At 59.8% G+C, this 57,671-nt stretch carries 49 protein-coding genes and 1 pseudogene (1 of these 50 only partly in view); 23 read left to right on the top strand and 27 right to left on the bottom strand.

The window, feature by feature from the left end:
* Positions 1-214: 214 nt before the first annotated feature.
* Positions 215-2,125 carry a putative bifunctional diguanylate cyclase/phosphodiesterase gene (locus NKI15_RS22740; RefSeq protein WP_023808103.1) on the top strand — a complete coding sequence of 637 codons (1,911 nt, stop codon included), beginning with the start codon at positions 215-217 and terminating at the stop codon, positions 2,123-2,125.
* A 94-nt stretch (positions 2,126-2,219) separates the two neighbouring features.
* Here the strand turns inward: NKI15_RS22740 and NKI15_RS22735 are convergent, their stop codons facing one another.
* Positions 2,220-2,501, bottom strand: a complete 282-nt coding sequence (locus tag NKI15_RS22735; RefSeq protein WP_081725593.1) for a DNA -binding domain-containing protein — start codon at positions 2,499-2,501, stop codon at positions 2,220-2,222.
* A gap of 104 nt (positions 2,502-2,605) precedes the next feature.
* Here NKI15_RS22735 and NKI15_RS22730 point away from each other — a divergent pair, with 104 nt between their 5' ends.
* From NKI15_RS22730 to rlxS, 9 genes are all read left to right on the top strand, one after another.
* On the top strand, positions 2,606-2,839 hold the full coding sequence (locus NKI15_RS22730) for a helix-turn-helix domain-containing protein (RefSeq protein WP_023694857.1): 234 nt from the start codon (positions 2,606-2,608) through the stop codon (positions 2,837-2,839).
* Between the two features lie 373 nt (positions 2,840-3,212).
* Positions 3,213-4,175, top strand: a complete 963-nt coding sequence (locus tag NKI15_RS22725; RefSeq protein WP_352659091.1) for an ArdC family protein — start codon at positions 3,213-3,215, stop codon at positions 4,173-4,175.
* Between the two features lie 248 nt (positions 4,176-4,423).
* Positions 4,424-4,843 (top strand): DUF2958 domain-containing protein, encoded by a 420-nt coding sequence (locus NKI15_RS22720; protein ID WP_352659089.1) that lies wholly within the window; start codon positions 4,424-4,426, stop codon positions 4,841-4,843.
* A gap of 78 nt (positions 4,844-4,921) precedes the next feature.
* Positions 4,922-6,643: a ParB/RepB/Spo0J family partition protein gene (locus NKI15_RS22715; RefSeq protein WP_352562163.1), complete on the top strand. Its 1,722-nt coding sequence runs from the start codon at positions 4,922-4,924 to the stop codon at positions 6,641-6,643.
* 547 nt (positions 6,644-7,190) lie between these two features.
* Positions 7,191-7,514 carry a DUF736 domain-containing protein gene (locus NKI15_RS22710; protein ID WP_023672372.1) on the top strand — a complete coding sequence of 108 codons (324 nt, stop codon included), beginning with the start codon at positions 7,191-7,193 and terminating at the stop codon, positions 7,512-7,514.
* A gap of 169 nt (positions 7,515-7,683) precedes the next feature.
* Positions 7,684-7,953 (top strand): helix-turn-helix transcriptional regulator, encoded by a 270-nt coding sequence (locus NKI15_RS22705; protein ID WP_352441132.1) that lies wholly within the window; start codon positions 7,684-7,686, stop codon positions 7,951-7,953.
* On the top strand, positions 7,950-8,498 hold the full coding sequence (locus NKI15_RS22700) for a S26 family signal peptidase (protein WP_352887113.1): 549 nt from the start codon (positions 7,950-7,952) through the stop codon (positions 8,496-8,498). The genes NKI15_RS22705 and NKI15_RS22700 overlap by 4 nt, the downstream gene beginning before the upstream one ends.
* Positions 8,486-9,172: a lytic transglycosylase domain-containing protein gene (locus NKI15_RS22695; protein ID WP_352887110.1), complete on the top strand. Its 687-nt coding sequence runs from the start codon at positions 8,486-8,488 to the stop codon at positions 9,170-9,172. The genes NKI15_RS22700 and NKI15_RS22695 overlap by 13 nt, the downstream gene beginning before the upstream one ends.
* A gap of 186 nt (positions 9,173-9,358) precedes the next feature.
* Entirely contained in the window at positions 9,359-11,329 is a 1,971-nt protein-coding gene (gene rlxS, locus NKI15_RS22690; RefSeq protein ID WP_352887107.1) for a relaxase/mobilization nuclease RlxS, read from the top strand.
* Between the two features lie 915 nt (positions 11,330-12,244).
* Here rlxS and NKI15_RS22685 read toward each other — a convergent pair.
* A complete protein-coding gene (locus NKI15_RS22685) occupies positions 12,245-13,891 on the bottom strand; it encodes an MFS transporter (protein ID WP_352887104.1) in 1,647 nt (548 codons plus the stop codon).
* A 547-nt stretch (positions 13,892-14,438) separates the two neighbouring features.
* The gene (locus NKI15_RS22680) at positions 14,439-15,629 is read right to left on the bottom strand and encodes a trans-sulfuration enzyme family protein (RefSeq protein ID WP_352887102.1); all 1,191 of its coding nucleotides are present in this window, start codon (positions 15,627-15,629) and stop codon (positions 14,439-14,441) included.
* Between the two features lie 43 nt (positions 15,630-15,672).
* On the opposite strand from NKI15_RS22680, the gene NKI15_RS22675 reads away from it, so the two are divergent.
* From NKI15_RS22675 to NKI15_RS22665, 3 genes and pseudogenes are all read left to right on the top strand, one after another.
* A complete protein-coding gene (locus NKI15_RS22675) occupies positions 15,673-16,317 on the top strand; it encodes a helix-turn-helix domain-containing protein (RefSeq protein ID WP_352887099.1) in 645 nt (214 codons plus the stop codon).
* A gap of 49 nt (positions 16,318-16,366) precedes the next feature.
* Positions 16,367-17,005: an FMN-binding negative transcriptional regulator gene (locus tag NKI15_RS22670; protein ID WP_352887096.1), complete on the top strand. Its 639-nt coding sequence runs from the start codon at positions 16,367-16,369 to the stop codon at positions 17,003-17,005.
* An 822-nt stretch (positions 17,006-17,827) separates the two neighbouring features.
* A pseudogene (locus NKI15_RS22665) lies at positions 17,828-18,499 on the top strand (transposase); the annotation flags it as partial.
* 202 nt (positions 18,500-18,701) lie between these two features.
* Here the strand turns inward: NKI15_RS22665 and NKI15_RS22660 are convergent.
* The 4 genes from NKI15_RS22660 to NKI15_RS22645 form a co-directional block, all read right to left on the bottom strand.
* Positions 18,702-20,750 carry a carbamoyltransferase family protein gene (locus NKI15_RS22660; protein ID WP_352887144.1) on the bottom strand — a complete coding sequence of 683 codons (2,049 nt, stop codon included), beginning with the start codon at positions 20,748-20,750 and terminating at the stop codon, positions 18,702-18,704.
* Between the two features lie 414 nt (positions 20,751-21,164).
* A complete protein-coding gene (locus NKI15_RS22655; RefSeq protein ID WP_352887093.1) occupies positions 21,165-21,527 on the bottom strand; it encodes a hypothetical protein in 363 nt (120 codons plus the stop codon).
* A 357-nt stretch (positions 21,528-21,884) separates the two neighbouring features.
* Positions 21,885-24,095 (bottom strand): xanthine dehydrogenase family protein molybdopterin-binding subunit, encoded by a 2,211-nt coding sequence (locus tag NKI15_RS22650; protein WP_352887090.1) that lies wholly within the window; start codon positions 24,093-24,095, stop codon positions 21,885-21,887.
* A gap of 3 nt (positions 24,096-24,098) precedes the next feature.
* On the bottom strand, positions 24,099-24,557 hold the full coding sequence (locus tag NKI15_RS22645; RefSeq protein WP_023708041.1) for a (2Fe-2S)-binding protein: 459 nt from the start codon (positions 24,555-24,557) through the stop codon (positions 24,099-24,101).
* 775 nt (positions 24,558-25,332) lie between these two features.
* Here NKI15_RS22645 and NKI15_RS22640 point away from each other — a divergent pair.
* Positions 25,333-25,695 (top strand): hypothetical protein, encoded by a 363-nt coding sequence (locus tag NKI15_RS22640; protein WP_352887088.1) that lies wholly within the window; start codon positions 25,333-25,335, stop codon positions 25,693-25,695.
* A gap of 34 nt (positions 25,696-25,729) precedes the next feature.
* Here NKI15_RS22640 and NKI15_RS22635 read toward each other — a convergent pair whose 3' ends face one another.
* Together NKI15_RS22635 and NKI15_RS22630 are read right to left on the bottom strand one after the other, a co-directional pair.
* On the bottom strand, positions 25,730-26,632 hold the full coding sequence (locus NKI15_RS22635; RefSeq protein ID WP_352887086.1) for a dihydrodipicolinate synthase family protein: 903 nt from the start codon (positions 26,630-26,632) through the stop codon (positions 25,730-25,732).
* A gap of 52 nt (positions 26,633-26,684) precedes the next feature.
* The gene (locus tag NKI15_RS22630; protein WP_352887083.1) at positions 26,685-27,917 is read right to left on the bottom strand and encodes a trans-sulfuration enzyme family protein; all 1,233 of its coding nucleotides are present in this window, start codon (positions 27,915-27,917) and stop codon (positions 26,685-26,687) included.
* Positions 27,918-28,000: 83 nt separating this feature from the next.
* Between NKI15_RS22630 and pdxR the strand changes: the two genes are divergently transcribed.
* The 4 genes from pdxR to NKI15_RS22610 all read left to right on the top strand — a co-directional run bounded on the left by pdxR (position 28,001) and on the right by NKI15_RS22610 (position 33,555).
* Positions 28,001-29,497: a MocR-like pyridoxine biosynthesis transcription factor PdxR gene (gene pdxR / locus NKI15_RS22625; protein ID WP_502898708.1), complete on the top strand. Its 1,497-nt coding sequence runs from the start codon at positions 28,001-28,003 to the stop codon at positions 29,495-29,497.
* A gap of 161 nt (positions 29,498-29,658) precedes the next feature.
* Positions 29,659-30,150 (top strand): MOSC domain-containing protein, encoded by a 492-nt coding sequence (locus NKI15_RS22620; RefSeq protein WP_023808360.1) that lies wholly within the window; start codon positions 29,659-29,661, stop codon positions 30,148-30,150.
* 6 nt (positions 30,151-30,156) lie between these two features.
* Complete coding sequence (locus tag NKI15_RS22615; protein WP_352887080.1) at positions 30,157-31,107, top strand: PDR/VanB family oxidoreductase; 951 nt, start codon at positions 30,157-30,159, stop codon at positions 31,105-31,107.
* Positions 31,108-31,158: 51 nt separating this feature from the next.
* A complete protein-coding gene (locus NKI15_RS22610) occupies positions 31,159-33,555 on the top strand; it encodes a transketolase (RefSeq protein ID WP_352487295.1) in 2,397 nt (798 codons plus the stop codon).
* A gap of 170 nt (positions 33,556-33,725) precedes the next feature.
* Here the strand turns inward: NKI15_RS22610 and NKI15_RS22605 are convergent, their stop codons facing one another.
* The 3 genes from NKI15_RS22605 to gmd all read right to left on the bottom strand — a co-directional run bounded on the left by NKI15_RS22605 (position 33,726) and on the right by gmd (position 37,514).
* Positions 33,726-35,147 (bottom strand): phosphomannomutase, encoded by a 1,422-nt coding sequence (locus tag NKI15_RS22605; protein ID WP_352887077.1) that lies wholly within the window; start codon positions 35,145-35,147, stop codon positions 33,726-33,728.
* A gap of 352 nt (positions 35,148-35,499) precedes the next feature.
* On the bottom strand, positions 35,500-36,444 hold the full coding sequence (fcl, locus tag NKI15_RS22600; protein ID WP_023689384.1) for a GDP-L-fucose synthase: 945 nt from the start codon (positions 36,442-36,444) through the stop codon (positions 35,500-35,502).
* Positions 36,444-37,514 (bottom strand): GDP-mannose 4,6-dehydratase, encoded by a 1,071-nt coding sequence (gene gmd, locus NKI15_RS22595; RefSeq protein ID WP_352887075.1) that lies wholly within the window; start codon positions 37,512-37,514, stop codon positions 36,444-36,446. The genes fcl and gmd overlap by 1 nt, the downstream gene beginning before the upstream one ends.
* 968 nt (positions 37,515-38,482) lie before the next feature.
* Between gmd and NKI15_RS22590 the strand changes: the two genes are divergently transcribed.
* Together NKI15_RS22590 and NKI15_RS22585 are read left to right on the top strand one after the other, a co-directional pair.
* On the top strand, positions 38,483-39,469 hold the full coding sequence (locus NKI15_RS22590; protein ID WP_352887073.1) for a nodulation protein NodZ: 987 nt from the start codon (positions 38,483-38,485) through the stop codon (positions 39,467-39,469).
* A gap of 240 nt (positions 39,470-39,709) precedes the next feature.
* The gene (locus NKI15_RS22585; protein WP_352887141.1) at positions 39,710-41,125 is read left to right on the top strand and encodes a mannose-1-phosphate guanylyltransferase/mannose-6-phosphate isomerase; all 1,416 of its coding nucleotides are present in this window, start codon (positions 39,710-39,712) and stop codon (positions 41,123-41,125) included.
* 198 nt (positions 41,126-41,323) lie between these two features.
* Here the strand turns inward: NKI15_RS22585 and NKI15_RS22580 are convergent, their stop codons facing one another.
* The 11 genes from NKI15_RS22580 to NKI15_RS22530 all read right to left on the bottom strand — a co-directional run bounded on the left by NKI15_RS22580 (position 41,324) and on the right by NKI15_RS22530 (position 49,585).
* Positions 41,324-42,880 carry an E2 ligase fold family C protein gene (locus NKI15_RS22580; protein ID WP_352887070.1) on the bottom strand — a complete coding sequence of 519 codons (1,557 nt, stop codon included), beginning with the start codon at positions 42,878-42,880 and terminating at the stop codon, positions 41,324-41,326.
* Positions 42,881-42,883: 3 nt separating this feature from the next.
* Entirely contained in the window at positions 42,884-43,270 is a 387-nt protein-coding gene (locus NKI15_RS22575) for a hypothetical protein (RefSeq protein WP_245261414.1), read from the bottom strand.
* A gap of 98 nt (positions 43,271-43,368) precedes the next feature.
* On the bottom strand, positions 43,369-43,956 hold the full coding sequence (locus NKI15_RS22570; protein ID WP_245274146.1) for a putative metal-binding protein: 588 nt from the start codon (positions 43,954-43,956) through the stop codon (positions 43,369-43,371).
* 22 nt (positions 43,957-43,978) lie between these two features.
* Positions 43,979-44,275 carry a DUF2604 domain-containing protein gene (locus tag NKI15_RS22565; RefSeq protein ID WP_023727902.1) on the bottom strand — a complete coding sequence of 99 codons (297 nt, stop codon included), beginning with the start codon at positions 44,273-44,275 and terminating at the stop codon, positions 43,979-43,981.
* A gap of 730 nt (positions 44,276-45,005) precedes the next feature.
* On the bottom strand, positions 45,006-45,194 hold the full coding sequence (locus NKI15_RS22560) for a hypothetical protein (RefSeq protein WP_352887067.1): 189 nt from the start codon (positions 45,192-45,194) through the stop codon (positions 45,006-45,008).
* Between the two features lie 96 nt (positions 45,195-45,290).
* The gene (locus NKI15_RS22555; RefSeq protein WP_352887065.1) at positions 45,291-45,755 is read right to left on the bottom strand and encodes a hypothetical protein; all 465 of its coding nucleotides are present in this window, start codon (positions 45,753-45,755) and stop codon (positions 45,291-45,293) included.
* A 20-nt stretch (positions 45,756-45,775) separates the two neighbouring features.
* Positions 45,776-45,964 (bottom strand): hypothetical protein, encoded by a 189-nt coding sequence (locus NKI15_RS22550; RefSeq protein WP_352887063.1) that lies wholly within the window; start codon positions 45,962-45,964, stop codon positions 45,776-45,778.
* A 50-nt stretch (positions 45,965-46,014) separates the two neighbouring features.
* Positions 46,015-46,161 (bottom strand): hypothetical protein, encoded by a 147-nt coding sequence (locus NKI15_RS22545; RefSeq protein WP_352887060.1) that lies wholly within the window; start codon positions 46,159-46,161, stop codon positions 46,015-46,017.
* A gap of 174 nt (positions 46,162-46,335) precedes the next feature.
* Positions 46,336-46,944, bottom strand: coding sequence for a GTP pyrophosphokinase (locus NKI15_RS22540; RefSeq protein ID WP_352887058.1), 609 nt, complete (start codon positions 46,942-46,944; stop codon positions 46,336-46,338).
* On the bottom strand, positions 46,941-48,032 hold the full coding sequence (locus NKI15_RS22535) for a hypothetical protein (protein ID WP_352887055.1): 1,092 nt from the start codon (positions 48,030-48,032) through the stop codon (positions 46,941-46,943). Before NKI15_RS22535 ends, NKI15_RS22540 begins: the two co-directional genes overlap by 4 nt.
* A gap of 458 nt (positions 48,033-48,490) precedes the next feature.
* The gene (locus NKI15_RS22530) at positions 48,491-49,585 is read right to left on the bottom strand and encodes a glycosyltransferase family 2 protein (protein ID WP_352887053.1); all 1,095 of its coding nucleotides are present in this window, start codon (positions 49,583-49,585) and stop codon (positions 48,491-48,493) included.
* A gap of 175 nt (positions 49,586-49,760) precedes the next feature.
* Here NKI15_RS22530 and NKI15_RS22525 point away from each other — a divergent pair, with 175 nt between their 5' ends.
* Positions 49,761-49,934, top strand: a complete 174-nt coding sequence (locus NKI15_RS22525; protein ID WP_156933880.1) for a hypothetical protein — start codon at positions 49,761-49,763, stop codon at positions 49,932-49,934.
* A 179-nt stretch (positions 49,935-50,113) separates the two neighbouring features.
* Here the strand turns inward: NKI15_RS22525 and NKI15_RS22520 are convergent, their stop codons facing one another.
* The 4 genes from NKI15_RS22520 to yhhA are packed head-to-tail and all read right to left on the bottom strand — an operon-like array spanning position 50,114 to position 53,907.
* The gene (locus NKI15_RS22520) at positions 50,114-50,584 is read right to left on the bottom strand and encodes a GNAT family N-acetyltransferase (protein WP_352887050.1); all 471 of its coding nucleotides are present in this window, start codon (positions 50,582-50,584) and stop codon (positions 50,114-50,116) included.
* Entirely contained in the window at positions 50,574-51,566 is a 993-nt protein-coding gene (locus NKI15_RS22515; RefSeq protein WP_352887048.1) for a hypothetical protein, read from the bottom strand. The genes NKI15_RS22520 and NKI15_RS22515 overlap by 11 nt, the downstream gene beginning before the upstream one ends.
* An 8-nt stretch (positions 51,567-51,574) precedes the next feature.
* On the bottom strand, positions 51,575-53,716 hold the full coding sequence (yhhB, locus tag NKI15_RS22510; protein ID WP_352887046.1) for a cyclophane-forming radical SAM/SPASM peptide maturase YhhB: 2,142 nt from the start codon (positions 53,714-53,716) through the stop codon (positions 51,575-51,577).
* A complete protein-coding gene (gene yhhA / locus NKI15_RS22505) occupies positions 53,713-53,907 on the bottom strand; it encodes a YhhA family cyclophane-containing RiPP (RefSeq protein ID WP_352538346.1) in 195 nt (64 codons plus the stop codon). Before yhhA ends, yhhB begins: the two co-directional genes overlap by 4 nt.
* A 594-nt stretch (positions 53,908-54,501) precedes the next feature.
* On the opposite strand from yhhA, the gene NKI15_RS22500 reads away from it, so the two are divergent.
* On the top strand, positions 54,502-56,397 hold the full coding sequence (locus NKI15_RS22500) for an SIR2 family protein (protein ID WP_352887044.1): 1,896 nt from the start codon (positions 54,502-54,504) through the stop codon (positions 56,395-56,397).
* A 969-nt stretch (positions 56,398-57,366) separates the two neighbouring features.
* Positions 57,367-57,671 carry the beginning of a hypothetical protein gene (locus NKI15_RS22495; RefSeq protein ID WP_352887042.1) on the top strand. Its footprint extends 349 nt past the window's final position, so the window shows 305 of its 654 coding nt (coding positions 1-305); the start codon lies at positions 57,367-57,369; its stop codon lies off the right edge, out of view.

The following is a 57,671-nucleotide window of genomic DNA, read 5'->3' as shown; positions in this document are numbered from 1 at the left end:
GGCTGCTTCCTGGTGACGTTGCCGATCATGGCATAATTCGGATCAAGGCACGCGCGCGGGCGAAACCTTGATGATTCGGCAATGCTAAGCCAAAGGTGTGACCCGAAGCATGGTGAGCGCACTGGTTACCCTCGCTGGGTAGTTAACCCGTCCTTCAGTGGGCTTGCATAGGTTTGGTCCTCGCGAACAATGACGGAAGCAAACTGGTCCATTCATGGCACCCCTAAAGAAAGAAGAATCGCTGGAGGCCAAAATCCGTCAGGATCAGCTTGCTGACCTGAGGGCCGGGCTCTTCGTGTCGATGCCGATAAGCGCGATCCTGTCAGGCCTGATTTGCGGGGTGCAGGCCCTTTCTGGCGGCGGCTTTGCCGCTGCAAGCTGGTTCCTGGTCGTCAATGCGCTAAATGCCGCCCGGCTTGCACTCGCGCGTTTTCAGCTAAAGGAAACGGGGAGCCATCAGGATTTGCTTGGCGTTTTGCCGCGCCTTCGCATGTTTGGCGTCCTTGCCCTTCTGGCAGGGTTTGCCTGGTCCTTCCCGGCCGTGCTGACTGTTGGATACACAACACCACAAGCACCGATGCATCTGGTCATACTGGCGGGCATTTCAGCTGGTGCGGTTACATATGGCAGTTCGTATGCCACGGCGGCGACCAGCTTCATCACACCTCCACTCCTCATCACGGTGGCGTGCCTTTTGGCGAAAGGCAATTTTGAACGCTACATTCTGGCTTTCACCGTTCTGCTCTTCATGGGCGGCTTGGTCCGAGCTTCGTTTGTTGGGCAGGCGCGCTTCCGCGAAGCAAGCCGCCTGAGACATGAGGCAGAGCGACTTGCGTCGGAAATGGAGCGCAACTCCAGGGAGGACCATTTGACCGCCCTTCTCAACAGGCGGGGCCTTGAACACGCCATCGGTCGGTTCAAGACCGCGGATGGCCCCTTCGTGGCAATGCTGATTGATCTGGACGGCTTTAAATCGGTCAACGACACCTACGGTCACAGGACCGGTGATGAACTGCTTGTCATGATCGCCCGCCGCATAGAGCAGGAAGCACCGGAAGGCTCAACGCTCGCTCGTATCGGCGGCGATGAATTCGTGCTGGTTTTTCCCTCAACGAGAGCTTCGCTTTCTGCCAGTGATCTCGCCTCCAATATCATAGCCAAAATTGCTCGCCCCTATATCGGGGTCGCGTCCGTGCGCGTCGGGGCATCGATAGGGATATACTTGGCGCAGACGTCGAGCCTGACTGAAATGCTGTTGCGGGCCGATATCGCCCTTTATACGGCCAAGCGCCATGGCAGGAACGAATTTTGCCTGTTCGATGCCGAACTCGACCGGGAACTCCAACGCCGCCAGTCCATCGAACGGGACCTTCATTCGGCGATAAAGACGGGAAGATTGCAACCTTGGTTCCAGCCGATCGTGAAACTCGACACCGAGGCCGTGGTCGGTTTTGAAGCCTTGCTGAGATGGTCCCATCCGACACATGGTGCCATCTCTCCACCCGAAATCATCACAGCCGCACGCGAAACCGGAATGCTTCAGCTGCTGACGCAAACCGTATTCGCCGACTGTTGTGCTTTTATCGACGGCTTGGTGAAAGCTGACCGTCGTAACATTCGTGTGGCGATGAATGTTTCCCCGCGCGAACTGGAAGCCGGCGATATCGACGACATGGTTCTGGATGGTCTGGCGGCAAGAGGCCTGCCTGCAACGATGTTCGAAATCGAGATTACCGAAGAATCGCCGGTGGACCCGGACAGAGTGGATGAAAAGCTCGGACGGCTTTCGCATGCCGGTATTTCCATCGCGCTCGATGACTTCGGCACCGGCTTTTCTACCTTGGCATCTCTCAAGGATCGCCGGATACGCAAGGTGAAAATAGACCAGGGCTTCATTCGCGGCTTGGCTAAGTCCAGAGAGGACCGACTGCTTGTCAAATCGGTCATCGAACTCGGTGACATGCTCGGGATCGAGGTCATGGCCGAGGGCGTCGAAACAGAGGCGGATCGGCAAACCCTGCACAAGCTTGGCTGCCGAACCGCTCAAGGCTTCCTCTTCTCCAAGGCTGTGCCTTTGATGCAAGCACTGGAAATGGCAGTCAAACAGCACGCGAACCAGTTGTGACCGCTCCCGCAGCGCCGGCTGTCGCGGCCGTGCGCTGCCGAATTTGGCTACAGAGACTTGCCTGCTCGAAACACGTGGCAGTGGGCGCTGTGCATCAGCCGGCGAACAGTTCCTTGTAGCCGGTCGTCATCATCCAGTTCGCACGGTCGATATGGCTCCGAAGAGCTTTGCGGGCGCGGACCGGGTCAATGGACGGGTCTATGCCGAGAATGCGCTCGGCCATCTCCTTTTCGCTGGCATTGTCGGCGCAGGCATCCAGGATCCGCAGGTAGATCTTGAAATGCTCCCTGTCGTAGCTCGTGAGGTTCTCCGACCAGGGGACTTCATCGCTCAAAGTTGAGCTTCGCGTCTCATCTGTTCCCATTGGTCCATTCATGCCTGCGGATCTCGCCTGTGAGTGCACGCAGTATATCCCAAAATGGGATAATCCGAAACCGGGATTAGTCGCTGATCCGGTCTTTACCCGACCGGTTCGCCTCCATGCCCAAATCCCTTCGATCGCCCCGCCACCAGCGGTTCCTGGCCCGGCTGGTTTTGCTGCGCAAGACCAAAGGCCTGACCCAGAAGCAGCTGGCTGACAAGCTTGGTCGTCCCCAATCCTTCGTGGCCAAGTACGAGGGCGCAGAGCGGCGTCTCGACGTCATCGAGTTTCTCGACATAACTGCGGCCCTTGACGCTGATCCGTGCGAGATTCTGTCCAGCCTCCGGTCCTAGCGGGCGCCCGCGCGCCTGACGACGCGCATCAGGTGCTCGTGAACCGAGCCCGCTTTTCTTCGGCAAGCTCAGGCGGTCTCGGCCATTCGGCTTCGCCCCTTGGCGTGGGCAGCCCTTCGGGCTGAGACGGTCGCCGCCCTTGCGGGCGGCGCGGTTTGTCGGTTGGCCTTTCCCGGTGGGCGCGGGGTGGGCGGCACTCCCTTCTAGGCCCGCCGCGGCAGCCCGCAACCCTTCGCGTGCCGCGCAGGGTCCTCCTCTTCGTTCCGGTCCTTCGGATGCGGTCCGCCTACCACGGCGGGCCTTTCCGGTCGCGACTCGCCGCCCACCCCGCTTCCGGGGAAAGGCGCGGCGATTGGTGAGCGGAGGATAACACATGCGTGCAAACAGCAAGCGTACCACCAGCACAGAGGCTGGCGCAGGCAAGGGCAGGCGCCCGGGCGCCAGCCTCTATCAGGAGATCACCGACCGCATCATTGCCGAACTGGAGCGCGGTACCGTGCCATGGGTCAAGCCATGGGGCAGCGCAAAAGCAGGCCTTGGCCTGCCGAGGAATGCGTCCACGGGGCGCACCTATTCCGGCATCAATATCCTCATCCTGTGGGGCGCCGTCATCGAGCGCAGCTATCCCAGCCAGAACTGGCTGACCTTCCGGCAGGCGCTTGCCCATGGCGGCAACGTCAGGAAGGGCGAGCGCGGCACGACCATCGTGCATGCCGACCGCTTTGTCCCCAAGGACGAGAAGGAGCGCGCTCGCCACGAGGGCGATGAACCACTGGCGGTGCCTTTTTTGAAGCGCTTCACGGTCTTCAATGTCGCGCAGTGCGATAATCTTCCGGAAGAGCTCCATGCCGCCGCCGAGCCTCTGCCTCAGTGCGAGATCGTGCCGCAGGCCGAGACGCTCATTCGCGCCAGCGGTGCGGATTTCAGGGTCGGCGGCGATCGCGCTTTCTACATGCCGGGCAGCGACCACATTCAGGTACCGCCGCAGCCGGCGTTCCATCAGCAGATCGACTATTACCGAACCTGCTTTCACGAGCTTGGCCACTGGACCGGCCACCCGACGCGGCTTGCTCGCGAACTCTCCGGCTCGTTCGGCTCCAAGGCCTACGCGCGTGAAGAATTGGTCGCCGAAATCGCTGCCGCCTTCGTCTGCGGCAATCTCGGTATCGAGCCGACCGTGCGTCACGCCGATTACATCGGCTCATGGCTGAAGGTGCTGCGCGAGGACAACCGCGCCATCTTCCGTGCCGCCAGCCTCGCCTCGAAGGCCGCCGATTTCCTGCTTGGCCTTCAGGCCGATGCCGAAGGCGAGGCGCAAGAAGGGATTGCGGCATGACGATGCGCGATCCTCAACTGGCCGCGACCGAGCCGACGCCGCAAAGGAGCAGATGCTCATTCCTGGCGTCCAGCCCATCACCACGCGGGCAAACCCTCCTGATGGACGCGCCGATGTGTCCGCGCGCGGCGCAAAGCTGCTCGAAGTCGGCCTCTTAATGGTGAGGCGGATCAGAGGAAGGTCCAGGGAGCCTTTCTCCCGCCGGACGCAAGAAATCAACGCGACCCGTTCTGACAAGGAGTCTTTCCATGATCCTGATCACCAATCCACTGCGCGCACGACTGCTCGCCCATGGCGCCGCCGGCGCCGACATCGACCATTTTCCCGTTGTGAAACTGTTTAATCCGACAGGTGCCGCGACCTGGCTTCTGAGCGAACTCGACGCCGATGGCGACACTCTGTTCGGTCTTTGCGATCTCGGCTTCGGCTTCCCCGAACTTGGCAGCGTCAGTCTGGCCGAGCTTGCATCCGTAAAAGGTCCGCTTGGCCTCGGCATAGAGCGCGGCCTGCATTTCCAAGCGCGCTTTCCGCTCTCCGTCTATGCCGAAGCCGCCCGCATTTGCGGCCACGTCACCGAGGCCGAGCGACTGCTGCGGCAGGCAGCAGACGCCCTATCAAAGCCCCATTCCGAGCTTCCGCCCGACACGGCGGAACAGCAGCGCCGATAGGCGCAAAAACGTCCCGCCGCGCCGGCCTTCGGCCTCTGCGGCGGGGACAACCTTATCCAAAGCAAAAGGAGAGTAACCATGCAGCTTGCCCACATTCCCTTGGATCAGCTCAACATTTCCGCGCTCAACATGCGCCATGGAAAACGCGCGCCCGACATATCCGACATCCTGCCCTCCGTGCGTGCGCGCGGCGTGCTGGTGCCACTCCTTGTGCGGCCGAACGGCCAGCCGGAAACCTTCGAGATCGTCGCCGGCAGGCGGCGCTATTTCGCCGCGAAATCGCTTGCCGACGAGCGCGGCGAAGGCGATCCCTTGCCCTGCGCCATCATGGAGGACGGTGACGACGCCGATGCGCTGGAAGCTTCGCTGATCGAAAACCTCGCCCGCCTCGATCCTGACGAAGTATCGCAATGGGAGACGTTTTCGCGGCTTGTCAGGCAAGGCCGCACCGTTCCCGACATCGCTGTGACCTTCGGCATCACTGATCTCAAGGTCAAACGCATTCTGGCGCTTGGCGACCTCTTGCCCAAAATCCGCGAAGCCTATCGGCGCGAGGAGATCGATACCGAGACGGTGCGCCATCTCACCATGGCTTCCAAGGCGCAGCAGAAGGACTGGCTGGCACTCTGTGCCGATCCCGATCAATACGCGCCGCGTGGCTATCAATTGAAGCAATGGCTGTTCGGCGGCCAGTCGATTTCCACCAAGGTGGCGCTGTTTGCCATCGAGGAGTATCCCGGCCTGATCACCTCGGACTTGTTCGGCGAGGACAGCTATTTCGCCGATGCCGACCTGTTCTGGCAAAAGCAGAACGAAGCGATTGCCACCAAACGCGACACCTATCTCAACGAGGGCTGGAGCGAGGTTGTGCTGCTGGAACCGGGCCAGTATTTCCACGCATGGGACCACGAGAAGACCCCGAAGAAGAAGGGCGGCAAGATCGTCATCACTGTCTCGCATCGCGGCGAGGTCGAGTGTCACGAGGGCTGGCTGTCACGCAAGGAAGCCCGCCGCGCCCGCGAGGGCGGCGAGCAAGAAGAAACAGCCGCCAAGCTGCCGCGCCCCGAAGTCACCGGCCCGATGCAGAACTATATCGATCTGCATCGCCATGCCGCCGTGCGCGCGGCCATGCTCGACCATCCCGCCGTGGCGCTGCGCCTCGTGGTGGCGCACGCCATCACCGGTTCGGGCCTGTGGCAGGTGCGGCCCGAGCCGCAGCGCGCAGCCAACGAGACGGTGACTGCCAGCCTTGCCGGCTGCAAGGCTGAAGCCGCATTCGGCAAAAAGCGGCGCGAGGTATTGGCCCTGCTCGGATCACCGGATGAGGATAGCTTGGTCGCCGGCGGCAATGGCGACGCCGTTGCTATCGCCGGCGTGTTCGCGCGCCTCTTGGCGCTCTGCGACGACGATGTCATGCGCGTTCTCACCCTTGTCATGGCCGAGACGCTTGCAGCCGGCAGCGCCGTCATCGAGGCGCTCGGCAACCACCTGAACGTCGACATGGGCATATGGTGGCAACCGGACGATGCCTTCTTCGACCTCTTGCGCGACAAGGAAATCGCCAATTCGATGCTGGCCGACGTCGGCGGCAAGCTGGTCGCGGACGGCAATGTCGCCGAGAAGGTCAAGACGCAAAAGAACATCATCCGCGACTTCCTGGCGGGCGAGAATGGCCGCCCCAGGGTCGAGACCTGGCTGCCGCGCTGGATGAAATTCCCGGCCGAAAGCTACACCAGCCGCGGCGGCTTCCGCACCGCCGATCAGTGGACACAGGTGCAGCCGCTGTTCGTGCGCGAATAGTCGATCAGGGCCCGAGCGGCGGTTCTCTCGATTACCGCCGCTCAGGTCGCGCGCGCCGCTACGGGCCACGCCGGCTGCCGATTGGGCGTCTTGTCGAGCCAGGCCGCGCGCGAGAAATTCCGGACGCCAGTTCGCCCCATTTCGGCAGCCCCGCACCGCGCCGGGTTGCTTGCTGAGGCGCCAAAGGCGCATGGGGCCAATTGTCCGATCCGGTTGCCGACAGAGCCCGCGCAGCCGGCGCTCTGCATTGCCGCCGGCTTCTTGTGTCACCGATCGCGCCACCTGTCTCCATTGTGTCTCAGGGACCATTCCCCTGCGGCTGGCTTGTCGACCTATGGGCGGATCAGGCCCGCCCGAAACCCTCGCCGGCAGCTTTTTTCCCCGCCGCCTGCGGCGGCTTCCTCGCGCCGCTTCGCTTCAAAAAAGCTGCCCGCGCGGGTCCTCCGCTATCGCTGCGGCCATCCCGGTTCCGGCGGTCCGGACGCGCCCATCACGGTCCGCCATCGCAGGGGAATGGTCCCCTGCGAGCACCAAGAGGAGACTGGAAATGACCGCGATCGGATACGTCACCAAACAGGAAAACGGCGGCTACAAGGGCCAGCTCAAGACGCTCAGCGTCCGCGCCGACATCGATATCGTGCCCAATCAGGCAAAGAGCGCCGACACCCATCCCGACTTCCGGGTGCTGACGCAAGGGGTCGAAGTGGGTGCGGGCTGGATCCGCACCGGCGAGACCTCCGGCAAGGACTATGTGAGCCTGTCGATTGCCGCCCCCGAGTTTGGCCCCCGCAAGCTCTACGCCAATCTCGGCCGCGCCGCCGGCCAGGATGACGACGACACTTACGCCATCATCTGGAACCCGGTCGACTGACCGGCCGATCCGGAAAGCCCCGCGCCGCCACCGGCGCGGGGCCTCTCTCAGGACCCGTGAGGCCGCCGAAGGGGGCGGCGAAAACTCGCCCCCCACTCTTCGCCCGTCCCCAAAACGATCTCGCTCGCCGATCCTCGCCTCGCTTGCCAGTAACGAACCGAGGATCATCATGGACGACGAAAACGAACGCGCAGCCCGCGCCAAGAAGGGCAGTCCGTTTCTCAACACCGCGCAGGCGGCCTTCTATATCGGGCTGTCCCAGCGCACGCTGGAGAAGATGCGCCTCAAAGGCGGTGGCCCGCAATTCCGCAAGCACGGCCGCTATGTCCGCTATCACATCGACGAACTCGACGACTGGTCGAAGGGGCACGCGCAGGAGACCGCGCCCGAGGATGGCGGGCACGAATCCGGCTCGGCCGGTGAGGGAGGCCGCTCATGAGCCGGCGTCCCACCATCCGTCTGATCGGCAGCCATCTGCGTCGCATTCGAGCCCGCAAGACGATCGTCGTTGCCACAATCGGCCTTGCCCTGATCGGCTTCGCCGCCTTCGGCAAACCATCGCCCTGGCTGGTCTGGAACGCCTCGGCGAGTGCGCCGGTCGGCCTCTATCGCGTCGCGTCCGGATCGCCGGCTCTTGGTGATCTCGTACTCGTCCGCCCGCCAAAACCGGTCGTCGATCTGGCCGCCGAACGCTTCTATCTGCCCAGCAACGTGCCGCTGGTCAAGCACCTTGCCGCGCTGCCCGGCGAGCATGTCTGCACCTTCGGCGACGCCATCATCATCGGCGGCGAACTCGCCGCGCGCCGGCTTGCAACCGACACGCAGCACCGTCCGCTGCCTTGGTGGAATGCCTGCCGAAAGCTCGCCGATGCCGAGGTTTTCCTACTCGGCAGCGATAAAAATCGCTCGTTCGACAGCCGCTATTTCGGGCCGGTGCCGACCGAAAATATCATCGGGAGGCTCGTGCCGCTATGGACCGAGTGACCCTCCTGATGCTGGGCATGCTGTCTCTCGCACCATGCGCCTGTTCCGCCGCGACCAACACGAAGCCGGTCGTCATCTCCCATAGTCCGCAGCTTGCAAGATGGCAGCCCTTCGTAGCCGAAGCAAGCCGGCGTTTCAGCATTCCACAGACTTGGATTTATGCCGTCATGGATGCCGAAAGCCGGGGGCAGACAAGGCTCGATGGACGGCCGGTCACGTCGAGCGCCGGTGCCATTGGCCTGATGCAGGTGATGCCAGGCACCTACGAGGAGTTGCGCGCAGAGCTTGGCCTGGGAGCCGCCCCGCACGACCCTCGCGACAACATTCTGGCAGGCACTGCCTATCTGCGCGCCATGTATGACCGCTTCGGATTTCCAGGCCTGTTTGCAGCCTATAACGCCGGGCCGGAGCGCTACGAACAGCATTTGCAGCGTGGGCGGCCACTGCCCAGCGAGACGGTTTCGTATCTGGAAGAGGTCAAGGCGGCGGGCATTTCGGCCGCCGATATGGACGCGCTCACCGACAAATCCCCTTCCAAAACCGCGCCGGGAATCCCGTCCGGGCAGTCGCTGTTTTTCCTCCGAAACGGTGTTTCCGTGACCGGCCCGAATGGCCAACTCCTGGTGCCGCTCGGATCGGAGCGAGCAAGGTCAGGCCGGCCGGATCGCAGGTGAGGCAGCGGCTACCGTGGTTCGGGCGGGGGGCAGGGAGGCAGGTCCGCGGAAGGCAAGATAAAGGCATCGCCTCCTGGAGGCGGCGAAGTGTTTGTCTGCACATCGTTTTCCCAGGAGGTTGCCTGCGGGTCCAGGAGGGTCTGACGCGCAAGCCTCTGATTTTGCTGCTGGTTCATCGGAGGCCGCATGCAGGACGACGAATTCACGCCGAGGCTCGGCAAAATTGGGTCGCGCGGCTCGAAGGCGGGCAAACGCTACGCTGGCCAGGTCCAGGCCGCGGTCAACCGAGCAGGCGGCAGAAGCGGACGCGGCAGCCGCTTCATCGGAAGCCGGGTGGGGCGCGGCGGGGCTGCTGCCGCCGTTCTTAGAGCACGCGACCGCCACGCGGCGTTTCGGCAGCGGCGCGCAGTCGTCAAGGCACGCATCGTCAAGCTGGCCGGCAAGGGAGTCGACGGAGCTCGTGCGCACCTCCGCTACCTCCAGCGCGACGGCGTCACCCGGGAAGGCGAGCGTGGCGAGCTCTACGCTGCCGACAATGACCGCGCCGACGGCAGGGCCTTTCTCGATCGCGCGAACGGTGACCGTCATCAGTTCCGCTTCATCGTCGCCCCCGAAGACGGTATCGAGTATGATGACCTGAAGCCGCTCACCCGGCGCCTCATGGCGCAAATGGAAGAAGACCTCGGCACCAGGCTAGACTGGGTGGCCGTCGACCATTTCAACACCGGCCATCCTCACACCCACATCATCGTGCGCGGCAGGGACGATTACGGCGAAAACCTCGTCATCGCGCGGGACTACATCTCCTCTGGCCTGCGCGAGCGCGCAGCCGAACTGGTTAGCCTCGACCTTGGCCCGCGCACCGACCGCGAGATCGAGCAGCGCTTGCGCCAGGAGATGGAGCAGGAACGCTTCACCAGCATCGACCGGCAGCTGATGCGCATGCGCGACGATGAGGGGCGTGTCTCACCGGCCAGCCGAGACACCTTTCGCCAGACGCTGCACCAGGGCCGCCTGCGCAAGCTCGAGCGGATGGGCCTCGCCGAGGAGATGCCTGCGGGTCGCTGGCGCCTGGAGGATGAGCTCGAAGCCACGCTACGTCGCATCGGCGAGCGCGGCGACATTATCAAGACCATCCATCGCGAGCTGACCGGCAAGGGGCTCGTCCGCAGTGCCGCCGACTATCTTATCCACGATCGATCCGACGGGTCGGCCCAAACCGTGGTCGGACGTGTCGTCGGGCGCGGGCTGGCCGACGAAATCACTGACCGCCATTACCTCGTCGTCGACGGCGTGGACGGCAAAAGCCACTATTTTGATATCGGCAAAGGCGAGGCCACCCAACCGACACCAGAGGGCTGCATAGTGCGGGTCAGGCCGAGGGACACCGGGCCAAGAAAAGTCGACCGCACAATTGCCGCCATCGCCACGGTCAACGACGGGCGCTACAGCATCGATATCCATCTCAAGCATGACCCCTCGGCCACCGAACGCTTTGCCGAAACGCACGTGCGGCGACTGGAGGCGATCCGCCGTGCGACCGGTGGCGTCGAGCGCGAGCCGGACGGCACATGGACAGTCGCGCCCGACCATCTCAACCGCGTCGCGGATTACGAGCGTCAGCGAGCGAGGGCCCAGCCTGTTGTCGTCGACAAGCTCTCATCAATGCCTCTGGAGAGCCAAGTAGGCTTCGACGGCGCCACCTGGATCGACCAAGAGCTGGTATCAGCCCACCCTGAGTCCTTGCGCGACTCTGGCTTCGGTCGCGAAGTACGTCAGGTCCAGGCCCGCCGACAGCAGTGGCTGATCGCGCAAGGTTTTGCCCATGATGCGCAGGATCGGGTCATCTATCGCGCCAACATGCTTTCAATGCTGCGCCAACGAGAGCTGAACCGTGTTGCCAGTCAGCTCTCGGACGAACTCGGGCTCTCGTATTCTGAAGCGCAGCATGGCAATCGAATAAACGGCACGCTCCGAAGCTGCGTCGAGCTCGCCGGCGGAAAATACGCTGTCATCGAGAAATCGCGCGAGTTCACGCTGGTGCCCTGGCGGCCGGCGCTTGAGCATCATATCGGCAAGGAGGTGTCTGGCGTGGTGCGAGCCGAGGGGATTTCCTGGACGATCGGACGGCAAAGGAGCGGGCCTGGCGTTTCGTGATCTGGCTAAGAACCTTCTTGTTCGCGCTGAAACTGGTACTCAGTCCAGACGGAGTTCCTCCGCCTGCTAGTTGCCCGGACCATTCATTTGGCGGAGAATTCAGTGTCTGCCAAAAAAGTGAGTCCCAAAAGCGTGCCGCCCTGGTTGGGCATCGGCGCCGCTCCCAAATCGGCCACCAGCTAGAAAGGTGGCTGGCGCCTCGTGTCAGGGCCAGGGGCTTTTGGCAGCCGCGGTACGGCGAAGCCGGCTATTGTTATTCTGCTCCCGAGATCAGCAGAAGCGGCGGTCGCCCCTGCGGGCAAGCATGCTGTTGGCTCGCGTGAACTGGCAGCCCGTCCCGGTGAGGATCTTGTAACGGGAAAAAGCTCGCTGCGATGCCGAAGATTTCGGTCGTCGGGCGACGACGCGTTCAGCGGCCATGCCAGACGAGCTCGGCAGCCTTCTGCCGCGCCATGGTGCCGGCGCGATCAAGCCCCCGAAGGACATCGGGTCGCGCGCTGGCACCAAGGCAGCTTTGGGCATGAGACCCGATCAATCGCGCCGTGCCGCACGGTCATTGCAGCATGTGGGGTCGAGGTCGGATCAGACCGGGGGAAAACCTGCTTGTCGCGCAGGAGCCCCGCGCCCCAGCAAGCCGCCTTGCGGATTCCTCCTCTGCCCGCTGCGCAGACGGGGAGCCCCCTCCGCCCCCTTGCACTTCGTTGCTCGCCGCTATGCAGAGGACAGGCGACCTGAATCCGTGCTCAAGCCGATCTGGCGGCAGAGGCGGTCGGGCTGAACATGGAACCCGTGATCGGCACAATTGCCACGCGAAGCCTCATGCTCGCCTAACCGGCCGGAACGATTTGCAATCCGGGCAGACTCGACAAAAGGAGGAGTAGCTCGTCTGCGTCCAAGCCAGACAAGTCTTGGTTCCTAAGGGCGCGATACAAAAGGCACAGGCTGGACTTGGCTGCCGGGGGCGGGGGTTGTCGGCCGCTCGATTGAAAGTGAGATACGAGGCGGAGAATCACCGATCTGCAGAGCGGAAAGGCGCTCGTCTAACTCCCTGTCAGTCACCGTTAGCCGATGGTTTAGACGAAGATAGTCCGTCCATGTCGGCGTGCGGAATGTCTCGGTCCAAAGAGTCGACTTCTGAAGGTCGCGCTGGAGGGTCCAGTTCCGCGCACCGGCGCGGCTCTGAACGCGCCGCCTTTCGCGCATGCAGCTCAGAAATTCCTCGATACTCTCCTCGGGTATCGAGTACTCCACCTTGATCACGATCGGGCCGCTCCTGGGCTTCAAAGGGAGGGCCAGTTCTGGTGGCCTGAAATCGAAGGCCGCTTGATCCGATTCCTCCCATAGCCGCACCGGCAATAGCTTTCCCACAGCTGCAACCAGCAACAGTGCCGCTGCAGCATCTTCCAAAGCCCACGTTAGGGAATAGTACTGTGCGACAGCACCCCAGATATAGCTGCCCGCTGCCATGCCGCCGTAGGTCAGGGCGTAATAGATGGACAGGGTGCGACCAACGACCCACCTTGGGCTTGCCAACTGCACACACACGTCAGTTCCGGTCCAGGTGACAACCCAGCCTGCGCCACCGATTGCAAGCGCGATCGCCGCCACTGCCACCGACGATGTGAGAGCCATCAAAAGGCAGCACGCTGCGCAAGCAACCGATGCGAGCGTGATCAAACGGTTCTGGGACGTGATGCGTCTCAAGTGGCTGTTGCCAATGCCGGCGATGAAGGCCCCTGTGCCGAAGCCGGCCAACAGGACGCCGTAAACAATGGGCCCTCCCGCCAGCTGGTCGCGCACCAGGAGGGGGAGCAGAGCAAGGATCGAGATGCTTGACAGCCCGAACAGGGTTGCACGCACAATCGCCACTCTGATCTCCGAGGATATTGCCGTGAATCGCATGCCATCATGAATGGCCGTCGTCATCCGCTCGCGCGGAAGAGGCGAAGAGCGAACTTGCCACTTCGAGCGCAGGACAGCGCTCAACGGGACCAGGTCGCTCAGCGCAGCGAAAGCGAAAGCCGTAAGGGGGCCCAGCAAAGCCAAGATTACACCGCCCAGCGCCGGTCCTATGCTCCGAACCACGTTGTACCCCACCGACATCAGCGTCACTGCAGCGGGTATGTCGCGCCTTTCCAGGATATCGCCGACCGACGCGTGCCAGGCTGGATCGTTCAAGGCAAAGCCGCATCCGGCCAAGAAACTCAGTCCCAAGATCAGCCATGGACTGACAAAGCCCAGTCCAACAGAGAGTGCCAGCGCCGTGGATGCCAGTGCAATCAGGCAATGTCCGGCAAGCATCACGCCGCGGCGGCTGAAGCTGTCTGCAATGGCTCCAGCAAGGATCGACAAGAAGAAGGCGGGCAGGGTCGACGCAGCCTGTACGAGCGCAACCATCAGATCGGAGGCTGAAATCGTGGCCATGAGCCAGCTTATAGCCACGCTCTGCACCAGCCAGCCAAGGCTGGAGATCTGCGTGGCTGTCCAGATAGAACGAAAGACCGGGTTTTGAAGAGGGATCAGTGTGTTTGCCGCAAAGCGCGGAGGATCTTGACGCCGCATCACTTCTCACCTCCACTGGGTGTCGTTCTTCCGCTCATTTGCTTACAGCGGTGCGCTCTGTGCACAGACTGCGTCACAACGAAGTTCCGAGATCGCGCTCGCAACAAGGACAATGTGACATCCATGGTGCTGATGCGCGTTGAGGTACCAACCTGGCCGTTAGCTGATGGGTCCCGCAGCCCGCTGGGTGCGGTCAGTTCTGCCCTGCGACTCTTGGCTTTGGACGGTGCTAGCGCCCCGGTGGCCGGCTTGTCAAACTGCCGTAGTGCCAGCACATCCATCCCATCTGTTGACCGCGATCTCCGACGAGGTCGAGCAGCAGTAGGTCAACGGCAAATCTGGGTATTTCCGCTATCCGGTCGAGCGCGTGGCCATCGTCCGGAAACCCGAAGACGTTCATCACCCAGGCGACCACACGCCCGAGACGATGCGACACGGCGGTAGCGGTTCACCAGAGGACGTGCGTTCTACTCAGCAGGAACATTGTTCTGCCGATCGTCGGCTGCGCCAGCCGTCACGTAAAGCGGCGCCAGAGTTCTTGCATCCGTCATTGGACTCCCGCTTTGCAGGTTTCGCCTAGGGCCTGCATCAGGTCATCGACAATGTCCTGAGGATGTTCAAGCCCTACAGAAATTCGCAGCAATCCGCCTGGCGCTTTGGACTTCGCACCTTCAACGGATGCGCGATGCTCTATCAGAGAATGCGTCCCGCCAAGGCTTGTCGCTCGGACAACAATCTTCAGGCGGCCGGCCACAGCCATTGCAGCATCGGCTCCGCCCTCGACGATAAAGGATAGCATCGCTCCGAAATGGCTCATTTGCCGCGTAGCAAGATCGTGTCCCGGATCAGTTTGCAAACCAGGAAAGAGCACTTTTTCGACGCGCGGATGAGACGCCAGGGCCTCGGCAACTTTCTGGGCGCCTTCGCAATGGGCGCGCATGCGGACCGGCAATGTCTGCAGGCCCCGCAACGCCAGCCAACAGTCGAAGGGCGCTGCGACGCTGCCCTTGTGTTTCTGGACCATCCGCAATGGGCGACCGAGGGGTGACGCGTTTGGGACAATGACGACACCGGCCATCAAATCCGAGTGGCCGCCAATGTACTTTGTCGCCGAGTGCATCACCGCGTCTGCCCCGATTTCGAGTGGCAGTTGAAGCACTGGGGTGGCCCACGTATTGTCCACCACCGCCAAGGCGTCTGCCTCGTGCGCGATTGCGCAGATGGCCGCAATGTCGACAACGCGGATCATCGGGTTTGACGGCGTCTCGACCCAGACGAGGCCAGTCCGCTTCGATGTCACCGCGGCGCGCAAAGCGTCCAAATCGCGCATGTCGACGGGGGCAAAGTCGAAGCGAGACCCAATGTCGGTCTCTTCGATCAGCGAACGAATGCCGAAATACATGTCATCCGGCAGAACGATCCGACCCGCCGACGGATGGCTCTCGAAAACTGCAGCGATTGCGGCCATGCCCGAAGCGAAGGCGATGCCGTCTTCCCCTCCCTCAAGCGTCGCCATGGCCGCCTCGAACGCATTGCGTGTCGGATTTCCATCCCTTGTGTATTCGAAGCCGGACGGAAATGACCCGTTGGCGCCTCGTTCGAACGTCGTGCTGGTGTGCAGCGGCATGGATACGGCCCCCGTGGACGCGTCGACACCTCGGCCGCAGTGGATCGCCTTCGTCTCAAAACGCATGGTTATTTCCTTCCTAACGGGCAGTTGCAATTTCGCGCCGGTCATTATACTGACCGCAATACGTGAGCCGAGGACCCAAGTCAATATAATGACCGATGTTACGACAGCGTTTGATGCCGAGCAGGCGCTTGGGCAAGCGATAGCGGCCCGGATCCGAGACTTGAGGCGTGACCAAAACCTGACCCTGGATCGCCTGGCTAAACTAAGTGGCCTATCGAAGGGAACCGTGGTCGCGCTGGAGCAGGGTAGGGCGAACCCCAGTATCGGCATACTGTGTCGGCTGGCGGCGGCGTTTTCGCTTTCCGTGGCCGATTTGCTGAATGACGAGGCTTCCACAGTTCGCCTTCCTATTGAGCGGACAGAGACGAGGACGCTTTGGACAAGCGCCAAAGGAAGCTTTGCACAACTTCATTCATCGACCTCGGGGCGCACGATGTTCGAACTGTGGAGCTGGGTCATGATGCCGGGTGACGTGTTTTCCGCGGACGCTCATAGTCCGGATACGCGCGAGCTGATCTCGGTCAGTCAGGGTGCCCTGAGCGTTGTGGTGGGTACCCATGCGGTAATTATAAGCGAAGGCGAGAGTGCGCGGCTTGTCACTGACCAACCGCATTCATACGCGGCGGCATCTGATGTGCCCGCCCACTTCTCGATGGCCGTCCTTGAGCGTGGCGGACAGCGAGATGCGCGGCGCTCGTCGACGGCAACGAAGATGCCTGGGCCCGCTCCGTAAGATTTTGCCGATCACTAAACAGCCGCCATTCATGACAGGAGAAATACCGTTGTACGTTCCGCCCCATTTTGCCGTCCCCGATCAGAACGCTCTGTTCGACCTTATCGAGAGACACCCGCTCGGTATCCTGGTCACCCACAGCAAAGGCATCCTCGACGCGAACCACGTCCCCTTTGAGCTTGACCGCTCGAAGGGAGACAAGGGCGTCCTCAATTGCCATGTTGCCCGCAAGAATCCAGTCTGGCAGGAAGTCGCCAATGGCGATGAAGTCCTCGTTATCTTCCGTGCGGCCGACGCTTACATCTCGCCGAACTGGTATCCAAGCAAGCATGAATTCCACAAGCAGGTGCCGACGTGGAACTATCTCGTCGTCCATGCCCACGGACGCATCACTGTCCGGGATGATGAGCGGTATGTGCGCCGCAACGTGGCGAAGCTCACTCACATGCAAGAAACCTCGCAGCCGGTCCCATGGAAGATGGGCGACGCGCCGAAGGACTTCATCGACACGATGGTCAACGCAATCGTCGCCCTGGAGATCGAGATCACCGGCCTGGTTGGAAAATCAAAACTCAGCCAGAACAAAGAGGTGCGCGATATTCAGAACCCTAGTGAAATGCTGCGTGCCCAAGGGGCCATTGCGATGGGAGAAGCGATGCTCGCGGCTGCGGCGGCCAAATCCCAATAGCATGTGTCTTGTCCCGACAAAGCCGCTGGTGCCGGCTTCCGACGGGTCACCTAGCCCGCCTTGACGCACGGCAATAGCTTTTGACGGCCTGAAGCGACGCTGTGGTCACCGTTGTGATACTTTTCCACGCGCCTGGTCAGGCGGCAGGATTGCTCCGTCGTGACCGACGGGTTCGTTTCAGGCGCCTGCGCCCCGTCGTATGTCGGCGACCACCCGCGCAGCGGTTTCGAATGAGGCGCAATCACACGCGTTTCGAAGCCACGTACCTTTGGGCGGCAAGCTCGACCATGCGCTCGACGCAGCTCCCAAGTGGCGGCGCCGTCAACGATCTCCTTGAACCTGCGGAACTTGCCTGAAAGCACTTCTCTTACGGGAGATGATTGGCTATGTCGCCGAACCGACTGATGGAGATGGTGGCGGGCGCCGCCGTAGCGATCAGACCCGCCTTGGAGCGCAATGGCTACCCGGGCCCGACCGGGAGATGCGGGCGGGACTGTGGAACTGCGGAGACGGAGCGGATCGGCATGGAGCCGTGACCGCTTGCGATCTGGCTCTGGAACGAGTTAACGAAGCGCTGACTTCCGATCGTGTCAAGCGCCGCCCTCTCGATGATGCCGAACAAATCGGGCCGCCACGAGCGGCGGGCCTTGCTCAGATCGGACGGACCGGATGGTTTAAGCAGGTTCGCACCAAGAGCCACGGCACCTGTGTCGTGCGGGTGCTGCTGTCGGCACGCGACCTTCTCGTCAGCCTAGTAGGCAAAATCGAGAACAGATGCCTGGGCTTCTTAAGGCCTTCGGCGTCATATTCGGCAAGAAGATCGATGCCCAGGTGATCCTACACATGCTCAGGATCCAGGCGACGCAGGTCTACCATGATCCGCTGCGAGCCGGCATCAACGACGTGCAGGAACTGTCGAAGACACATGAAGCGATCGCCAGAGCCAAGACCGAGATCCAGCACCGCATCCTGACACACTACCTGCCGCTGTATTTTCCCGAGATCGATCGCTTCCGGGGGAACAGCCGCAGCGATTGGTTCTTTGCCTTCCTCTATGCCTTTCCGACCCCAGCAAGCATCACGGCGCTGACGAAGGAGGAGTTTGTGGCAGCAGCTTGGGATGTCGTCGGCCGCAAGGTCAGCAAGACACAGATTCTGATGGATATTTTCGAGACGGCGCGCCCATCGATCGGATTGCCGCTGCCACTTGATGCGTCTGCCATTCGCATGTTCCGGATGGTCATTGACGAAGCACGCAGCCTGATCCGGCAACGCAATGAGATCGAAGCACAGGCCGACGATCTGCTGCGGCACAGCCAGGATTATCAGCTCCTGCGACAAATCCCGAGCATCGGACCGATCAAGGCATTGACCGTCATTGCCGAAGCCGGCGATCTTCGCCGCTTAGGTCATCATCGCCAGTTTCTAAAGTTCTGCGGGCTGGACCTCTCGACACAGAAGTCCGGTCAATATCGAGGCCAGACCCGCCTTTCCAACCCAGTCTCCCCGGTTCGGTCCGAATGGACAACCTCCCGAAAACTCACAGCAAGCACACGACCCATTCAATAGCATTCCTATGCATACTGACCAGGGCGACCTCGACCCCCCTAATCACAGCGGTGAGCTCGCAGGCGGGGTCGATGAACACTATTGATTGGCCGAGCTTGAGCGGCATCTCTATCACATTGATAGCCTATTAGGCTGGTCCGGCGTTTTGATCGGACCCATGATCCATCCGAGCAGCTTGTGAGGGATGCAGCCGAACCAGGCGCTGCTCCCACAGTCTTCGCAGGTCCTCCATCAGAGCTTCATGCTCAGCCTGATCCGGCGCAATTATATTGAGGTGATCGCTTAACACGGCTTCGCCCTCAATCCGCATCAGCAGATTAAACAGGTCGTTTGAAATTCGCACACTGTCAATGCTGGAGTGGTTCGGAATAATCTCGCAGACAGTCTCCTGATGATCTCGCGCTGTGTAAGCACGGGTTTGATGGAGGGAGACTGAGGGAGGCAATGAAATCGCAAGCGCAGTCCAATCCTGCAGCGTTGCAGCCCGTTTTTTTACCAGGAAGGGCCCGACCACAAGTCCATCCAGCTCTGTCGTCAAAAATGTGGCAATCGCGTCTGCAACCGTATCCACGATCGGTTCAGCATTGTTGTTAAAGGACGTATTGAGCAGAATTGGAGTGCCTGTCCGCTTCTTGAACGCATTGATGACCTCCCAGTAAGCGGGGTTGGCATCGCGCGATACTGTTTGCAGCCGAGCCGTACCGTCGACGTGCGTAATGGCACCCAACAAGGCGCGCTTTGAGTCACGCACGCGAACGACGAAATTCATGAATGGAAATTCGTGCTTACCGTCCGGGAGGTCGAAAAATTCGGTTGCATCCTCTTCCAGCACAGATGGTGCGAAAGGCCTATAGCCTTCGCGCTTCTTGACCATGGCATTGATCCGGTCCTTGTTTGCAGCGGGCCGAGGGTCGGCAAGAATGCTGCGGTTGCCCAGCGCACGTGGCCCAAACTCCGAACGACCCTGCACCCAGCCGATCACGGCGCCGTTGGCGATCCAGTGGGCTGCACTGCTCGCTACGTCATAAGAGCGTTCAACCTCGAGATGTCCGGCCCATGCATTCAGTTCCTGTTCCACGGCGCGGTCGCTCCCGAGATCAGGACCCCAATAGACCTCCTGCAGTCGCTCACGCGGCGCGGGGCGGCCCATCTCGTTAGAGACTATCAGCGCAGCTCCCAATGCGCAGCCAGCGTCGTGAGACGCGGGTTGCACGAAGATGTCTTCGAAAAGCCCTGAATACAGCAGCTTGCCGTTCATCGTGCAGTTGTGGGCTACCCCTCCCGCCAGACACAACCGCTTCATGCCGGTGGCCTCACGGTGGTGCCGGAGAATGTGGAACACGATCCGCTCAAGCGCTTCCTGCAGTGACGCACTCACATCTCGATGCTGCTGGGTGAAAGGCATTCCCTTTCGCCTGATCTCGATGTTGCGGAGCAACGCCGGACCGATGCGGTCGAGGTGAACACGGTAGCCACCGTTGGCGGAGAGCTCGTAGAACTGCTCGAAGAGCTCGCGATAGGGAGCGGGGTCGCCATAGGGCGCGAGTCCCATTACCTTATACTCGTCGAACATGCCGTAGCCGAGACAGCGGATCGTCTCGAGATAAAACAGCCCAAGAGAATTGTCCTCCGGGAAAGCCTCGATTTGCGTAATTTCTGTGCCAGACCCTACCGCCACAAGGCCCGACAGGAAATCACCACAGCCATCAATCGCTAGAATGAGACTTTGTTCGAAGCCCGACATTGCAAAGGCGCTCACGGCGTGCGCCTGATGATGACCTACGAATGAAATACGTGAACTGTCCAACTTAGTGTCGAACTCACGCGCTAACAGGTTCTGCACCAACATTTTAGCATCCAACGGAATGGAGAGAATGTCCGGTTGGGAAGCGGACATACCTTCAAGCATGGCGTTGGCGTAAGGCTCGCTGGCGTAGACCGCGACACGATCAATGTCGCTGAGCTGAACCCCGGCCGTCGAAAGACAGTATTGAATCGAACCACTTGGCAGCTTGTTCGAGTGCTTGATTCGATTGAGGCGTTCCTCTTCTACGGCGGCTATCACCTTTCCGTCTCGGACGAGCACCGCGGCGCCATCGTGCATAAAGGCGTTCGGACGCTCGAATCGGTTTTCATGGACTTGGTCAAGTCCGCCGCTGATTCCTAGACACAGCATTTCTTTCTCCAAATAGTAACGGGAAGCCAAATTGGCTTACCTCGACTGTTTCCAACTAAATAGGCCGTGTTGTCGCCTGCAGCTGCGACCGCCCGTCAGGCATCAGCGGCATCGAAGAAAGCCTCATAAACGATCAATGAGATGCTTCGACTGTGACACCTACGGTGCCATCACGCCGAGAGCTTGGCTGGATCATCCAATCCTGAGCGGCTGCTGACATGTATCCGGCGATGTCGTTTTTATCGGCAGAACCAACTTGCGATGCCGCCTGTTCTTGGGAAGGGCGGCCGTCGACGAATAACAGTACCGCCCCGTGAACTGGCCCGATTTCATTCTCCGAAGCGACCATGGTCGCACCGCCCGACATTGTCGGCCAGTTGCAACTCACTTTCTCGGCACCACCTCCACTGCACGTCAGGGCGCATCGAAGATTTTCTCCATTATTCCTAAGGCAGCTTTCGTCACGCGATAGAGCAGCGTGTGATTGGTGCGTGAGGCTCTTTTTTGTCCATGCACGAATCCGGAAGAGTGATGAAATCGATTGTTTTGATCAAAGTCATCCACGCTATGAATAACAGCCGCAGCACATGCTTTTTCAAAGCGCTTCAGGCTTCCCGGATGGCTACTCCGATGTGAAGCGCATGGCATTCCAAGCGCTCTGTCAACCAAACGATGAGTATCGGCGTCGACCCTCATTGCCTTCGTCTTCGCGACTCCGTGACAGCGGCTGGCATTGTGTTTGTAGGGCATCGGGCGAAGATCATGTCGATCGGCCATCTCGCCTGCCTATCGGCAAACCCTTGAACAATGATCCACGCACCAGCGCGATTGTGATCACGAGCGCCTCTGAGCTCGGGAGGTTCGGTTTTCTGAGGGTTCCTGGGTCTCCGAAGCGATGGAGGTAGCTAGCCTTCCTGGTGCTATACGGTTGTGCTCTTCATGGAGTGGACGCATTTGCGTCTCGAAAGCGGTTCTTCAGTGGAACCGGCGCCAAGGCCCGTCTGTGGTCGTTCAGAACACGGGGTGCCGTCTCCAAACCGGATATTGGAGCGGGCAGCCGCCGGAATTTGACCCATGGAGATGAGCGCCTGTCAGGAGGCGTTCGAAAACGGCGCGATCTTCATCGCGGCTGTTTCATGGTGTCATTCCTGACATGTTCTTTATAATCGGCAGCTTGCGGATAGTCTTGCCCGTCGCCGCCCGTAGCGCGTTGGCGACGGCCGGGCCGATCGGCGGCACACCTGGCTCACCAACTCCCGTGGGCGGCTCCTCGGACGGCACAATGTGCACCTCGACTCGCGGCATCTGCTCGATCCTGAGCGGTGTATAGGTATCGTAGTTCTCTTGGTCTACGACACCGCCCTTCAGGGTCAGCTCCTCCTGGAGGATCGCGCCTAGCCCGAAGCCGATACCGCCCTCCATCTGAGCGCGAATCTGGTCAGGATTTATCGCGGTGCCGCAATCTACCGCGCAGACGACGCGGTCGACCTTGAAACCATTTTCATCGTTGAGGGTGATCTCCACCACATCGGCGACATAGGTCGAGAGGCTTTCATGCAGGGCCACGCCGCGGAAACGGCCTTCCGGCAGAGGCTTGTCCCAGCCTGCCTTCTCAGCAGCCACTTTAAGCACGGCGGCATGCCGTGGATGGTGACCGAGCATTGACAAGCGGAAGTCGACCGGATCACGGTTCGCAGCGGCGGCGAGCTCATCGATCAGGGTTTCCACCGCGTAAGCGGTGTGGGTGGAGCCTACCGAACGCCACCACAGCACCGGGATGTTCACGTCCGTGGTGGTCAGTTCGACCTTCAGGTTCGGGATCGCATAGGGCAGGTTGGTGGCGCCCTCTACGGAGGTTGGATCGATGCCGTTCTTGATCATCGCCGCAGAGGCCGAACCGCCCAAGACCGATTGGCCCACGATGTGGTCATGGAGAGCGACGACATTGCCTTTCTTGTCGAGCCCCGCCTTGACTGCGTGCACATAGGCCGGCCGGTACCGCCCACCCCGCATGTCATTCTCGCGGGTCCACTGCACCTTCACTGGCTTTCCGCGTCCCAGTGCACGCGCTGTGGAAACAGCTTCGATAATGACATCTGCATCCAAGACCGCGCGGCGGCCGAAACTGCCGCCGGTCTTCATCACGTGCAGCCTCACCTTGTCCGGCGTGGTGCCGCCTACCTGAGCGGCAGCCGCCTGATAAAGGTCGGGCATCTGGTGTCCGCCCCAGACGTCGATGGTGCCGTCTTCGTTGATTCGGGCGGCCGCGTTGAGTGGCTCGATCGAAGCATGGACAAGATAGGGGAATTCGTAGTGCCCCTCGATGATTTTCTCAGCACTGGCGAACGCTGCGGGAGTGTTACCGTCGTCGCGCGCGGTGGCCGCGCCCAGATCGTCTGCTGCCTTGTTGTATTCGGCCATGATCTCGGCCGTGCCGCGCCCTTCGGCCTTCTCCTCGTTCCAGGTCACCTCCACGAGGTCGCGGCCCTTGAGCGCCGTCCAGGTGTCCCTGCCAACCACGGCAATGCCTCGCGGCGTCTGGACGACATCGACAATGCCGTCGAGTGCCTTGGCCTTGGTTGCGTCGAAGCTCTCGATCTCGGCGCCGAACTTCGGCGGATGGATCATAACGGCCGTCTGGAGTCCCTCCATCATGAGGTCGATCGTGTAGGTCTGCGCGCCGTTGGTCTTGCCGGCGGAATCGTAGCGCTTGAGGCTGTCCGATCCGATCTGGGCCCACTTGTCGCGCGGCTTTAGCGGCACGTCGTCGGGAACCGGCATTCCCGCTGCGGCTTCAGCCAGGTCACCGTAGCGCGCCTGCATCCCTGAGGCGTGCGACACGACCCCGGAAGCGACTTTGATCTCGCCGGCTGGCACATCCCACCGCTGCGCCGCGGCCGCCACCAGCAAGGCCCGTGCGGCAGCACCCGCCTTGCGGTAGCGTTCCCACGACGAACTCATCGACGTGGAGCCACCAGTTGCCTGTGCGGCCCCGCCCCAGGCGAGATTGCCGTAGAGCGCGGTATTGCCATATCCGCCGACCACGTCCACTTGCGCCCAGTCGCCGTCGAGCTCTTCCATAACCAGGGTGGCGATGCCGAAATAGGAGCCTTGTCCCATCTCGAACTGCGAGGAGTAGATGATGATTCGGTTCTCCTTTGTGATCTCGACATAGGTCTGGAAGGGGTTCGCCTGAACCTTTGCAGTAGTCGTTTGTGCGATGTCGGACGCCGCCAGCACTAGCCGGTAGCCCACGGCGAGGCCAGCGGTGGTGACGCCCGCGCCGACGAGGAACCGGCGGCGCGTGGGCCGCACGGAGTTATGCTTCGAGAGAAACTGCGACATGCCTCAAGTCTCCAGCCGGTTGGCGGTCTCGTGGATGGCCGCGCGGATGCGATGATAGGTGGCGCAGCGGCAGAGATTGCCGCTCATCGCCGAATCAATATCATCGTCCGACGGCTTAGGCGTCTCTGTAAGGAGGGCCACGGCCGACATGATCTGGCCAGACTGGCAATAGCCGCATTGAGGTACGTCGAACTCGGCCCACACGGCCTGGACCGTTTCGCCTATCTTGCCCGACACACCCTCAATGGTGGTGATCGAGGCTCCTTCGATGTCGCCGACTGCGGTCTGGCACGAGCGCGTCGGCATGCCGTTAACGTGAACCGTGCAAGCGCCGCACTGGGCAAGCCCACAACCGAATTTCGTTCCCGTGAGTCCGATGACGTCACGGACCGCCCAGAGCAGCGGCATCTCTGGATCGACGTCGAGTGTTCGCGCCTCGCCATTGAGGGTAAAAGCGACCATTGCTTGCTCTCCTTGTCCTGAGCTGGCTATCTCGTTGAGCCTCCGCCCGCCTGGCAACCGAGCTCTTGTTGCTGAGGCCTAGCGACCACACCCTAGGAACGCGCAGCTCAAGCAACAAGCCGCTAGGTTGGCGAGTTACGAGATCGTGAAGTGGGTCGTGTCGAAAGGCTGGAGGCAACTGAATGTCATTTTTTGGGCGGACAGGCCGCTTTAGGCTGGGTTACACGAGACTGGACATTCGGGTCGTCGCGAACATCGACCGCTGGTCGGCCGCGTCCGGCAGGGCCCTGATTGGCTACACGAAATGAAATGGGACGACTATCGATGGGGGCCTACCTCGACCCGCAACCTCCACGACTGGACCCTCAGGTTTCCGGCTATCGTCCCGGGCGGTGGCCGAGCTCGGCGCCTCGGACGCGATAATAGACGGTGAGGCGTTCGTCGTTGACCAGAAGGCTTGTCGCGCATTCCCAGTCTTCAGCGGGCTCTTGGCCGCGGCGGGAGACGTCAGGACCATGCTTGCCGGCTTCGACCTACTCAAGATCGACGGCGAGGGTCTTCGCGATCGGCCACTCGTCGATCGGCGCAAACCGCTAGTTAACCTGCTGAGACGCCGCCAAACGGCATCGTTCTGAGCGACGAGATCAGCGGCGGCAGCGACATTCTCGCGCAAGTCTCCCAGTTCGGCCTCGACGGCATCGTCTCCAAGCTGCGTGTCAGTCCATATCGATCCGGCCGGCGCCAAGAATGGGTGAGACAAAATGCGTGCTGAGTGATGAGTTCATCGTCATCGGCTGCGAACCCGGCAACAGTTACGGCGGTCGGGAAGCGTGCTCTGGCGAATGTCGAGGACGGAAATCTGGTGTTCGCCGGCGGCATTGGCACCGGCTTCAATGCGCGCACCGGGCCGGAAGTAAAGCGCCAGCTCGATGCCATTCCAATGCATAAACCACCGATTCCTAGTTTGAAGGCGAACGGTGCGGCATGGGCGGAGTGCCCTGCGCAGTCTGTACCTCCGCAGTCGATTGTCGAGTTCGAAGGGGGTGTGATTGGCGTCGAGACCGCTCCAGCCGTGGCTATCTGCACGCCGAGTGCGTTGTTTTCGATCAGTTCTCGAAATGAGCGGGTAAATACATGACACTGCCTTTCACTTGCCGAACGGGGTTTGCTGTTCACCGGCTGGCATCCGATGGCAAGCGTTCCAACGCGGCGGCGATCTGGCGCTTCGCTGCTGGGGGCAGAGGCAGGATGGGACGCGGGGGGTCGGCGCGGCAAATGTCGAGCAATTCAGCGAGTGCATAGACGACGCGAAGGCTCGAGAACTCCTTGAAGAGGCTCCAGATCGGGACCAGCGCGGCATCGATCCGTCGCGCTTCGGCCGCATCGCCCTGTTGCGCGGCTGTGACGATCGTCATGCAGACCTCGGGCAGGATGCCCGCGAGGACGCTGTACCATGTGTCGGCGCCGGCGATCATGGCCTCGGCGGCGTTCCAGTCGCCGCTGTAGCCAATCGAGAACCCTTCCGGCAGTGTGCGCCTCTGGGCGGTCAGGTGGTTCTTGATCGCATCGCTTTTGTCTGTCGGATTCTTGATGGCGACAATCCCAGCCACCTTTGCCAGGCGGCTGACAAGGGGTGGACTGAAATGGAAATGCGTCGTTCCTGGATTGTCGTAGACGACGATCGGCAGGCCAGTTTCGCGCGCCACAGTGGAGAAATGTTCGAACACCTCGTCATCGGTGAGCGGGGTGTAGGAAACCGCCGCAAGCAGCCCCGCGGCAGCTCCAAGGGCCTTGGCGTCCTGCGCGAGCCTCACGGCTTCGTCGGTGCGCAGCGCGCCTATACCCACCACGACCGGCATTCGCCCTGCGGTTTCGTCCAAGGTCTCGGCGAGCGCCCGCCGCCGTTGCTCCCGCGACAGATACATGTATGTGCCGGTGCTGCCGAGAAGACCGATTGAATGGACCTGAGCGGCACCAAGCCGAGAAATCAGCTTGCGCAGACCAACGCTATCGACACGGCCGTCACGATCGGTCGGCGTAATGGGGAACGCGGAAAGACCGCTCAGGAATGCCATGGCAAGGCTCCAGGTTCATGCGTGAGCGCAAGGGTGGCCACACGACAGGTCATCATAAGCCGTCCAGACCCCGCCGCAGGTCTGCGATGAGGTCATCGGCGTCTTCAAGACCCACCGAGAGACGCATGAGGTCCTCGCCCACTCCATCGGCCAGATGCGCATCCTTGCGGATCGGTTGCCGAGCACGGGTGAGGCTTGCTGGATGATAGATAAGGCTGTCGGCATCGCCGAGGCTGACGGCGCGAGTGATCAGGTTGAGCCGGTCCATCATCAGGCGCGCTCCTTCGTATCCAGCGTGGAGGCCAAAGGCCAACATGCCCGATCCGTTGGACATCTGTTTTCGCGCCGTCACCTGATCAGGGTGCGAGTCGAGGAAGGGATAACTCACAAATGCCACTGCCGGGTGCGCTTCAAGCGCCCGAGCCACCGCAAGGGCCGTGGCGCTGTGCCGTTCCATGCGCAGCGTCAGCGTCTTCAGACCGCGCAGGATCAGGAAAGCTGACATGGGCGAGAGCGCTGCGCCGGTGATGTAGCGCAGGCCCGTTTCATGCAGCGTACGGAGCGTTTGCGCGTCGCCGAGAAGCGCCCCGCCAAGGGCATCGCCATGACCATTGATGTACTTGGTCAGCGAATGGAGCACGATGTCCGCCCCGTGCTCAAGCGGTCGCTGGAGCGCGGGCGAGGCGAAGGTGCTGTCCACGGCAACCTTCACACCGCGCGCGTGAGCGCGCTCGGCAATTGCCGCGATGTCGAGGATGCGGCTCAGCGGATTGACCGGCGTCTCGAAGAAAACCAGCCGCGTCCGCTCGGTGATCGCGGCATCGAGATTTTGGGGATCGGACAGATCGACCGCGACGACCTTGATGCCGAAGCGGGGGACCGCCTGTTCGACCATGGCAAGCGTGTTCGCATAAAGCGTCTTGTGGACGATGAGTTCATCGCCTTGGGACAGGAGCGACAGGATCAGCGTGCCGAAGGCCGCCATCCCCGAGGCAACAACCAGCCCCGCCTCGGCTCCTTCCAGATTGGCGAGCCGCTGCTCGAGGATCTCGGTCGTCGGATTGTATTCGCGCGCATAGAGCCGTCCACCAAGAGCGGCGGCGGCCTCGTTTGCTGCCACGCTTTCGAACCCATAGGTTGACGTCAGGAACACTGGCGGCTGGACGGCATTGGAAAAGCCGGCCGGATCGTAGCCATGATGGATCGCCCGGGTGGCAAATCCGGGGCTGGTGCGGTTGAGAGACCCCGTTGGAGCATCGGTTTCGGATTGATATTTGCGGGTCATTCGGCCTCTGAGATCTTTCTTGGGCTCCGAAAACATTGACGGCAAACTGGCCGATGTGAAATATCCAGTTGTCGATGAAAGAGATGGTCCAGTCTTCAAGTGCCGGGTCTGCAGCGCGCTCGCACGCGATGGGTGCACGCCAGATATACGAGGCCCTTCGCGAGCAAATCCTCGGCGGCGTCTACGAAACCGGCAGTCAGTTGCCATCCTCCCGGGCCCTGGCAAATGACCTCGGCGTTTCGCGAACCACGGTGACGGTCGCCTATGAGCAACTGGCTGCGGAAGGTTTCATCGAAGCCCGTCAAGGCGCGCGACCTCGCGTTGCGTCTTCGTTGATCGGCCATGAGACGGGCCGCACTCACGCGAAACGGGTCGGCCCGATCCACCTGTCCGCATATGGCGAGCGGCTGCGCGCGACGTCACCCTGGCCAGATTATCTGCCGACTGGGCTGAAGGTCGAGTTCCGCTATGGGGACCTGGCACCGTCGGATTTCCCATCATTGGTCTGGAAACGCGCGATGAACGAGGCGATGGGGCAGCGCCCGCTGCGTCTTGCCTATGACGATCCTCGCGGCTCGCGCCGGCTCCGCCAGGCGCTTCAGGGATATCTCTGGCGCGCCCGGACCCTGAGCTGCGACCTCGACCAGATCATCATCGTCAGCGGTTCGCAGCAGGGCCTTGATCTGTGCGCGCGCCTGCTTCTCGATCCCGCCGACCGCTTCGTCATCGAGGATCCGTGCTACAGGATGGCGCGTCAGGTCTTTGCCAGTACGGGTGCCTCACCCATCCCGGTCATCGTCGACGAAGACGGGATGAAGACCGAGTTGCTGGCGGGGATCGGGGCACGACTGGCTTATGTCACGCCATCGCATCAGTTTCCGCTGGGTGGCGTCATGCCTATTGCGCGCCGCCACCAACTCTTGGAATGGGCGCGGCACAACAACGCCTATGTGATCGAGGACGACTACGACAGCGAATATCGCTACGACATCAATCCGGTTCCACCGCTGCACAGTCTCGAGGACCACGGGGCTGTCATCTATCTCGGCACGATATCCAAGACGCTCTCGCCAATGCTGCGCATCGGCTACCTCGTCGTCCCACCCGAATTGCAGGAGGTCTTTGCAACCGCCAAACAATTCGCAGACCGGCATTCGCCGGTCGCTGAACAGGAAGCGCTGGCATCTTTGATCGAGAGCGGCGGCTACGAAAGCCATGTGCGCCGTGTGCGCAGGCTGAACGGCGAGCGTCGGGAAACGTTGTTGGATGCCTTGCAGCACAGCTTCGGGGATCGCATCACTGTCCAGGGAGCTGATGCGGGACTGCACGTCGCGGTTTGGTTCAATGACCTGCCACGATCGCGGGAAACGGCCTTGGTCGAATCCGCCCGCGACGCTGGCCTGGGGCTACACCTGATCTCGCCGCTCTACGAACGGCCATCGGACGAAGGCCGCACCGATCGCGTGGGACTTGTCATGGGCTATGCCGCCTTGAGCATTCGGCAGATCGGGAAGGGCGTTGAGGTCCTGCGAGAGGTTGTCAAGCAGGTGCAAGACGCGATGCCGGTGCGGAACAACTGAGACGGGGGGACGTCGAAAGCTGGCGCTGCAAGCGATCCTAAGGCCCACCCGCATTTCGTGGCAAAGCCAACTGGACTGGGAAAACGCCATGCAACTGGTGCTGTTGATCAGGCCAGTTTGGCGGCAGATTTTGGTGCGAGACGAATTTCCGAGAGCGATGCATGATCTGGCAAGGAAAGCTGCTTCACATCCATATCGCTCCCGCTGCCTCCTATGAAATGGAGGAGCTGGCGCAGGCGCAGCTTATTGCCGGCCAAGGCATTGTCGGAGACCGCTACTACCTGGGGACGGGGACCTATTCGGCGCGTCCCGACGTTCGGGAGGTGACACTGATCGAAGCTGAAGTTCTGGACGCCATCGCGAAGGGCGAGCCCAGGATTCCGGGCTTCAAGGCCAAGCTCGCACCCGAAGATCACCGGCGCAATCTGACGACACGAGGCGTTCCGCTTGGCCATCTTGTCGGCAAACGCTTCCGGGTCGGGGAAACGATCCTCAGAGCCGCCCGGATGAATGTGCCGTGCAAGTATATCGAGGAGTTGCTGGGGCTTCCGGGTCTCTACGAGGGGCTTCTGAACCGCTCCGGCCTGAACTGCACAATCCAGGTCGGGGGCGTGATCCGCCCCGGTGATCTGATCTTGCCCATCGACGAGTGAAACGCCATGGCCTCGCCGCGTATTATCATGAAGCTGACCGTGACCGCTGTCCGCAAGGAGCCGGGCGACGTGCTGGTCATCGACCTGAAACACCCACGCAAACCTGTGCTGCCGGCGTTCGAAGCGGGTTCTCACGTTGATGTCCATCTTCCCGAAGGAAAGGTACGTCAGTATTCACTTTGCGGCGATCCGACCGAGCTCAGCTGCTACACCATCGCGGTGAAGCGCGAGAATGACGGCCGTGGCGGCTCGGCGTGGATCCACGAAACCATTGTCGTCGGCTCCACACTGCCTGTCTCCACGCCACGCAACCATTTTGCTCTCAAGCTAGGCGAGGGGCCGACTTTGCTGCTGGCAGGGGGGATCGGGATCACCCCGGTTCTGGCCATGGCGCGCGCGCTCGCCCGGCAGGCCAAGCCCTTCGAGTTGCACTATTTCACCCGCGGCCGGGCGCTCACGCCACTCTTGGAGGTGATCGAGGACGATCTTCCTGGCGATAATGTTCGGTTCCATTTCGACGACGAGCCGGCGACCCGCCAGGAGATCGCCGCGCTGCTGGCGAACCGTTCGGCCGAGGCTCAGGTTTACTATTGCGGGCCGCCCGGATTCATGGCCGCCGTGGGGCGGGCGGCTGAACCCTGGCCCGAGGGCACGGTTCATTTCGAAACTTTCCAGCCTCCCGAGTTTGATGGCGCGCCACCGGAACCATTCGTCATAGAACTCCGTGCGGGCAGGGTGGTTGAGGTTTCGGCTGAGACCACGGCACTGGCCGCCTTGCGTGCGGCCGGTGTGCCGTTGATGGCCTCGTGTGAGAACGGGGTGTGCGGGACCTGCGAATGCGCAATGCTGGCGGGACAGCCGATCCATCGGGATGCCGTCCTGTCCAAGGAGGCACGCGGCCACCGCTTCATCCCCTGCGTGTCGCGCGCGACAGGTGTGTTGAAACTCGATCTTTGACCATTTGGGCGGGGGTCCTGTGAGACCGGCAGCTGATTTGCGGGAAACTGAATGACGAGGAAACTGGAATATCTGAACGAGATCGAGCGCTGCGTCTCCTGGCTCGCAGCCTGGACGATCCACCACGCCAACCACGTCCGCGAGGGCGATGAGATCAAGGTCGGGGGGCATCAGGCCTCGTCCGCGTCGCTGAGCACCATCATGACCGCGCTCTACGGTTCGGTCCTGCGCCCGCAGGATCGGGTGGCGGTCAAACCCCATGCGGCGCCGATCTTCCATGCACTTCAGTATCTGGCGGGCAACCAGACCCACGAAAAGCTCATGAACTTCCGCGGCTACAAGGGCGCGCAGAGCTACCCTTCGCGGACGAAGGATGTCGACGATGTCGACTTCTCGACCGGGTCGGTGGGTCTCGGCGTTGCTCAGACGCTGTTCTCGTCGCTGGTGCAGGACTACGTCTCGGGTCACGGCTGGATGAAGGAGCGTGCCGAGGGCCGAATGGTCAGCCTGATCGGCGACGCCGAGATGGATGAGGGCAACATCTACGAGGCCCTGATCGAAGGCTGGAAGCACGGGCTCAGGAACTGCTGGTGGGTGGTCGACTACAATCGCCAGTCGCTCGACGCCGTGATCCGGGAGGGCCTCTGGCAGCGGTTCGAGCAGATTTTTCGCAACTTCGGCTGGGACGTGATGGTCCTGCGCCACGGCGCTCTGCAAGAGGCTGCCTTTGCCGAGCCGGGGGGCGAGAAGCTGCTCGAGTGGATAGAGCGCTGTCCGAACCAGCTCTATTCGGCGCTGACCTTCCAAGGGGGTGCTGCCTGGCGCAAGCGGCTGCTCGACGAGATCGGAGACCAAGGGCCGGTCACCACTCTGATCGAACGCCGCTCCGACGACGAGTTGCAGGCGTTGATGACGAACCTTGGCGGGCATGACATGCCGAGCCTCCTCGAAGCCTTCGAGGCGGCGTCCAGGCATGACCGTCCCGTCTGCTTCATCTGTTACACCATCAAGGGCTACGGTCTGCCGCTTGCCGGACACAAGGACAACCACGCGGGGCAGATGACGCCCACGCAGATGGAAGACTACCGCCTGCAGATGGGCGTAAAGCGGGGTGAGGAGTGGGACAAATGGGCGGCCGCCACCTTGCCGGAAGCGGAACTTGACGCCTTCTTCGCAAAGGCGCCGTTCTTCAGTGAGGGGCGTAGGAGGCTGTCTGCGCCGTCGGTGCCGGTGCCTGAAACCCTTCCGTCACCGGGGCAGCCCGGCAAGCCGCTCTCGACCCAGATGGGCTTCGGCCAGATCCTGAACGACATCGCACGCGAGCGCAGTCTGCTTGCCGACCGCATTGTCACCACCTCGCCCGATGTGACGGTCTCGACCAATCTCGGTGGCTGGGTCAACCGGCGCGGCCTTTTCGCCCGGGAGACCATGGCGGACACCTTCAAGGCCGAACGCATTCCGTCGACCTTTACCTGGGAATTTGGGCCGAAGGGGCAGCACCTTGAGCTCGGGATCGCCGAGTCGAACCTGATGATCATGCTCGGGGCGCTCGGTCTCTCGCACTCGATCAATGGCGTGCGCCTGCTGCCGATCGGGACAGTCTATGATCCCTTCATCTACCGATCGGCCGACCAGCTAAACTACGCCTGCTATCAGGATGCGCGCTTCATGCTGGTCGCAACGCCCTCGGGCGTGACGCTGGCGCCCGAGGGCGGGGCACACCAGTCGATCGGCACCCCATTGATCGGCATGGCGCAGGATGGGCTTTGCGCCTTCGAACCGGCCTTCGTCGACGAACTGTCCGTGATCATGCGCTTTGCCTTCGATTACATGCAACGTAATGGCGAGGGGGATCCGGATGAGACGACGTGGCTGCGTGATCAGACCGGAGGATCGGTCTATCTTCGCCTGTCAACCCGGCCGCTCGAGCAGCCGCTGCGCGACATGAACCCGGCGCTCGCGCGGGACATCGTCAATGGCGCCTATTGGCTGCGTCCGCCCGGGCCGAACGCGAGTGTCGTCATTGCTTATCAAGGCGTTGTCGCGCCGGAGGCGATTGCCGCGACGGGTCTTCTGGCGGAGGACCGGCGCGATGTCGGGCTGCTCGCGATCACCTCCGCGGACCGGCTTAATGCGGGCTGGCAGGCGGCGGAACGTGCCCGGCAGCGTGGCGCGATTGGCGCCCTGAGTCATATCGAGCGGCTGCTCGCGCCGCTATCGCGTGACTGCGGCATCGTCACCGTGATCGACGGCCACCCGGCGACGCTCGCATGGCTCGGTGGGGTTAACGGGCATCGCGTGAAGGCGCTCGGGGTCGAGCAGTTCGGCCAGACGGGGACTATTGCGGACCTCTACCGTCACCACGGCCTGGACACCAACGCCATCGTACATGCGGCACAGGCGGTGAGTGCGGGACCGGCTGTTCGCTACCGGAAGGCGCTGCCTTGACCATGAGCTACTGGGCGGTCCGTGGCCGGTACGGATCGGCTGTTTCCACGGGCGTTCCGGTTCGCTTCAAAGCGGACAGGGCCAGGGACACTGTGGACGTTCTGATCGCGCTAGAGTAGCTCGTGCGACCCCCAGGGTCACCTGGAATACGCAGGGAGGCGGCTTTTTATTTAGCCTTGCCTCCAATTACGAATTCGATCCAATCCAGTCCGGAGCAAAAGCTCCGCGTCCTCCCGATTTTCGGCTTCGACGTAGCACCGCATTTCCGGGGCATTTCCGGACGGACGCAAATGCAAGACACGCTTATCCGCGAGAGTGATACGAAGTCCGTCAACATCGCTAACCTTGCTTACCACTCCAATCGACCCGACGAAGGCGGCGATGTTAGTTTCCGCCGTACGAAGGTATGTCATGAGGCGAGTGCTGCTTTCGACGGAAAAATTTTCCAAGCGATCCGCCGCCGCCGCCGGCAATTGAAAGGAACTGCCAATTTCCGACAGTGGCTGCCCACTTGTTTTAATAAGGGAAAGTGCCGCAAGGATGGGGAGAAAACTGTCGCGTGTAGGTAGCGCTGGCAGTTTAGTTCCGTTCGGGTCAAAGTCCGTGCCGGTCAACAAACCACCGTTTGCTTCGAAACCAACCACGCGCTTGTGACCCGACGCAACCAAATCGAGCATGGCAGCAATAACAAATGGCGATCCAACCTTGGTACGCACGACTTTAAAAGAACCTGCGGTCTCGATACCAGAGTTTGATGTGACCGGCGTGACGACTGCCTTCGCTTGCAGGAAGTTCGCCGTAATCAGGCCTAACAAATCACCGCGAAGGGGGTCTCCGTGGTCGTCAGCTACCAGTGGGCGGTCACCATCGCCATCTGCCGAGACGACCGCATCAAGCCGATGCTCTTTGGCCCAGAGCTTGAACTGTTGAGCAGTCTCGTCAGAGACCGCTTCAGTGTCGACAGGAATGAAACCTTCCGAACGTCCCAGGGTTACGACCGTCGCACAGTGATATGAGAGAATGTCAACCAAGAGATCGCGCGCGACTGTGCTGTGCTGATATACGCCCACCGTTAAGCCCTTTAGAGCATTAATCTCCATAAGCTTTCGATTGCGCGCCATGAAAAAGGCCTTGCATTCGGCCTCCCGGTGCTGCCGACGTGCAACAGCACCTTCAAGGACGTATCCGCGCTTCTCCAACTGCAAGGCGATGCGCGTTATCTCCCGCTCATCACCCTTGTCGATCTCACCGTCGGGTCGATAGAATTTTATTCCATTACGGTCGGCCGGAATGTGCGAGCCTGTGATCATCAAACAACCACTCTTACGCGCCTGAGCATACAGTGCCAGGGCAGGGGTGGGGACTGCGCCGCAATCGACTACGATGAAGCCGAGCGCGGACAGTGCCGCCGCACAGACGGCGGCGATGGCCGGACTCGAGGCGCGAAAGTCGCGCCCTATGAGTATCTCGTCGCCAATTCTGGCCAGGCCGGATTCCAGCAGGAATGTCGCGAATGCCGTTGCATATAGGGCAGAGGCGGCTCCTGCCAATTCTGTCGCTAGGCCCCGTAATCCACTTGTTCCGAATTTCATACCAAATCCGACGTTGCTAACCGGGTTTTGAAGGTAACATGCTCAAACCTTGGCTCGTCCGGAATGCCCATCGACAGATCCCTCGGACGAGAACAAGAAGTACATTCGGTTACCGTAGACGCGTTCGGTTCTCGACGGTTACCCTTGTGAGGATTGACGCAGTCGGCGTCGGCGTGGGCAGCGCACCGTGACCTTCACGGCGACGAGGTTGGAGCGGATGGGGTCCGGGTCCGGCAGGGCTCCTCGCGGCTGGCTCACATGAGCGCTATCGCCATCGAGTGATTGTCTCAGTCTACATTAGCTCTGGGTCCCGAAAGCGCGTACAGGCCTGAGACGCAGCAAATCCTCTTATCTATCGCCGTTCGGTGTAGCTCCCGTTCAGAAATGCATGATAGACACTCTCGATGCCTTCCATGAGAGTGATCTTTGCTGCCCATCCCAAAGTGCGCAGCTTGTCGACGCTCATCAGCTTTCGCGGTGTACCGTCAGGTCTAGAGTGATCATGCGCGATCTCCCCAGTAAATCCGACTACACGGCAGATCATTCTAGTCAGCTCTAGGATCGTGATGTCCTGTCCGCAGCCGAGATTGACGTGATCATGGTCAGAGTAGTTCTTCAGAAGGAAGACTAATGCGTCGGCGCAGTCGTCGACGTGCATGAATTCCCGACGTGGTGTGCCTGTGCCCCAGATGGTGATTTGCTTATCACTTATGAGCTTAGCTTCATGCGCTTTCCGGATCAGCGCTGGGATGACGTGGCTTGACTGCAAGTCATAATTGTCGCCTGGCCCGTAGAGATTCGTCGGCATAGCGGAGATGTAGTCGCGGCCATATTGCTGGCGATAGGCTTGAGCCATTTTGATGCCGGTGATCTTGGCGACGGCGTAGCATTCGTTGGTGCGCTCTAGTGGCCCGGTCAAAAGCGCGCTTTCAGGAATGGGCTGTGGTGCCATCTTCGGATAGATGCAAGACGAGCCGAGGAAGAGGACGCGGTCGACATTGTTTTCGTGGGCTGCCGCGAAGATATTGGCCTCGATCATCAGATTGTCGTAAAGAAAGTCGACCGGATAGGTGGCGTTCGCGAGAATACCACCTACCTTTGCCGCCGCCATAATGATAGCGTCCGGTTTCATCACTGCCACGAAGTTTTCAACCTCGGTCTGTCGCTTGAGATCTAGCTCTCCCCGAGGGGCGGCCACAACTTTGCAGTCTTCAGACGCGAGTCGGCGTACAACAGCGCTGCCCACCATACCTTTGTGGCCAGCGACCCACACGGTTTTTCCGTTCAGATCATACATTACGCTTCCTTCATGACTACAGATGTCTGCATGACCTTCAGGTCTTCGCGGACCATTTCCGCAGCAAGCTCGCGCACGGATGTCTCATGCACCCAGCCGAGCTTCTCCTTCGCCTTGGTAGCGTCACCCAGGAGAAGATCGACTTCCGTGGGGCGGAAGTAGCGTGGGTCCACTTGGACTAGGCATCTGCCGCTCGCTACATCATAGCCCTTTTCGCCGACACCCTTGCCACGCCATTCGATCTCGACGCCGATATCTTCGAAAGCCCACTCGACGAATTGGCGGACAGGAGTCGTTTTGCCCGTAGCCAGCACGTAATCATCCGGTTGATCCTGCTGTATCATCATCCACATACCTCGCACGTACTCACGCGCATGGCCCCAATCGCGTTGAGCATCGAGATTGCCGAGATAAAGCTTGTCCTGCTTGCCCAGGTAGATAGCAGCGGCAGCGCGGGTGATCTTGCGCGTCACAAAAGTTTCGCCACGAAGGGGGCTTTCGTGATTAAAAAGAATGCCGTTGGAAGCGTGCATACCATAGCCCTCGCGATAATTGACGACCATCCAGTAGGCGTAGAGCTTGGCGGCGGCGTAAGGGCTGCGCGGATAAAAGGGCGTCGTTTCGTTCTGCGGTACGGACTGCACGAGGCCGTATAGCTCTGAAGTCGAGGCTTGATAGAAGCGGGTCTTGTCCGTCAGACCGAGGAGGCGAATCGCCTCAAGAAGTCGCAATGTACCGATACCGTCCGCGTTTGCTGTGTACTCAGGTGTTTCGAACGACACCTGCACATGGCTCTGAGCAGCCAAGTTGTAAATTTCGTCTGGCTGAGATTCCTGAACCACGCGGATGAGGTTAGTCGAATCAGTGAGGTCACCGTAATGCAAGATCAGGCGCGGATCGGATTCGTGCGGGTCTTGGTAGAGGTCTTCGATACGACCCGTGTTGAAGGAAGAGGAACGTCGCTTAATCCCATGAACGATGTAGCCTTTTTTGAGAAGAAGACGGGCGAGATAGGCACCATCCTGTCCAGTTATGCCCGTAATAAGAGCAACTTTCCTGCTATCGCCCATTCTATTCCTGCTCTATTAAAGTTTAAAGTTTCGGCTCCGGCTCGCCACGCCGACACAATGTGCGGCCCGCCCCTGCCCTATGGAGCACTTCGACAGATGCGGCGCGAAGCTCGTCATTGACAGTCCGCCAGCCGAGCACACCTCTTGCTTGGAGTCACAGCAAAATAGAATTGCGCCGCTAACCTGTCGGATTCGTACATGCGGTCTGAGTGCCGCTCAGCTCACGTCGTGAGCGACATGTACTCCCAGCATCTTGCAGCTGATTTGCTCATCCATCAGCGAGTGAGGACGCCTTTCTTTCTTGCTTCAGCGTCTTCTAATGGGAATTGTTTGGATCAGTGAAATCGATTGTTTGGATAAAGTGCATCCACAGAATGGATGGTCTGACCGAGCAGCGGGGGCGCATCGCCGGCCCGGAGTCGTAGGCGCGAGCTTCCGTTCGGGGCGAGGACAAAGTTCGTGGCCGCGAGCCCTCACCAAAGCATCCGGCACAGGTCGTGCAGAACTTTGGGAGCAGACTGCAGATTCTGTCGATCAGCTGGTTCCAGGCGCGTCGAGCTGTCGACCTCATCTCGCCCGGTACCGGTTGCTGTATGCAGCCTTGCGTATGGCGTCGACGGAATGATTTGCTTCGGCAGGCAGTGTCGCAGCGTTTCCCGGCTGTTTCGGATCTATTGGCATTGGCCGGGCCCGCGTCAGCCGAGCCCCTTCATCATGGCATCCAACACATGGATGGCCGGCATCCACTCAATAGATTTTACATATGCCGCGGAGGCCCATTAGAGAAGGCTGAACCGGAAGCGAGGGCATCGGCTTCAAGCTGTGCGAGAGGGATTAGTGGGCAGTGCTGAGGGAGCTCTTCTGCCCTACGCCCGGCCTCTGCCAAGCGCCCGGCGTCAGGGTTTACTAGTGTCGACTAAGGATTCCAAGCCGGATGCAACATCCTCTCTGAAACGAGATTTCCGAAAATGCATGTTAGTGGATTGGAAAAGCGCCGGTTCGTCGTCTCTCGGAGGCGTACGGGGTTCGGTGATTGTCTGTGGTCGTTGGCGGCCGCTTGGCGCTACGCGCAGCGGTCGGGACGAACTCTAGCCATCGACTGGCGGGGGGCCTGCTACCTCGACCAACCCTTCACAAATGCGTTTCCGGTGTTCTTCCAGCCGATCAATGACATCGCTGGCGTGCCGGCTATTTCCGACGACCGGATCAACGACGTTTCCTTCCCTGGTCCATTCTTCCCGGAGTGGTGGAACAGGCCGGCGATCGAGTGCCTTTACCGGCCAGATGAGCAGATTTTCCAAGAGCGCGATGAGTTGGGCGAGCTCTTTCAGGCCGAACACGATGTCGAAGCGAACACAGTAGTGTGTGACGCTTGTCTGATGTGGCGGTGCGATGAGGATGCAGAGCGGCAGGTGTTCCAGAGTGTCAAGCCTCGGCCAGAAATTCAAGCCCGGATAGATGACATTTATCAGGAATGTTTTGAGGGGCACAGCATCATCGGGATTCATGTTCGGCACGGTAACGGTGAAGACATCATGGAGCATGCGCCCTACTGGGCCGATCCGGAGCTCGCCGTTCGGCAAGTGTGCGCTGCAATTGCCAAGGCTAAGGCGTTACCGCACCCCAGGCCTGTGCGGCTGTTCTTATGCACGGACAGCGCGCGGATACTGGATCTTCTGTCGGCCAGGTTTCCCGATCTGCTCACTGTCCCGAAGCACTTCGGATCCAATCAAGGTGGCCCCTTACACACTGCAGCACTCGGGATTGACGGCGGTATTTCCGCCCTCGTTGAGATGTATCTTCTCGGGCGCTGCGATACCGTAATTCGGTTTCCCCCGACGAGCGCCTTTACACGATATGCACGCCTTTTCGCACCACGGGTAATTGAATTCGATCTGAAGGAGCCAAGTCGTTTGACTTTGATAGAAGACAGCCAAGTCTCTGATCTCAGTTAAGACCCGCCACCTGCGCAATTCGGCAGACGCAACCAACAGGCATAGTTGAATGCGCATTTCTCACCGACGCCAGTGGAGGCGTCGTACATTACCGATAGCGTCGTCATCTGACGCCGCCCGAAACGCGCCAGAACTTCGCTGTTACGCGGGGGCCGCAGACAAGCCAGAGCGACGGCGATCGTGACGCTGACGCTCGAAAGAACGCGGGCGATCACTCCAGAGACGAAATTGAGGTTGGTTATGAAAGTGATTCCCGTGATCATCAGCGGCGGAGCCGGATCGCGGCTATGGCCCGCCTCAAGGCAATCGCACCCCAAACCTTTCCTCAAAGTAGCGGATGGATATTCTCTCATTCAGCACACTGTGCTGCGCGCCGCTTCGATAGAAGGTGTCGTGGAACTCGTCGCTGTGACATCTGGGGAACACCTCTTCCTGACCAAGGACGAATTTGACGAACTGGATTCCGTGGTCCTGCCACGCACCTTTCTACTCGAGCCCGAAGCTCGGGATACGGCCGCCGCCGTGGCGGCAGCCGCGATCCATGCGAGGGCCACGCAAGGCCCTGACGCGATTCTGTGCGTCTTCCCGGCCGATCACCTGATTGGCAACTTGCCTGCGTTTCTAGACGTCATGGGCGTGGCCATGGAACATGCGAAGCTCGGGCGGATCGCCACATTGGGCATCACTCCAACCAGACCGGACACAGCATTCGGCTACATCGAAGCAGATGGTGAGAACGTCGTCCGTTTCGTTGAAAAACCGGATCTGAATACTGCCAAAGCCTATGTCGCGTCCAAATGCTTCTTCTGGAACGCCGGCATCTTCTGCTTCAGTGCGCAAACCATGCTCGACGAGATGGCTTTGCATTGTCCCGAGGTGCTCCAGGCCGTCGCCGACAGCTACGAGAACGGCCGCGCCAGTCAATGCCAAGGCTTTGCCAAAATCGAACTCGCGCCTGAGCATTTCGGTTCCGCGCCGCGAATCTCGCTCGACCACGCTGTCATGGAGAAGACTAACAGACTTGCCGTGATTCCCTGCGACATGGATTGGAACGACATCGGATCTTGGAACGCAATGGCCGATTTGATCGCCCCCGACGAAAGCGGGAACAGGATACGCGGCGATGTGCACATGGTCGACACGACCGGCACCTATGTGAGCTCCGACAAGCGCGTCATCGGCACGGTAGGTGTAAGCGATCTGGTGATCGTGGATTCCCCGGACGCTTTGCTTGTCACATCCCGCGACCGCGTTCAGGACGTTAAGAAGCTCTTCGAGGGCCTCAAGGCTTCGGGACATGAAGCTCATCTGGTCCATAGCACGGTACACCGGCCGTGGGGTACGTATACGGTTCTGGAGGAAGGCGAGCGCTTCAAGATCAAACGCATCGAGGTGAAGCCCGGTCGCCAGTTGAGCCTGCAGATGCACTATCATCGTTCGGAGCACTGGGTCGTGGTCAGCGGCTCCGCCAAAATCGTCAATGGCGAGCAGGAGTTGTTCCTGGGGACAAACGAATCTACCTACATCCCCTGCGGCCATAAGCATCGACTCGAGAACCCAGGCAGAATTGACCTGGTGATCATTGAAGTGCAGAGCGGCGATTATCTCGCCGAGGATGATATCGTTCGCTTCGACGACGAATATGGTCGAACGTAGATAACAGTACAAAAAACGTTAACGGCGAGCCGTCCCTCAAGGATCTCTGTCGTGGGTTCTGGGCCTGACATTGGCAAGCAGCGGGCCGAGCGTGTCATAATCCGCCCCGCACTCTCATCAGGCACTCGATCGTGGTCGAAAACATCGGTGAGCGCCTGACAGCGCGCCGTCCGCGGTAACGAAGACTTCAGATCTTTCTTAGGCGGACCCGTTGCTCAGCTGTTCAACGGCACAGCCGTATTTCAGCCTGTAGGCGGCAATGAAATCCTCATCGCTGCAGATGCAGCGGCCACTGGAATCTTTGGCTTTCGGATCATGGAGGTGAGAACCAAGGCGGCGCAGTAGATTCACGCGAGTGCTGGTCGTCGGACTCATCGGAAAACCCGCACTATGCTTGACCAGGTCTGCGGCAAGCATGATCCCGGCAAGCGCTGATTGAAAGGCCATCGGAACCACGGTTCGAACGAGACGACTTCCATCGCTAAGCTGGAACACCAGACCGCCGCAGATAACCTGCTGATAAAAGGAACGGAGGGGCTGGCCAACAAACGCGGCGAGCGGCTCAAACGGCACAGCCATCGCCGTAGCCACCCGAGCTACGAACTCATTGGGGACTCCGGTATTGGTCTGCAGGAGCGTTTTTACCTCCTCGTGTGCTTCCGGCATTCCGAGTTCCTCCGCGACCAGTTGGTGTTCGTCCTTGGATTTCCCGGTCGGCATGTACATGCAGCAAAGGCAAGCCTGGCCGTCATCGAAACCATGCCGCGAGATGCCTAGATCTTGCTCCTGAGTCCAGGCGTTCGCGATCCATCGGGGCAGAGCACCTTGGACAGCTAGACGGTCGGCGGCGGTGTCAAGCGCCACACCCACTCGGTCGAATACCCAGTCGCCCCGGCGCGCAACATATTCTGCCCACTTCATAGGGTGCGCCTCGACTTCAAGGGCGGTGGACCGAAGGGCGTTGGTTGCGAGGGCCGCCTTAGAGAGGCCGACCTCCGCCTGACCCGCCAACACGTAGCGCTGCAGGTTTGAGAGTTCGATAGCTTCGTGATCAACTACATGCAGGCGCCCCGACAGACCGGATTGCCTCGCCAGCGCCCATAGCGAGCCATGGCCTATCGCGCCGAGCCCAACGAGGTGCGTTTCGCCAAGGTCGACAGGGAAGTTTAAGGGGCTGGAATCGCCGGCGTTGCTCTTGTTGTAGGTGCATAAAGAGAGGCCGATGTTCTCGTCCAGCTCGGCGCCGGTCAGCTGGGAAGCAAAGATGGTTCGAAAGACGTTGGCCGCGGCGAAGCAGCTTGCGGCGCCAGCTCCATAGGGCAGCAAGCTCGAGCCAGAGCCCACCGGGTCCGTACGCGACAGCTTTGCCGCCCAACCCTGCGATCCCATGAAAAACGTTGGGCACCGAAGTGATGGGTGCACCGCGCCTGCAGCTACACAGACCGTCGCAAACTTGCCGGAACGCCGGATGCTGATTTTTGGATTGATCGACTTTGCCAAGCGCTCGAGCGCTTGGGCTTGAGAGCTCGCGGCCATATCCAGGGGGAGTATGGCCAGAACCGGATACAGTCTGGCAAGCAACCTGACCGTAAGGTCAAGCGTCGCCTGGCCCTCGGCACACGAAGCGGCTTGGCTGTCGAAGGCCACAGCCACGACCTGCTTTTCGAGGGCTGCTTTGAAGTCGCATAGATGAAAGTCGGCCAGCACCTGAGAAGCTGCCGTGGCGGCGCGGTCGATGAAGTTAGCGAGTGCCATCGTTCAACCCGTTATCGTGATCATCCGCCTGAGTGCCGCGGATGGGACCTCATTCCAGTTCGCCTTCGCGTCAAGTCGATAGGCGGCGACCCGAGCAAGATCGAAAGGCTCGCGGGCGAAATTGGGCACCACCAGCGACAGACACCCAACCGTGGTAGCGACCGCGTAGGCGTCGTCGGTCGTCGAATGGTAGGCTCGGCCCGGATGGCTATGGATCTGGGCGAAGAGTTTAAGGCTGCTCTTGTAGAGCCAGACATTGAGCCGGTGTAGTTCTTCGGCCGGAACTATCACGCAAACGCCGTCGCCCGTCCGAATGTGACGCTGTGCCGGGATAACGGTCTCTGTTACGCCAAAGTGTTGGTCTTGCTGAACGCCGACCCAGAGCGCCATCCCCTCATGGCCCTGTCGCCCAACTGAGCGCAGGTGCGCCTGGACACTTGAAAGACAGTCTCGGGGAAGAGCGACTGTCCCGACATCCTTGAGCTCGGTCATTCTGGAATGGCGGGTAGGGGGGCTATCATGGCTCCCACTGAGATTTGGAACTGATACTGAAGCTGCTCCACGGGACCGGTCCCGTACTTGATGATCTTGTCCAGGATGAAGGCCAAACAGCCTTCGCCAGAACCCCGGTGGAGAAGCCATGAATCACCTGAATGGGCTGGATTGTCGTGGTATTCCCGGACGCCTGCCATGCACAGGAATGGCGTGTGTTCCGCACTGTTGGCCTGGATGAAGTCCGACAGCGACAGAGCGTTCTGCTGCATGAGGACCAAAATCATATCCGGTGGGGTTCCGGGTAGATGCGGTCGTCTCAGCATCCTAAGCAGCAAATCTTTCCGGGCAATCGGCCGGCGTATAAAGGGGTCGACGAAGACCACCGACGGAGGTCGGAGGTCGTAATTGGAGAAGTCGATCTCGACAGCTGCACCGATGATCTGTGGCTTTATCTTCGGCGGTGCGAAGATGAAGAAGGCCGTCGGGAAGCTCGCCTCGATCAGGAAACAACCCTGAGCCCGGTAAATACCTGCTTGTGTTTGGAACCAGCCGATCTGCCGATCGAACTTCGCTCGGGACACCCCAGGGTCCACAGTTTGGAGTTCAGGCACCTGCGACACCCGCCTTCAGGCTGAGGAACAGGGTCACAGGGGTCGCGAAACCGAAATCGCCAACTTCTTTGTCGACGTCGAGCAAGGTGCCGGCCTCATCCTTGAATTCCCAATTCTCGGCCGGTTGGGCGACGTTCTGCGTATTCTCAAGTGCTTTGGTGCGAACGACGTGAAGCGGCTGGTTGGGATTGGCTTCGACCTGGGTGGGCTGCCCGTTCACCACCACCGTGATCTCGATCTTCCCGGGGCCGCCGCCGTGATTTTCGCCCTTGCCCGAATCCTTCGACATTGCCCTACTCCTGTGGCTTACCAACGGCCCCCAAGGCGCCAGTGCAGACCTGCTGGTGAGCGGGCTGGCGGTCTTCAATCGTCCACTCGGCACCACGAACCGCGAGTACGCGAAAGACAGGGACAAGCTACCGAATCGGTGCTGTCTTCTTTTATGCGGGACTTGAGCGGCAAGTAAACGGCCGAAACTGCTCTTCACAACTATAATCGATTAGAGCATTGATAAAATATTGGCGCCGTACCTAATTCCGCAACCACCGGCTTGGCAGGACCAGCTTCTCGTTTGCGACGACCCGTGCGCTCGAAAAGGCAAGTTTCAAGTCTTCTCGCGTACTTGCGAAATCGATGCTCCCGATGGGCAGCACGCAGTGCACGAGCGCGTATCACCCGGACGAACGCGCGGCCGCGCGGGACGCAGCATGACGTACCGGATTTCTATGTTCGCAAGGCCCGGCTGGCGATTGAGGTGGCCTGGGCCGATGGTTCGCGTGCCCGAATCCTGGCCGAACCGGGCTAGCTGCGCTACCCATTCGGCTACACGTTGGCGGGACCCGAAACGCATGCGCCAACACAGCAAGCCACAAAGCTGAAGCCTTTGTTCGCGGGCCAGTGAGCGCTTTAGCGTCGCGGGAAGGTGGCGGGAACGACTGGGATCGGCGCTTTGCTGCCTGGCAGCAATGGGCCGGAAGCGAACTGACAGTTTTCGGGCGCGGGTGTCACCGAATCGGACATCAAACACCTGACCGGCCAGCCCGTGCCGCTCGGTATCGGACGCAAAGGGTGCGGAATAATGCGCAGCGAAGCCGCTGCGCGCCGCCAGTCATGGGCGTGGTCGATCCGCCCTCGATCCATTCGGCAAGCACGTTGACCTCATCGATCGCCTTTTCCAGGCCGGCCGAACTGATCTTGATCGTCGGCATCAACAACGATGCGAGCGAACCTTCTTCAGAGTGAGCGCCGACAGCTCTATGTCGCTGACGAAGAATGGTCGTGGATGCTTATCGAGCGTCGCCTTGTCATGGGTCACCAGGAATGACGTCAGATCCTCGCCATGCTAGCCGCGATTTGCGAGGTAGAGCGATCTGCTCGATCAGCGCGCGATCGGCGGGACAATCGCTCCAATCGGTATCGAGAATCTCGCCCAACGCCTCGAAATAGGCCGGCACGAAACCGCCACGGAACGCAGCCTTCTTGTTCTGGAACGAAAAGCCAATCACGCGGTTCGCTAGCGTGTTGAAATAGAGCTTCAGCGCGTCCGACAGCATCGAGATGCAGGCGAGGCCGAGCACCTCCAGCACTGTGTCGGCATCCATCCATTCCTCAAGGAAGGCGGGCTCGCCGTCCTCGCTATAGGGCGGATTGTCGAACGGTGGGAGCTGGTTCTCGATGCGATGTTGCACATCGACGAAGGCCTTTGCGCTCTCCGAATAGAAGAGGCGGACGAACGCCGTGCGGCTTTTCAGGAAATAGCGCGCGTCCATCCGAGCCTTCCGATCTACCGTTAGAGCTTTGATGGCTGGTCGACGCCGAATAGGCGCCAGAATCCTTCGGTGAGGGGCTGCAGCGCGCCTTCCGCCATCGCGTCGTCAACGACCTCACTAAGATAGGCCGGATCCTGCCAGGCGGGCCCGACAGAATAGCCGTCGCCGAGGATCAAACGGTAGTCCTTGATCCCCGTCATCGTCGCCATAACAATCCACGGTCCTTCGATCCCATGAGGCCGCAGTCTCGCGATCAAGCTCACCACTGCGCCATCAGGTGATCAACGACATACTTTGGCCAGATGATCTTCTTCCCATCAACCTCGCGGCCAATCGCCCAGGCAAGGTCGACATAGCCGATCCGGTGATTGACCGACCAGGCGCACGCCCTGCTCCTGATCGACATCGACAAGGACGATCAGTCCGTCTAGCCCAACCATGTAGTGGATGCCGCCCATGGCCGCATATTTTGGCTGCGGCACGTATGTGTTTGAGCAGCTTTTTGCTCGTCGCCTCTCTCGAACTTAGCAACGGTTCAATTTTCACCCCAACGTACTTCCCGCGTGAGTCGCGTGCGCCACTAGCAAGACCGCTTTTTAAATAGGTCGTCAAAAATGCGATCGGCACCCCATGCCTGGGCGGATGTGAAGGCAAGCAAGCGTTCATCCTCAGGGTTAAACGGTTGCTCTCCTGGCTTATAGCCGAGATCGTGCTCTGCTTCGGACCATGCGTGCTGAAAAAGGGTCTTGATCTGCAACTCAAAGACATCCGGGACGAGTGCCTTGTCCTCAGCAGCGCCATACAGGTCGCTCGGCATTAGGAGGATGTGGTGCCTACCAAAGTATCCAAACTCCCATTGGTGCTGAGGAACGACGTGTTTCGATTCGATTGGTCGAAACTCCCGAAGGATGACCTCTTCGATCACCGGAACGTCGCTCGAATAGAAGGCAATTATCCTCGCGCCGATCTGATCTTGAATCTGGTTGAGCGGATCATCGTATTTCAGCTTATCACCGTCCGCCTTCTCCGCCTTGCTCATGAAGCGATCGATTGACTTTGGACGTGCGGTCACGCGGTCAACGCGAGGGGTGCCCGCAAAGATTTCGGTCAGATTGCCGATCAACGCTGTCGCTACCGGTGTCAGCGCTTTGGTGTACCGGTTCGTATAGTCGGTTCGAAGGTCCGTCATTTTGACCTCGCTATCTTCTCGGTCACGACAGAACCTACAGTGGAGTACTTGTATTCTCCGTCAACTTCAGCGTGGACCGGCTCCTTCGTGAAGACCTCATCAAAGTCGGCCGACGGCGCGGTAAGCACCGCTCCGGAGCTCAGCTCCACGGTGCGGTACGGCACCTGCTCAGTGAAGACAGGAGCGTCGAAAACGAAATTCTCAGCCTGGATTGCCGGATCCTTTATCTCGGCGAGGATTGCGTTGCGGGTGGGCTCAGAGAAGTGGAAGTGGTCAAGAAAGCCGTTCACGCTCGTGGTCTGTCCCTGCATACCTGGGCCGAGAGTGACCGCCGACGCGATCTCACTTTTGACGGTTACGTCCTTGGCTTTGCTGACCGCTGCTTTGAGCGCGAGCGCAAGCCGGCGCGTTCCGCGGGTAGGGGTCGTGCGAAGGGCGGAATCGAGGAAATCGTTGATCCAGTATTGAGAGACCTCACGCTCTCGACTCTCGATCTGTTTGTCGATGGCGCGGCCCGTCCAAAAGCCATTGGTCAGCGACGTATGCTGGTAGACGACCGCTTTGTATGAGTAAGCGTTTCTCATAAAGACGCGCTCAAGAAAGGCGAGTGTCAGGGTTGCCGCTTCTGTCTCCGCCAACACTGCACTGTGAGCTGGGAAGCGCGACACCACGATCTTACGGTTTTGGCCGTCCTGACCCGCTACGAGAAACAGCAGTCCCAGGCCTGACCGTTTGGTGGTGTGCTGCGCCAGCCGCTCGGCCAATAGACGGCCGGTGTCGATCGTCCCGTTGGTGAGGTGATTGATCAGAAGCGCTCGGCATGGGTTCCTCTGGGTGCCGTCTGCTCCCAGGCTGAACGCAATGTCGATTGTATACTCGTTGTCTGAGCGCAGATATACCTCTTCCAACAGGTCGAAGAGCTTACCCTGTAGTGGAACAACAGAGCCATTGATAGCGTCGATCTCGTCGGCACCTTTGCCAGGATAGACAAGGTATGTATAAATGCTTTGAATGGGCACGCTATTCCCCCCCTGAAGTAAGTGCAGAAAATCGAAAAATTGCCCCTTTGCTGCGGCTTGCTCGGCCACGTAGAAGCTTCTAGCACGAAATGTATCTCAAGCATTCGCTTGAAGATTGTCAAACGGCAGGCGCTAGAATGCGCTGCAGAAAGGAAACTGACCTCCCCATGATGCGATCTCCGTCAACGGGAATCTCTCATCGGGCCATTCTCAGCCTTCGCTATACGGGACAGAAGGCCGGCTATCGCTGATGAGCGATAACGACATCTGCCGGTTCGCTACCGGCCCAAACGCTGCGGGCGGCAATGCGCCTCAATGTCGGTCGCAGAGTTCAGTTTTGCGGTTGCCCAAAGCAGACAATCCCGCGATCGCTAGGGTCGCGGCTGCGCCAGAAGCGAAACACTGGCGAACTATGCACCCGAGCGGCGCCTATTCCCTTCCCAGCGCTTATTGTTTGGCAGGACTGCGGACCGAGCGGACCGGGTGCCTGAGGTAGATAGGCGTCATATTCGGAATGCCGACGGCGATTAAGGCAGGGAGTAATCGCGGGCCTTTTCTATGCAATCGGCGAAGAGCCCTGGTTGCCGTTCAGCCAGGTCGAAATATCCCTCCAGCAGTTGCCCAGGAGTCGTCCTCAGAGACTCGGACGCAACGGCGACTCTCTCCAGCAGGGGAACGAGGGGCGACCCCGTTAAGGATTTGATTGTTCGGCCATCAAGCGCCAACCGAACATGGGTGGGAACTAAAGCGAAAAGGATCAGCGTGTGAACCTGTCGGACAAACACGGCATTGGCGAACGCTTCCAAAGCATCGGACCTGTCGAATTCCCGCAGTGAGTGGTGGTTGGGATGCAAACTGGTCCAACGGTGCCACCAGCGGCTTTCCCGCGGAAATCCTGCAGTGGCGAATGTCCCCAGCGGGTTAGCCTCGGTCTTGCGTCGTGATGGATAGGCCACCGCTTCTGGAGCGCGTGTGCGCCTGGCCCCAACCATTTTCGCGCGAATAAAAAGCCGCGACGTTTCCGCGTGTATCTCGTCGCCTCTAGCATCAAACTCTCGGCGGTGTCCTCCCCATTTCAAATACTCGGACAGGCGATATCCGGCGACTTTGTCGTCGATGATAACTTCGTCGGCTTCAGGCACAAAAATGCACGATACCGCTTCGTCGGCGCATGCGCAGCAAGCGTGATAGCCGGGATATTCTGCAAGAAAAGTTTTTGTCGTTCGAGCGATGCCTTCGATCAGGTCTTGCGGCGCCGATAGTGCGGAAGCCGTCATAGAGGCGATGAAACCCCCACCATAGATGGTGTCGGCGTCGGCTTGAAGGATCAAGAACTCATTGTTGGGAATACTAAGTTCAGCGGCGAAGGTCTCCGCCATCGACACTCCCAGATGCCGCGGCGGCACGTAGCCGCGCTCGAGCGTCTGCCCCAACAGCACTGTTCCCACATTGGCATTCTTGATGGAATCCATCACATCAAGGGTGCCGTCAGTCGAGCCGTTGTCGACCAGGATCAACACTGTGTCGGGAGGAGTGGCACCCCTGCTGAAACCGAGCGAAATGCAGGTCTCAAGAAGCGAGGCCGCTTCATTTAGGCAGGGAACAACGACGGCTGTGTACACGGAAGCCTCGTGAAGAAAGAACGTTGGCCAAGCGCTGTTGGAACCGGTGCGATCGCTTTAGCACCTGCCTTGCCATGTGGAGCGACGCCCGACAATGCGCGGAACAAGGGACATGGCTGATGAGGGCGCGGCCTGCTGTGTATTGTGAGACCGATGTCAACGAGAAATTCCCCACGTGACGCCGCATAGAGATTTGCTCCGACCAATCGTCCAGGTGCATTTCACCGACACGCCGCGCTATGCGGGCACAGCATCGCGGATAGCCAAGCCATTGTCCCAGCCAGACCGTGTGATCACCGACGGTCTGGTCGATGGCGAGAAGCCGCCGAACGAGCACAGAACGTTTTGAGAAGACGACAAAATTATCCCGATCGCGGCAAAAATAGAGCCCTTTGAGCCTCGCCCATCGTCCGATCTCAGCATCGCGGACCTCGCCCTGCACTTCGGTCCGAAACGCGGGTCGCACATTCAGCGTCACTTGGTACAGATCCACCATTGATGACGGCTTTAGCCAGTTTGGTCGCATCATCACGCCGCGCGTCGCCAGACCATAAGAAGCTGCGTCGCCCCCGGTCGCGCGTCTTCTTTGAACCCAGCTTCCTCCGCTGCCCGTCGCGAGGCAAGATTTGACTTGCGCATGTGGGCATAGATCACGTCGTATCGGCTCGCCTCGCATGCCTTGCGGTAAGCAACTCTACCGATCCGGCGACCCTGACTTGGTTTATTGAGATAGATCTGAATAGACGCGTGGCGGCCCACCGGAGGCTCATCGATGACATTGATGAAGACAACGCCTGCCCGTCTGCCATTAGTTTCAATTTTCCAGGCCTCACCGCCGGGCCCGCCGCCACGTTCAGCTGTCCCTTTGGTGGGCGTGAGGACGACAAGATCAGGTTGAACAAACTCGAGGCTCGGTTTTGCCCGCACGTCTTTGGGTTTCGGCGTTGGGTGCTTAGGGCTGCGGCGAGGCGCTGCTGTTGGGGAAGGCTTAGCGCTCATAGATCCGCTCCAACGCCGGCACAATTCGAGCTGTGGCCTCTTGCCAATATTCGGCCGGGAAAAACCCCGGTGAATAGGCGACCACGATATCGACAAGCTGCGAGCCAAGACCGGACCAGTTAAGGGCGGCGGTCATGTCGTCAATCTTTCCCAAGATATGGTCCAAAGCTGGATCGAAGGGCTTCTCACGGCTCTTCCAATCTGTATCCCCGTCATAGCGATTGTTAAAGAAATCCATGTCGATATGAAGGACCGTTGGCCGGGCTGGTAGGTCTTCGAGCCAATCATCGATGTCGGGGGTCGAACGATACAGCCCAGGGCCGGTCTGCCTTGAAGTTGGCGTCAAATGCACTGCGGGCCGGAATTGGCTTGGATCCAGCAAATCGTCAGCCTGTCTGGTCAGTCCAATTGCGAAATCCTGGGTCTTGGTGACCTTTGGCGGTTGACACAGCTGGCGTACCTCAGCCTTCGGAAAACCGTGTAGAAAAGGCGTTAGAAAACTGCCCATCCCGATGGCTCCGCTTTCTATGGCCGCGCGCACAGACACGGGATTGCCAAGATCGCAAAACTCCCCGGTGATGGCGTCTTTCCACCTCCCGTTTTCCTCGAATAGGCGAGGACTCGCCAGATCCCGGTGGTCGTCTACGTGTAGGATTAGCACATGCTCGTCTGCACGGACGCCGGCGGCATGCACCCATTCACTCCAGCTTTGAAGGGTCCAGGAATCATATAAAACGCTCAGCACGTGTCGCTTGCGGGTGCGGGCCAGGGCCATCGTCGGTAGGGTGACGTTGCCATTCCACCATGCCAACCCCTCTTGCAGCCGTGGATCGACATGCCTTTCGAGACCATCCGGCCAGGATAGGTTCAAATGCCATCCTGCCGCTCCCAGAATGGCATCTGCATCCTTGTCACAGAAATAGTCGCGAAGAACCGCGTGTCGCCTGGACTTGGATGCCGGCAGGCGATCGACCGGGAGCATCAATGTTCTCACGCCGCTTCTAGCACCGACTCCGAGGCTTTCTTGAGGACTTCGGTCAAAGAGCGGCCTGTCTTGGTAAGCGGGCAGCTCAAAAGCGTCGCAAAGGCCTCTGCAAGGTGCTCGTCGGTGTCCCTGATCTGGTTGACCGCGCGATTGTGCAGGCGCGACGGCCCATTGTGCCGCACGAACTGCCAAAATCGGCGCAGTTCCACAAACACAAAGACTGCATGCAGCAGTCCGGAAGGTGGCCGCAAATCGTCCCGCCAGGGAGAAACCACGCGCATGTCGGTCGGTTCGACTGTGGGCGAGATGCGTTCGAGCAGGTAGAGCTTCTGGTGGCGATGCTCGTGAATCAAGGAATCGGCCAGATCATAGGGATCAATCAACCGCTCGCCTTGCCATACAGACACATAAAGCGCCCCAGGTACGGTGTTGTCACTGAAAGACACGATCTTCTCAGGGTGGGCCAAGGGGTCGCGAACGAATTGCACGGCGCGACAGGCCATGCGTATCTCCTTTGCCAAAGCTGGGCGCCACGTTTCGATAATCCGCAACGCCTCCTCGACGACCGACCGTGCCTGCGTAGCAAAAGCCTCTGATTCGAAATAGATGGCATCGCCGAACGGTTTGCGCAGCCAGCAATCCTCGCTGGCGACGGCCAAGGACGTCATGTCGCCTTCGGACCGGCCTAGCAAGTCGTCAAGGTAAGCCGGGTCGGCCGACAACGGTTGTCCGTCGACCGTATGCACCAGCCGCCCCAAATTCTGCGAGGCAAGCGTCCTTTGCCAGGCAACCGCTCCTGGCTGCTGGCAAAGCTCGGCCATTCGCTCCGGCTCGGTTTCGCCGAGATCGGCGACCTTTTGAAATTCTTCGGCAGGCAAAAAGCTGGCGGCTTCCAGAAACTCACTTCTCAGAGCATTGCGCGCTGCTTCGCACAGGAGTTCCATCTCCGCACCGCCAAGCTCGGCCGCTTCGTAGTGTTCAAACCGGAAGGTGTCCGGTAGCGTCTCGACCGGTCGCGCTCCGCCCTCCAACAGACCTTGGAGTCGCCCCTTGATATGGGCGACGAGTGCGGTCATTTCCCCGCAATAGACGGTTGGGTTGTCGAAGCCGTTCGCGCCGTAGCGGTGAGGTAGCGAGCCGCCACCGCAAATGTCGACGATCGCACATTCTTGACAAGTCACGCTGAGACCCGGCTTGCTGAGCAACTGTCTGTGCACGGCCAAGTGATCGGATGAAGCAATTGATGAAATCTCAGTGTCAGCAACGGTCCCGCCGATTTTCGTCGCACCGTCCTTCGTAACCTTCAACACATCCAGGTCGTGGTAACTGCCATCGGTCTCGATGCCGATGAGGCTTACGTCGCCAAGGCCAAAAGCGTCGGTGGTGGACGGCAGACCCGCGACCGCGTCAAGCAGCGCCTCGAACGTTCGCACGGACAGGTGCGGGTAGCGATCAAGCCAGACATCAAAGGCAATGCAAAGCCAGGCTTCATACAAATCAGGTCGTTCGCTGCGGCCAACCGGCTGACGCAAATGGTGTGCATCCGGCAACAGAAAATCCAGCTTGGGAACCGCATGCGAGGCGAAAAACGCAAGCAGGTCGTCCGCGGGCGTTGTAGGATCAACGACGGCGATGACGCCTGCAAAGATCTTGGGATGGCTTTTGAGACGCACCAGCGCATCTTGGACACGCTCGAAACTTGAACGGCCCCTCTTTGAATTCCGATGCTTGTCGTTGGCGTATTTCGGCCCATCCAGGCTGAGCGAAATGCTGATATCGGCGGCCTCAAACGCTTCAAGTCCCGCTTCGGTCAATAAGAGGCCGTTTGTCTGCAGCCCGATATCGACCGCAGATGGGGTCGCGGCACGGATCTGGCCCGCGAAGGCTACGATTGTCTCGACGCCGGCTAGCAAAGGCTCGCCGCCGTGGAAGATGACCGTGCAGCGCTTGATCGATTCTTCAGCCAAGTAAGTCGCAAGCCTTTCTACAAAAGCGCTACGATCGCCAGCCGAAAGCAGCTTCGGCATCGAGCGCCAAGACTGATCCGCATGGTGGTATACGTAGCAATAGTCGCAGTCGAGGTTGCAGCGCGAGGCGACCTTAACCAGGAACGACGTAATCCGGGGTGGCGCCTCGCTAACTGTCATGACCGGCTATGGCGATGATGCATCCTGTCATAGCTTGTGATGACGTCGCTTGGTTCAGCCTGGGACAAGACGCGCCCCTGCAGTCGTTGCAGGGCGGGGTTGGCCAGACGGCCCTTCAAAAGCGCCGTGCGTACGTCACGATTCGGCACGGCTGAAGGGGTGGACGCCTGTTGCTGATTTGGATTTGGCATTTGTAGCTCCAGATTTTTGACCACCCGATTATAGCATGCGAAAGCACATACGCTACTAGATTTCAATTTGGCTTCTGGGGCCCATTGGTTCGAATCCGCGAGCCAAGAAATGTATTGAAATCGACCCTCTCAATAGAAAATCCAATAATGTTGGCGATCTAGCGGGGCAGGATGACCGAAAGCGTCCTAGGCGAGCGCTTGGTTGGGATTGTCCTGTAAATTGTGTCAAAAAATCATCGCTAATTTCTTTTTGGCTATCGACATACATATCCGGCGATAACTTAGTAAAAGATAAACCTTGCTTCACATGCTGCGATCTTAGCTGGGTTCGCTTGAGTTTTTTCCAATGCATTAGAGACATCGTCGAAATTTTTTGTACAACTCAAGTGTATTCAATATTGGCGGTCAACCTAGGTGATACCAAGGATGGATTCGGTGTCTGCACCACTCGACGGTCCCGTTCCCGTCAGCGTCAGAGAGCTGAGTATTCAGCTCAAGATCGCAAAATCAGGATGCGAGTGGGGAGAGGGACAGCGCTGCACGGGAGCGGTCTTTTTGATAGGCGCCGGATGTTCGCGATCTGCGGGCATACCCATGGCCAGCGAAATAGCGAAGGATCTGACGCGCGAGTTGGCGAAACTTCAGAGTGCGCCTGAAACGGAGACGCTGGACCCGTCACGCGCTCTGATTTGGCTCGATGAGCGAGAATATCTTACGGATATAGCTAGGCTGTTACCCAACTTTGATGTGGGAGACCCCAATTGGGGACGGCTATACGGCTATCTGTTCGAGCAATTTTTTCGATCAGATAACAAACAGCGTGCAATCATCAAGGCAGCGATCGATCGCAGTGAAGGCAAGGTGAATTGGGCTCACATTTGCCTTGGTGAGCTGGTGCGTTGCCACTATGCCCACACGGTCCTGACCACCAACTTTGATCAGCTCGTACTCCAGGGTATCATCTTGGCGGGGATGATACCTGTGGTGGCTGATGGTCTGTCGGCGCTGAGCCGTGTTGCCTCACTCCCAGACCATCCCCAAGTCGTCCATCTGCACGGATCGATGTATACCTATGAGCTTAGAAATAGCGTGGGGGATACGTTCGCTACTCAAGACGACCTGTCCATGCAGGGAACAATGTTTGGCCTGAAAGACGCTGAGCTATTGGTTGTGGTTGGTTATTCAGGCAGCGAGGAGGGCGGTGTTGTCACCCTCCTGGAACGAGCCTGCGCAGCGATACCCAATCTGATGGTGTTTTGGGTCCTGTTTGAGGATTCAATTGAAGCGTTGAATCCCCGCGTGAGGAAAATGTTGGCAGGCCGAAATAAGTTCGCGATTCTGAATCAGGACGCTGACAAGTTCTTTGCACAGCTGGTCCGAGGTCTTGGATTTGGCGCACCTGGTTGGATGACCGACCCGCTAGCTGTGCTCGACAGCCGAAAAAAACTTATCGCTGATCCGACAGATCCGGTCATTGCACGTCTCAAACGCGACTTCGGCCTTGGGATCGGGCGTCTGCGTAGCGCATCAGCTCCAAGCGCTGAGGACATGATCCTCGAACAGGCAACGATTGACAGCCTCGGCGGACGGGATAGCAGCGTTGTACTAGGTGTGACGGAAGCCATGGCATCGAGCGACCCCGATGCTGCCAGATTACGTGCGATCAGTCTTGGCCGCTTAGGCAGCACTGCAAAGGCATCTGACCTGTTGGCAGCGAGTGTGAAGGCTTGGGCGGCATTCTTCGAAGCTGGCGGGGCCGATGACGGCAAGGCACGTACAATCTTGGCACAGACCCTCTTTGATCTTGCAGAAGCTCCTGGGAATCAAAATGGGGTCCAGTCGAAAGAAGCCTTCCGCCGGGCCATGGAAACATTCCGCGCTGCGACAGAGGAGATTAATCCAACACTTTCGCGATCGGACTGGATTGAATCTGCCTTGGGGTTTGCGGAGTCGGTTGCTGAGCAGGGAGACGAAGGTGCAGCGGTTAATGACCTCACCGCCGCTATCGAAATTCTGGACAGAGCGCTCACGGTTTTGACCGGAGGCTCACAATCGCGTCAAAAATTGGCGGCCGAAGAGAGGCTGGGGATCCTGCTGTGCATGCGTGCCCGGCAAAGCAAGTCGGAGGCCGATTATCACAGAGCGATAGATATCCTGGAGGACGTTTCGCAGCGGGCAGTCGCTCCTGAATCGTGGTCCGCGGGTGTCGTGAGGAATCTGGCTGTGGCTTTCCGTGGGTTGGCCGAATTGATCAAACACGACGCGCCGGACGAGGCGAAGGACAGTTACCGTCGTGCCGCAGATCTATATCAGGAATCTGCCAGACTTTATCTCGGTGGCCTTCGGGATATAGATGAAAGCGAGGCACTTCAGGCTGCCATGTGGGCTTACGAAGAGGCGGAGAAACTCTACTTAGTTCTCAAAGACGCCGATGCCGCGGTTCTGATCGAAGGAGAATTGCGTCGCATCCGCGCCGAGCTTGAAAAATAACCGCGTCAGGTCAGTTCGCGACGGCGCCCACACCATGGCGAACTGTTCAATCTGGCGCGGAATAGGCTTTAGGGTTGGAAAGAGGCCGCTAGAAACAGTGGGTGGCGGAGGAAGACGTGAATCTAGCGCCTATTGTGAAGCTCGTGCGCGCTTATGATGCCACCGAATGGGAGATTTTCATCTCGGAATGGCAGAAAGGGTCTGAGCGGCTATACGTCCGTCAAGCGACTTGGTCGATCGGGTGACCAGGGACGCGATGTCATCGGGTTGTGCTCATCCGCCGGCTGCCAAGGCGTGTGGGACAATTACCAACGCAAACACTATGAAGTCCCGCTTTCGACGCCCACGGCGTGTGAGGACGCTGGCAAGATCATCTTCCATGGGCGCATTCACCTCCTCCTCGAAGATGCTCGTTCGTCGCGCCTCGCGGGCCAAGCACAGAGTTGCGTGACCATTGCTTCGTCCTGACAAATTCAAGGCTGAGGTCATAGCGACGTGGGACAGGCGCGTTGCGGGCGATAGTGCGATCGCAAGCACACCCTTGAAGGATCGCGCATTCAAGGCGTTCTCGGAAATGCTGGCCAACCTTCAGTTGATCACTCTGGAAAATGTCGATGTTCCAGCGTGGTTGGAGGGGCAACCCCATGTAACGCATTTCACCGGCAAGCGGCCGCAGGGCGCGCGGGCCTGTTTCCGAAATAGGAACTCGCTCGCGCACTCGAAGCAAAGGCGAAAGCTTCTACAAGCGCGATCGGATGACGCGCTTCCCATTTCTCCTTCAGTCCTAGGCACCCTGCACTTACGGCAGCCGGCGAGCTCTCATGTTTGAAAGCCGTCGGTCGCTCGCGGAAAGCCCGCGGCGCCGTTTCTCCATCGGCATATCGGGACTGCTTTTAAAACACTGCCGCCCCACTGGACTTCATTTTCGTTACCTGCTAGAAGGTGAAAAAAATGAAGTTGGATCGGTCAATGAGCACTGTAGCAAGCGCCTCACTCTACCAGCATCCTTTTGACGCTCGCCGCCGTCTAATGGAACTGGGCATCTCTGTTGAGGCCTTGATCAAGGCTGTACAGGCTGGGCACTTGGCCCGGTTGAATTGCACTGACAATGACCCGCCGTTCATACCCGGTACCGAAGCCTGGAGAATGGTAGTGCGCACTCTGCGAGATGAGTTGGTGCCGCTTGGTTGGCGCAAGGACGATCCGAGCAACTACTCGTTGGTGATCAACGATTCGAGTAAGATCAACATTGTCGTAGCAAGTGCCGACCACCT

The sequence above is a fragment of the Mesorhizobium sp. M0862 genome (assembly GCF_040319795.1).
GTDB lineage: Bacteria > Pseudomonadota > Alphaproteobacteria > Rhizobiales > Rhizobiaceae > Mesorhizobium.
The sequence above is the reverse complement of the archived record's forward strand: the minus strand, read 5'-3'. Positions and strand labels throughout refer to the sequence as shown.

What these genes read in the sequence shown, in the direction of transcription:
- gmd (WP_352887075.1), bottom strand. Translation starts at nt 37,514, where the DNA reads ATGGGCGATAGCAGGAAAGTTGCTCTTATTACGGGCATAACTGGACAG.
- NKI15_RS22555 (WP_352887065.1), bottom strand. Translation starts at nt 45,755, where the DNA reads ATGGACGCGCGCTATTTCCTGAAAAGCCGCACGGCGTTCGTCCGCCTC.
- NKI15_RS22730 (WP_023694857.1), top strand. Translation starts at nt 2,606, where the DNA reads ATGCCCAAATCCCTTCGATCGCCCCGCCACCAGCGGTTCCTGGCCCGG.
- NKI15_RS22645 (WP_023708041.1), bottom strand. Translation starts at nt 24,557, where the DNA reads ATGGTCGCTTTTACCCTCAATGGCGAGGCGCGAACACTCGACGTCGAT.
- NKI15_RS22615 (WP_352887080.1), top strand. Translation starts at nt 30,157, where the DNA reads ATGGCCTCGCCGCGTATTATCATGAAGCTGACCGTGACCGCTGTCCGC.
- NKI15_RS22590 (WP_352887073.1), top strand. Translation starts at nt 38,483, where the DNA reads ATGCATGTTAGTGGATTGGAAAAGCGCCGGTTCGTCGTCTCTCGGAGG.
- NKI15_RS22710 (WP_023672372.1), top strand. Translation starts at nt 7,191, where the DNA reads ATGACCGCGATCGGATACGTCACCAAACAGGAAAACGGCGGCTACAAG.
- NKI15_RS22675 (WP_352887099.1), top strand. Translation starts at nt 15,673, where the DNA reads ATGACCGATGTTACGACAGCGTTTGATGCCGAGCAGGCGCTTGGGCAA.
- NKI15_RS22560 (WP_352887067.1), bottom strand. Translation starts at nt 45,194, where the DNA reads ATGCCGACGATCAAGATCAGTTCGGCCGGCCTGGAAAAGGCGATCGAT.
- NKI15_RS22640 (WP_352887088.1), top strand. Translation starts at nt 25,333, where the DNA reads ATGAGTTCATCGTCATCGGCTGCGAACCCGGCAACAGTTACGGCGGTC.
- NKI15_RS22605 (WP_352887077.1), bottom strand. Translation starts at nt 35,147, where the DNA reads ATGAAATTCGGAACAAGTGGATTACGGGGCCTAGCGACAGAATTGGCA.
- yhhA (WP_352538346.1), bottom strand. Translation starts at nt 53,907, where the DNA reads ATGCCAAATCCAAATCAGCAACAGGCGTCCACCCCTTCAGCCGTGCCG.
- NKI15_RS22650 (WP_352887090.1), bottom strand. Translation starts at nt 24,095, where the DNA reads ATGTCGCAGTTTCTCTCGAAGCATAACTCCGTGCGGCCCACGCGCCGC.
- NKI15_RS22655 (WP_352887093.1), bottom strand. Translation starts at nt 21,527, where the DNA reads ATGGCCGATCGACATGATCTTCGCCCGATGCCCTACAAACACAATGCC.
- rlxS (WP_352887107.1), top strand. Translation starts at nt 9,359, where the DNA reads ATGCAGGACGACGAATTCACGCCGAGGCTCGGCAAAATTGGGTCGCGC.
- NKI15_RS22725 (WP_352659091.1), top strand. Translation starts at nt 3,213, where the DNA reads ATGCGTGCAAACAGCAAGCGTACCACCAGCACAGAGGCTGGCGCAGGC.
- NKI15_RS22630 (WP_352887083.1), bottom strand. Translation starts at nt 27,917, where the DNA reads ATGACCCGCAAATATCAATCCGAAACCGATGCTCCAACGGGGTCTCTC.
- NKI15_RS22565 (WP_023727902.1), bottom strand. Translation starts at nt 44,275, where the DNA reads ATGTCGAAGGATTCGGGCAAGGGCGAAAATCACGGCGGCGGCCCCGGG.
- NKI15_RS22585 (WP_352887141.1), top strand. Translation starts at nt 39,710, where the DNA reads ATGAAAGTGATTCCCGTGATCATCAGCGGCGGAGCCGGATCGCGGCTA.
- NKI15_RS22620 (WP_023808360.1), top strand. Translation starts at nt 29,659, where the DNA reads ATGATCTGGCAAGGAAAGCTGCTTCACATCCATATCGCTCCCGCTGCC.
- NKI15_RS22740 (WP_023808103.1), top strand. Translation starts at nt 215, where the DNA reads ATGGCACCCCTAAAGAAAGAAGAATCGCTGGAGGCCAAAATCCGTCAG.
- NKI15_RS22685 (WP_352887104.1), bottom strand. Translation starts at nt 13,891, where the DNA reads ATGCGGCGTCAAGATCCTCCGCGCTTTGCGGCAAACACACTGATCCCT.
- yhhB (WP_352887046.1), bottom strand. Translation starts at nt 53,716, where the DNA reads ATGACAGTTAGCGAGGCGCCACCCCGGATTACGTCGTTCCTGGTTAAG.
- NKI15_RS22575 (WP_245261414.1), bottom strand. Translation starts at nt 43,270, where the DNA reads ATGGCGCTCTGGGTCGGCGTTCAGCAAGACCAACACTTTGGCGTAACA.
- fcl (WP_023689384.1), bottom strand. Translation starts at nt 36,444, where the DNA reads ATGTATGATCTGAACGGAAAAACCGTGTGGGTCGCTGGCCACAAAGGT.
- NKI15_RS22515 (WP_352887048.1), bottom strand. Translation starts at nt 51,566, where the DNA reads ATGCTCCCGGTCGATCGCCTGCCGGCATCCAAGTCCAGGCGACACGCG.
- NKI15_RS22500 (WP_352887044.1), top strand. Translation starts at nt 54,502, where the DNA reads ATGGCCAGCGAAATAGCGAAGGATCTGACGCGCGAGTTGGCGAAACTT.
- NKI15_RS22695 (WP_352887110.1), top strand. Translation starts at nt 8,486, where the DNA reads ATGGACCGAGTGACCCTCCTGATGCTGGGCATGCTGTCTCTCGCACCA.
- NKI15_RS22540 (WP_352887058.1), bottom strand. Translation starts at nt 46,944, where the DNA reads ATGACGGACCTTCGAACCGACTATACGAACCGGTACACCAAAGCGCTG.
- NKI15_RS22545 (WP_352887060.1), bottom strand. Translation starts at nt 46,161, where the DNA reads ATGTCGATCAGGAGCAGGGCGTGCGCCTGGTCGGTCAATCACCGGATC.
- NKI15_RS22680 (WP_352887102.1), bottom strand. Translation starts at nt 15,629, where the DNA reads ATGACCGGCGCGAAATTGCAACTGCCCGTTAGGAAGGAAATAACCATG.
- NKI15_RS22660 (WP_352887144.1), bottom strand. Translation starts at nt 20,750, where the DNA reads ATGCTGTGTCTAGGAATCAGCGGCGGACTTGACCAAGTCCATGAAAAC.
- pdxR (WP_502898708.1), top strand. Translation starts at nt 28,001, where the DNA reads ATGGTCCAGTCTTCAAGTGCCGGGTCTGCAGCGCGCTCGCACGCGATG.
- NKI15_RS22635 (WP_352887086.1), bottom strand. Translation starts at nt 26,632, where the DNA reads ATGGCATTCCTGAGCGGTCTTTCCGCGTTCCCCATTACGCCGACCGAT.
- NKI15_RS22520 (WP_352887050.1), bottom strand. Translation starts at nt 50,584, where the DNA reads ATGAGCGCTAAGCCTTCCCCAACAGCAGCGCCTCGCCGCAGCCCTAAG.
- NKI15_RS22610 (WP_352487295.1), top strand. Translation starts at nt 31,159, where the DNA reads ATGACGAGGAAACTGGAATATCTGAACGAGATCGAGCGCTGCGTCTCC.
- NKI15_RS22700 (WP_352887113.1), top strand. Translation starts at nt 7,950, where the DNA reads ATGAGCCGGCGTCCCACCATCCGTCTGATCGGCAGCCATCTGCGTCGC.
- NKI15_RS22735 (WP_081725593.1), bottom strand. Translation starts at nt 2,501, where the DNA reads ATGAATGGACCAATGGGAACAGATGAGACGCGAAGCTCAACTTTGAGC.
- NKI15_RS22705 (WP_352441132.1), top strand. Translation starts at nt 7,684, where the DNA reads ATGGACGACGAAAACGAACGCGCAGCCCGCGCCAAGAAGGGCAGTCCG.
- NKI15_RS22580 (WP_352887070.1), bottom strand. Translation starts at nt 42,880, where the DNA reads ATGGCACTCGCTAACTTCATCGACCGCGCCGCCACGGCAGCTTCTCAG.
- NKI15_RS22550 (WP_352887063.1), bottom strand. Translation starts at nt 45,964, where the DNA reads ATGGCGACGATGACGGGGATCAAGGACTACCGTTTGATCCTCGGCGAC.
- NKI15_RS22715 (WP_352562163.1), top strand. Translation starts at nt 4,922, where the DNA reads ATGCAGCTTGCCCACATTCCCTTGGATCAGCTCAACATTTCCGCGCTC.
- NKI15_RS22720 (WP_352659089.1), top strand. Translation starts at nt 4,424, where the DNA reads ATGATCCTGATCACCAATCCACTGCGCGCACGACTGCTCGCCCATGGC.